The sequence below is a fragment of the Bradyrhizobium sp. I71 genome (genome assembly GCF_022354745.1).
GTDB lineage: Bacteria > Pseudomonadota > Alphaproteobacteria > Rhizobiales > Xanthobacteraceae > Bradyrhizobium > Bradyrhizobium liaoningense.
This window is the reverse complement of the sequence record NZ_CP059398.1, coordinates 4,394,034-4,450,300: the sequence shown is the minus strand read 5'-3', so window position 1 is coordinate 4,450,300 and position 56,267 is coordinate 4,394,034. Positions and strand designations below refer to the sequence as shown.

Below are 56,267 nucleotides of genomic sequence, written 5' to 3'. Positions count from 1 at the left end.
AGATCGGCAAGCTCGGACTGAAGGTGACGCCGAGCGTCGCCAATTTCGTGCTGATCCACTTCCCGACCGACAAGGGCAAGACCGCTGACGACGCCGACGCCTTCCTGACCAAGCGGGGCCTCGTGCTGCGCGCGCTGAAGAATTACGGCCTTCCGCATGCGCTGCGCATGACCATCGGCACCGAGGAGGCCAACCGTCTCGTGATCGAGGCCTTGCACGACTTCATGGGCGGCAAATGAATGCTGATCCGCACTTCCAGCGCGTCGCGCTGATCGGCTTCGGCCTGATCGGCGGCTCGATCGCGCGCGCTGCGAAGCTCCAGGGCCTGGCCGGCGAGATCGTCACCACCGCGCGCTCGGAGAAGACACGCGCGCGGGTCGCCGAGCTCGGCATCGTCGATCAGGTCGTGGCGACCAATGCGGAGGCCGTGAAGGATGCCGATCTCGTCATCCTCTGCATTCCCGTCGGCGCCTGCGGTGCCGTGGCGCAGGAGATCGCCGCGCATCTGAAGCCGGGCGCTGTTGTCTCCGACGTCGGCTCGGTCAAGGGCGCGGTGGTCAGGGACATGGCCCCGCATCTGCCGAAAGGCATTCATTTCGTGCCGGCGCATCCGGTCGCAGGCACCGAGCATTCGGGCCCGGATTCGGGATTTGCCGAGCTCTTCATCAACCGCTGGTGCATCCTGACGCCGCCGGAAGGCACCGAGACGGCGGCCACGGACCATCTGCGCGCGTTCTGGGCGGCGATGGGCGCCAAGGTCGAGATCATGACGCCGGATCATCACGATCTCGTGCTCGCGATCACCAGCCACCTGCCGCATCTGATCGCCTACACCATCGTCGGCACCGCCGACGAGCTGGCGCAGGTGACGGAATCCGAGGTGATCAAATTCTCCGCCGGCGGTTTTCGCGATTTCACCCGTATCGCCGCGTCCGACCCGACGATGTGGCGCGACGTCTTCCTCGCCAACAAGGAAGCCGTGCTGGAGATGCTCGGCACCTTCACCGAGGATCTCGCCAAGCTCACCCGCGCGATCCGGCGCGGCGACGGCGAGGCGCTGTTCGATCACTTCACCCGCACCCGCGCCATCCGCCGCGGCATCGTCGAGATCGGCCAGGATTCGGCCGCGCCCGATTTCGGCCGGCCGCACGCGGCGCTGAAGAAGCCGTAGCTCTCTCCGTCATGGCCGGGCTTGTCCCGGCCATCCACGCGCATCCGCGATTGACGAAAGACGTGGATGCCCGGGACAAGCCCGGGTATGACGACGGAGTGTTTGGCGGGCGTATCTTGTTCAATACAGCGGCGGGATCTGGCCGACCTTGACCGGGCCGAGCAGCACGGCGCCGTCGACGAATTTCAGCGGGAAGCTTCGCGCCTTCCTGCCTTCGAGCGTGCTCTCGGTGCCGATCGAGTTGATGCCGGCGGCGACGCCGGCATTGGCGTTCTGCTTGATGACCTTGCCGAGCCCGGGCACGGCGCGGTCGAGCGCGCCGAACAGATTGTTGAGGTCCTGCGACTTCACGCCGGGGGCGACGCGGTCGAGCGTTGCCTGTGGCACGCCCTCCTCCAGCATCTTCTCGATGCCGAGCGCCGGGATCACGCGCTCGAGGCCGGTCACCGTCATCTGCAATTCGCCGTCGAGCCGGCCGCTGGCCGAAAGGCCGAGCGTGCCGGCCGCGATCGCGATCATCTCGCCCTGCTGGATCCGAGACTGCACGATCTCGATATGGCCGCCGGCAGCCTGGATCTCGCGGAAGCGCTGCGGCCACGGCTTCGGCGTGAGGTCGGAGAGGCCGGTGATCTTGGCGCGGGTGTCCGCCTCGAACGGCTCGGCGAGCAGGGGATGAACACCCTGGATGCTGCCCTGCGCGACATGGACCACGGTCTCGATCACGGGGTGATCGGACGGTGATCCATCCGCGAGGCGGCCGTGCAGCTCGACCTGCTTGGCGCGCGCGAGCGGCACCTGCAAGCTGCCATCGACACGGTTGAGGGCGGGGTCGTCGAACACGATGGAGGCGCGATCCGGCACGGCAGGCAGACCGGCCACGCTGGCGCGGCCCTTGCTCCAGTTCACCACGAAGGTGTTTTGCGTGATGCCGTCGATCAGCGTCGCTGGCGCGGAGAATTCGGCGATGACGCGCTTGGGATCATAGACCTGGGCGACGACCAGGATGTTGTCGAGCTTCGCCGTGAACGGCGTCTTGCTCGCGTTCTGCGACACCAGGGCGACGCTGGCGCCGGAGCACTGGACCTCGAAGCGGAACGGGAAGCCCGCGATCGAGCGCTTGGCGCAATCATAGATGCGGCCGGACTTGGCCTCCTGCGCCCGCCAGGCGTCTGCGGCGATTTCGGCCTGCGACGCCGCGTAGAACCAGAAACAGCTCCACGCGACCGCGAGGATCAGGACGAGAACGGGTGCGATGAAAAGGCCCCAACGGGAGCGACGGCCTGCGGCAACGGTCATATTGGACATGCGGCGACCTTTGATCCCGGATTTTGGCAAATGTAAGCGGGGACGGCCTGCGACGAAAGGCGGAGAATTCGCTTCGCTTCGGGGCATGGTTCTGGTAGCCGTGCCCGAAATGTCGGAAATCACCCTCCCCTCCGTTACCACCGCCAAGGACGACCTCTGGGTGTTCGGTTACGGCTCGCTGATGTGGCGGCCGGGCTTCGACTTCGAGGAACGCGTCCCGGCCCGGCTGGTGGGCGAGCATCGCGCGCTCTGCGTCTACTCCTTCGTGCATCGCGGCACGCCGGAAAAGCCGGGCCTGGTGCTCGGGCTCGACCGCGGCGGCGCCTGCCGCGGCATCGCCTTCCGCGTCGCCGAGAAGAACCGTGCCGACGTCGTCGCGTATTTGCGCGCACGGGAGCAGGTCACGTCGGTCTATCGCGAGGTGATGCGCTCGGTGTGGCTGGAGAACGATGCGCGCCAGCGCGTCTCCGCGCTTGCTTACGTCGTCGACCGCGGCCATGCGCAATATGCCGGCCGGCTGTCGCTCGCCGAGCAGCACCGTCATGTCGTCCAGGGCCATGGCCAGTCCGGCGCCAATCGCGATTACGTGACCGCGACGGTGAAGGCGATCGAGGCCGAAGGCTTTCGCGACGCGCAGCTGCATCAGCTTGCATTGATGCTGCATGGTGATGCGCATTCGCTGCGCGCTCCGGCTGCGAACGAAGATCGCGAAATTCGCTAAAGCGCGATGCGATTGGGATGAATCGTCATCCCGCTTCAGGTTGTTGTTCAAGCATGATCTCTTCGGAAAACCGCTGCGCACCTTTCCGAATCATGCTTTAGCCGCCCGTTGGCGCGTAGCTCGGCGCCGAGCCGATCAATTGCTCCTGCTCCCTGCGGCCGGCTTCGACGAGGCGGCCGGTCGCGTCCTCGATCGCGGCTTGCACGCGGGAGAGAAACTCGTCCTTCGGCAGGCCCGGCGGCAACGGTTCGAGAAATTCCACAACCAGCGTGCCGGGATAGCGCATGAAGGTGCGGCGGGGCCAGAACAGGCCGGAGTTGAGCGCGACCGGCAGGCACGGCACGCCGCACGACGAATAGATCTGCGCAAAGCCGGTCTTGTAGTCGGGCGGCGCGCCCGGCGCGCGGCGCGTGCCTTCCGGAAAGATCACGAGCTGGCGGCCGCTGCGCACCGCCTCGCGCGCCCGCCGCGTCATCTCCAGCAGCGCCTTCACGCCGGCATTGCGGTCGATCGCGATCATCCCGGTCTTGACCAGGAACTGACCGAACACCGGGATCTGCATGAGCTGGCGCTTGAGGATGAAGATCGGCCGGTTGAAGAAGCCCGGCAGCACGAAGGTCTCCCAGAACGACTGATGCTTTGCCACGATCAGCAGCGGGCCTTTCGGGATGTTCTCGACACCGCGGAATTCCACCTTGATGTTGCAGACCACGCGCATCAGGAACAGCGTTGCCTTGGCCCACCATTCCGCCACCGTCAGCATGGCGCGCGGCGGCAATGCGAAGGTCGGCAGCGCCACGATCGCAAGGCACACCAGCACGGCGTAGAACAACACGTTGAACACGAGCGAGCGCAGAAAAATCAGGAACATCGATAGTCCGATCAATTGGCCTGTGCGGTAGCGGGCCGCTTCGGCTGCTGACCTGCAGGCTGCTCCGATATCTCGGGCCAGAGGTCAATCCCGAAATGCTCCAGCCGCACCCTGAGCTCGGCCGCGACGTACTTGACATATTCCGACAGGAGCAGCCGCAGCGTCGATCCCGAGGTCCACCACGGCTCCTCGCGCCATTTGTCGCCGACCACCGCGAACGGGATCAGCGTCATCTGTGGCATCGCATGCGAGAATTCCACCAGCGCGCGCGGCATGTGATAGTTGGAGGTGACCACGATCAGCGATTTGAACCGGCGCCCCTCGGCCCAGCGCCGCGCTTCCGCTGCGTTGCCGCGGGTCGAGAGCGCGGTGCGGTCGAGGTCGACGCAACAAGTCATGAAGGACTGGTTCTCCGGCAAGGTCCGGGAGATGTCGCTCGCCCTCGAGGTCGGATGCACGCCGGAGATCAGGAGCCGCCTGCCGTAGCCCGCAGCGAGCAGCTCCATCGCGTCCGATACCCGCGAGGAGCCGCCGGTCAGCACCACGATGCCGTCGGCCTTGCGGTCGGGCACCGTCTCGGCACCGCGCAAATGCGACAGGAACGCAACGAAGCCTGCGGCCGCGGCAACGAAGGCAAGCGCGATCGTCGACACAATTGTCGCGCGGAGCCAGCCGCGCGGCAGTTTCGGCGATCGATCGTCGGTCGGCGAGCTCATGCGATATCAGTGATCCCTTCCCTGAAGCGATTTTAAGACGTTTTGAGGCGAAGTGGAGTCCTGCGAATGGCTGCCCGGTCATCCTCTCCCGCTTGTAATGGGAGAAGGGAAGAAAAGAGCTCAATCGACATCATTCAATGTCGCAAACAGCGTCTGGCGTGAGGCCACCGCGGTGATGCCGCCGATCAGCACGGCCTGGATCGCGAGCACGATGTAGCCGGATGGCCGCAGCGAGAAGGTGCCGAGCAGCGCGGCAAACTGGTCGCCGACGGGGGTACCGGAAAACCAGCCTGCGATGGACTCTGAGAAGCCGAACATCAGCATGGCGGCGCCGCCGCCGATCACGCCGCCCTCCAGGCCCAGCCTGAGGAAATGGCGCAGGAAGTGATTGGCGATGTAGCGGTCGCCGGCGCCGACGAAATGCAGGACCTCGACGATTGGACGGTTCGCCGCCATGGCGCCGCGGGTCGCGAACGAAACCGAGATGATGGTGGCGATGATGACGAGCGCGAGAATGCCGAGGCCGGCCAGCACGATGGCGTTGGTCATCGAGCGCATGCGCTCGATCCAGGCGCGGTGATCGTCGACGCTGGCGCCCGGCGCGACCTGCGTCACGCGCGCGCGCAGGGCGCCGAGATCGAGCGGCCTGCCCGGCTGCACGCGCGCGATGATCATGCGCGGCACCGGCAGATCGTCCATCGACAGGCCGGTGCCGAGCCAGGGCTCGAGCAGCTTGCCGCTCTCCTCCCTGGTGAACGGCCTGACCTCGACGATGCCGGCTTGCGTGCGCATCGCCTCCGTCACGGCCGCGGTGTCGCGATCGAGATCACGGCCGGCCTGCGGACGAACCTGGATGGTGATTTCGCTCGCGACGTCCGACTGCCATTCGGCGGCGGAGGCACTCACCAGCAGCACCGTGCCCGTGGCCATCGAGGCGAGGAAGCTCATGATGGCGACGACGGCGACCAGCGCTCTGCCGTGGATCGAGGCGCGCGGCACGATCGGCGACATGTTGCGTGCCCTGGCCGGAAGCTGCGGACGCTCCTGCCCGAGATCGACCAGCACGCCGCGCTCGTCGGTCCTACTCATAGACGTGCAGCCGTCCCTGGTGCAGCACCAGCCGCCGTGCTTCGTACTGGTCCATCAGGCCGATGTCGTGAGTGGCGATGATGACGGCGGTGCCTGACTTGTTGAGCTCGATGAAGAGCCGCAGCAGGCGGCGGCCGAGCGTCGGGTCGACGCTGCCGGTCGGCTCGTCCGCGAGCAGCAGCTGCGGCCGCGAGATCACGGCGCGCGCGATCGCCGCGCGCTGCTTCTCGCCGCCCGACAGGATCGGCGGCAACGCGTCCATGCGGTCGCCGAGGCCGACCCAGCGCAGGAGATCGATCACCTCCTTGCGGTAGCTCGACTCGCTGCGGCCCATGACGCGGAACGGCAGCGCGACATTCTCATAGGTCGTCATGTGGTCGAGCAGGCGGAAATCCTGGAGCACGATACCGATGCGCTTGCGCAGGTCCGCGATCTCGTCCTTGCCGAGCTGCGAGATGTCGTGGCCGAACAGAGTGACGAGGCCCCGCGTCGGCCGATGCGACAGAAACAGCAGGCGCAGCAGGGACGTCTTGCCGGCGCCGGACGGTCCGGTGAGAAACTGGAAGGAATGCGCCGGGATCTGGAAGCTGAGATCGCGCAGGATCTCCGGCCCCAGACCGTAACGCAATCCGACATTTTCGAACCGAACCAAGCTCAGCTCCGTTCGAGAGGGGGCGCGGGTCGCACTGCTGCGCTCCGCCACGCGCGATCAACGGGTTTTGCCGCCGTTATGGTTTCCGGTTCGTTAACGGTCGGCCAGTAGCATAGTTGGCAGCATCCCTGCCGCCCGGTTCGCCGCGACCGGCTGGTCGTCAAGATTCGTCCAAGACCTCGTTCATGCATCAAGGCTCGTCCATGCATATCGTCTGCCCCCATTGTATGACATCCTACGCCATCAAGCTCGCGAGCCTTGGGGCCAACGGACGGGCGGTCCGCTGCTCCCGTTGCAAGGAGACCTGGATCGCCCACGCCGAGGATGCCATCGAGGAGGCCTCCGTTCCGGCCATGGCCGCTGCCAGCCGAGCCGACGACCAGTCCGACCTCGCCGAGCAATGGAACTCCTATGCCAAGGACGACGGCGCCGCGAACGCGCCTGTCGTCGACAGCCCGTCGATCGCCAGCGACTGGCCGGATGAAGAGGTCCGCGAGACCGAGGACGAGTGGTCAGCGGCAGCCCGTCAGGCCGAAGAGGACACCACCGGCGCGCAGCACCAGTCCTGGTTCCGCGGCCTGTTCCGCCGCCGCGGCGCGCGGGTGAGCCGCCCGGCCCCCACCACGGCTCCGCGGAGATCCTATTTTGGCCTGCCGACCGCCTGCACCGCGATGGGCGCGCTGGTGCTGGCCCTTGTGGTCTGGCGCGGCGACGTCGTGCGGCTGCTGCCCCAGACGGCGGCATTCTACAAGATGGTCGGGCTCGAGGTGAATCTGCGGGGCCTGGCCTTCAAGGACGTCAAACTCTCCAGCGAGACCGTAGACGGTAAGCAGGTGCTGGTGATCGAGGGCGTGATCGTCGGGGAGGGCAAGAAGCCGCACGACATCCCGCGGCTGCGCTTTGCCGTGCGCGACGCCCAAGGAGCCGAGATCTACGCCTGGAATACGGTGTTGGAACAGACCGTGCTGCGGCCCGGCGAGCGCGCCTTCTTCCGCTCGCGCCTGGCCTCGCCGCCGCCGGAGGGCCGCAATATCGACGTTCGCTTCTTCAACCGGCGCGACATTGCGGGCGGCAGCGCATAACCGATCAGGCTATTATTGGAACATGATCTTTCCGGAAGACCGCTACGCACTTTTCCGGATCATGCTCGAGGTCCCGCACGGAAGGTTGATCCCAAGGTTGGTCCCATGCCGAAAATCCTGATCGCCGACGACGAGGATTCGATGCGCCAGCTTGTGGCGCGCGCCATCGCCATGGACGGCCACGAGACCGTCACCGCCCAGGACGGCGCCGAGGCGCTGGAGATCCTGATCCGCGAGGACGGCGCTTTCGATCTGTTGCTCACCGACATCCAGATGCCGGTCATGGACGGCATCGCGCTGGCCCTCTCCGCCGCCCGCGACTTCCCTGATCTGACCATTTTGCTCATGACCGGCTTTGCCGACCAGCGCGAGCGCGCCTCGAACCTGAATGCGCTGGTGCATGATGTCGTGACCAAGCCGTTCTCGGTCGCCGACATCCGCACGGCCGTGGCGGATGCGCTGGCGGCGAAGAAAGGTTAGCGTCGTCGACTTCGTAGCCCGCATGAGCGCAGCGACATGCGGGACCGGCGCCCCCGGATATCGCTTCGTCGCCTCAAAACTCCTTCAGCAGCCGCTCGATATAGTCGAGCTCGATCTGCGGGCGCGAGGGATCGCCGAGACGACGGCGGAGCTCCTCGAGAATGCGGCGGACACGCTGGGTGTCGATCTCGCCGGGAATCTTGACCGTATAATCGTCGCCATATTCGCGCCCATGCAGCGGACGGCCCAACGGGTCGGTCTGGTTGCCGCCGCTCTGCTGACGGCCGGCGCGCTGGCCGGGGCCGTCGCCCTGGCCGTCGCCATCGCCCTGCTGCATCGCCTCGGCCATCTTCTGCGCACCCTTGCGCATCGCATCGAGCGCCTTGCCTTGCGAGTCCACGGCGCCGTCGGCATTGCCCTCGCCGAGCTTTGATCCCGCATCGCCCATGGCGCCGTCTGCAGCGTCCAGGCTGCCGTCGTCATCGCCCTGGTCGCCGTCCTGATCGCCGTTCTGGCCGGGCTGGCCCTGGTCGCCCTGCTGACCCTTCTGTCCCTGTTGGCCTTTCTGCCCCTTTTCGCCTTTCTGCGTGAGGCCGCGCTTGGCAAGCTCGTCCTGCAGCTTCTTCAGGCGGTCGCGCAGTCCCTGCTGGTCCTGCTGCAGCTCCGACATGGACTGATCATCGCCCTGCTGCTGCTGCTTGCCGCGCGAGCGTTCGCGCCGGGAATCCTGGCCCTGCTTGAAGGTCTTGTCGCGCAATTGCTGCTGCTTGCGGATCATGTCGCCGAGCTCGTTGAGCGCCTGCTCCATGTCGCTCTCGCCGGACTGCCCCGGCTGCGCCATCTGGAGGCCTTCCAGCATCTGCTGGAGCTGCTCGAGCAACTGCTTGGCGGCATCCTTGTCGCCGGAGCGCGACAGGCGCTCCATCCGGTCGATCATGTTCTGCAGGTCCTGCTGGCGCAGGACCTTGGTGTTCGGGTCGAGCGGCCGCGCCAGCTGCTGCGGGTCATTGTTGTTGCGGAACTGCTCGGCGAGCTGGCGCATGAAGTCGTTCAGCGCCTGACGCAGGTCCTGCGTCAGCTTCTTGATCTCTTCGTCGCTCGCGCCGCGCTCCAGCGCCTGCTTCAGCGCGTCCTGAGCCGCGCGCAGCGCCTTCTCGACGTCGGAGATCTTGCCGTCCTCGATCGTCACCGCAAGCGCCCACAGGCTCGCCACGACCTCGCGCAGGGCATCATCGGTGCGTGCGGCCTCGAGCTGTCGCGCAACGCTGTGCAGGCCGAGATATTGTCCGGGCTCCGGCGTGAACATCTCGGGCGCGATCATCAGCGCGTCGAGCGCGGCATACACGTCCGAATTCTTGTTGGCGTCGAGCGCGAGAATGCGGCGCTGCTCGATCAGTGCACGGGCCAGCGGCTTGGTGAAGAGCCGTTCGGGCAGACGCATGTTGAACGGTTCGCTTGCGGCCTCGTTACCGGCCTCGTCCTTCGCCGTGAGGGTCAGCATGACCTCGGCGCCGGCATAGGGATCCTCGCTGAGATCCTTCACCGACTGTCCGACGCCGTTGCGGGTCCGCGCATTCGGCAGCGCGAGCGGGAAGTGCGGCGGCTGGAACAGCGGACGCGGAGCCGTCCTGGTGTCGCCAGCGCCGGCAGCAGCCTTATCGCCGGGAGCAGCCTTCGCCCCGCCCTTAGCGTCGTCCTTGGCATCGTCCTTGGCGCCATCCCGGGCATCGATCGAACGCAGAGCAAATTTCGCCTCGGCGCCGGTGACGCCGTAATCGTCCTCGATCTTGTAGGAGAGCTGGAGCGCGCCGCGCGCCTGGCGCTCCGGGTCCTTGGCAAGTGAAATCGTCGGCGCACGGTCCGGCGTTGCCGCAAACGCCCATTGCGGCTGGCCGGAAGGCGCGCGGACATGCGCCGTGCCGTCGCCGGAGATGGCAAAATGCCTTTCGTTGGTCCCCTTCGGGCTGGCTTCGGTGGGGGCAACCTCCTTGAGGCCGCCGGAGACGGCGACATCCAGGCTGCCGCCTGAGGAGCGCACGATCAGGGTCGAACCGGCTGGAACGGCGAGCGGACCGCTGGCGGGCAGGGCCGCCGCTTCCTTGTTGGCGGCCGACAGAATGACCGGAGGCCTGCCGGTGTACAGTGGCGGCGTGACCCAGGCATCGACGCGAACATTGCTGGGCGCCAGCACCCCGTTCCAGTCGAAGGCGGCGCCAAGCCGCATCGCACGCTCGTCGCCGGCGGCGAAGAAGGTCGCAACCAGCATCACCATGACCAGCGCGCGCAGCGCCCAGGGGTCGTGAAGCGCGAGCCGCGGGTGCGGCAGACCGGCGCGGATGCGCTTGAGCGAAGCCAGCGTACGCTCGCGCTGCGCCTGCCACAGCGCCTGCGCGACCGGGTCTTGCGAGGTCAGCGTGTCCGTGAGCGTGGTGGCCGGGCGGTGACGGATGCCGGAGCCACGGTCGAGCCGGGCGAGCGCTTCCGCACGGCTCGGCCAGCGGAAGCCAAGCAACGGGAACAGGGCGGCGACCGCGACCACGGCAAAGAGGGCGAGACCGATAGCCCTGGCGATGAACGGCAGTGCCAGCCAAAGACCGGCCCAGGACACCACCAGGAACAGGCCGGCGACGGTCAGAAGGCGCGCCACATTGGGCCAGGCACGCTCCCATGCGATGGCATAAGTGGCCCGATCAAGGGCCTGCGCCAGCTTCAGCCGCGACAGCGCATCGCTGCTGCGGATCGGGTCTGACGGGTCGGGGGTGACGCCGTTCAATCAGCTCTCCAGGTTACCCGGTAGAGAAGAGCCTATCACAACGGCAGCACTGAGGCATCCGTTCCTGTACGGGAGAACCCCCTTTTCCCGCATAACACGAGGACGTGACTGGCCCGGTGCAACCCCGTAATTTCCGCGCGCCATCCCTGAGGGAAACGAAGGAAACGCCATGGACAAGAAGATGCACGACAAGGGCCTGGAGGTCCGCAAAGCGGTGCTGGGCGAAGCCTATGTCAACAACGCCCTGAAGAACGTCGACGATTTCAACCGCCCGTTCCAGGAGATGCTCAACGAATATTGCTGGGGCACGGTGTGGGGCCGCGAGGAGCTGCCGCGCAAGACCCGCAGCATGCTCAACATCGCCATGATCGCGATCCTCAACCGCCAGCACGAGTTTCGCGCGCATCTCAAGGGTGCGCTGACCAATGGCGTGACGCGCGAGGAGATCCGCGAGATCCTGATGCAGGTCGCGATCTATGGCGGCATGCCCGCCGCGGTCGACAGCTTCCGGATCGCGCGCGAGGTGTTCGCGGAGATCGACGGGAAGGCGTAGCCAATTCCGCGCTGCCGTCCCGGGCCGACGCGCGCTTGAGGCGCGCTTGTGCGGGACGATTTCGGCGATGGAACCCGCATCTTCCACAACGACAAAGAAGCAAAAAAGGAAACACCATGGACATCGGATTCATCGGGCTCGGAAACATGGGCTTCCCGATGGCGCGGCGGCTGATCGAGGCGGGACACAAGCTCGTCGTGTTCGACACGCGCAAGGACGTCGCAGGCAGGCTCGTGGCGCTTGGCGCGACCGCGGCGGCGTCGCCAAAGGACGTCGCCGATCAGGTCGAGACCGTGATGGCGAGTTTGCCTTCGCTGCAGGCTTCACTCGACGTCGCAACGGGAGCGAACGGCGTGATCGAGGGCAGCCGCGCAAGACGCTTCGTCGATCTCTCCACCGTCGGCTCGACGATGGCAGCGAAGATTCACGGCCTGCTCGCCAAGCGCAACATCGTGCAGGTCGACTGCCCCGTCTCCGGCGGCGTCGGCGGCGCCGAGAAGGGCACGCTGGCGGTGATGGTGTCAGGACCGAAGGCCGAGTTCGAGCTGCTGAAGCCCGCGCTCGACGTCATCGGAAAAGTGTTCTTCATCGGCGAGAAGCCCGGCGCGGCGCAGACCATGAAGCTCGCCAACAATTTCCTGTCGGCTACAGCGATCGTGGCGACCTCGGAAGCGGTGGTGATGGGCGTGAAGGCGGGGCTCGATCCCGCCGTGATGATCGACGTCATCAATGCCGGCTCCGGCATGAACACTGCGAGCCGCGACAAGTTTCCGCGCGCGGTGCTGCCGCGCACGTTCGACTTCGGCTTTGCCACGGGGCTGATGGTCAAGGACGTGCGGCTGGCGCTGGAGGAGATGAAGCAGCTCGGCCTGTCGATGGAGGTTGCCGATGCGGTCGGGCGGCTATGGGAAACCGTGATCAGTTCGGAAGGCGCCGAGTCCGATTTCACCGCCGCGATCAAGCCGATCGAGAGGAAGGCGGGAGTTGTGGTCGGCGGCGCAAAGGGCGGATTGGCGGGGAAGTAGCGCCTCACAGCCACGGCGCGGGCTTGTCCATCGCGATGAGCTGCTCGACTTCGATGCGCGGGCGCACCACGGCGTATTGATCGCCCTTCACCAGCACCTCGGGCACCAGCGGCCGGGTGTTGTAGGTGCCGGCCTGGACGGCGCCATAGGCGCCCGCGGTCATGATGGCGAGGAGATCGCCCGCCTTCGGCGCCGGCAGCGTACGGTCGAGCGCGAGATAGTCGCCGGTCTCGCAGACCGGGCCGACGACGTCGGCCATGATCGTCGCCGCGCCCTTGGCCGCCTGCGTCACCGGCAGGATGTCGTGATAGGCCTCATACAGCGTCGGGCGGATCAGATCGTTCATCGCGGCGTCGATGATCACGAAGTTCTTGCCGTCGCCGTGCTTCACATAGATGACCTTGGCAACCAGGATGCCGGCATTGCCCACGATCATGCGGCCGGGCTCGAACATCAGCGTGCAGCCGAGATTATGGCTCACGCGCTTGACCATGGCGGCATAGGCGGCGGGCTCCGGCGGCGCCTCTCGGTCCATGTAATATGGGATGCCGAGACCGCCGCCGAAATCGACGTGGCTGATGTCGTGGCCGTCGGCGCGCAGCGTCTGCACGAATTCGGCGAGGATGCGGAACGCGGTCTCCATGTTGGAGAGGTCGGTGATCTGGCTGCCGATATGCACGTCGGTGCCGGTCACTTCGATGCCGGGCAGCCTGGCGGCGCGTGCATAGACCTCGCGCGCATGCGCGATCGGGATGCCGAACTTGTTCTCGGACTTGCCGGTCGAAATCTTGGCATGCGTGCCGGCATCGACATCCGGATTGACACGGAGCGAGATCCGCGCGGTCTTGCCCATCGCGGTCGCAAGGTGTGACAACAATTCGAGCTCGGGCTCGGATTCCACGTTGAGGCAGAGGATGTCGGCGGCAAGCGCGGCGCGCAGCTCCTCTTCCGTCTTGCCGACGCCGGAAAACACGATCTTGCTGGCCGGGAAACCGGCGGCCAGCGCGCGCTTCAATTCACCGCCGGAGACGACGTCGGCGCCGGCGCCCAGCTTGGCCAGCGTGCGCAGCACCGACTGGTTGGAGTTCGCCTTCATGGCGTAGCAGACCAGCGCCTTCTCGCCGGCGAAGGCATCGGCGAAGACGCGGTAGTGCCGCTCCAGCGTCGCGGTCGAATAGCAATAGAACGGCGTGCCGACGGTGGCGGCCAGCTCGGACAGGTTCACCGCCTCGGCGTGCAGCACGCCGTTGCGATAGTCGAAATGGTTCATGGCGCAGGCTCGCTTGTCCCGGCTTATTTCCTGCCGGGAGGTTCGTCCAGGAGCGGGTCGAGAATAAACGGTTTCTTCCTGCCCTTGGCCGCCGCGGGCGCAGCATCCACACCGTAGGTCGGGTTGAACACGCTCGGCGTCCTCTGGACTTCGGTCTCGGTATCAACAGGTGCGGCGCCGCCGGCCGTGGAGGCGGTCGGCGGCAAGTCGAGCGGGCCCTTTCGGCCGCAGCCGGCAAGCGCGAGCGCCGTCAGGCTCAAGACAATGATGGCCCACCCCGAGCCGGCCGGGCGAAACTTTGACGTCACAACGAAATCCCCACTACGCGGCGCGCACCATACAGAGATTGGCGCGCTCTGGCGAGAGCCGGATGACCATGAAACATAAGCGAAATTTTGCCCTCAGCCCGATTTTCGCTCTTTTTCCAGCCGCTTCGCCCAGGCCTTGGCCTGCGACGCGACGTTCTTCGGCGCGGTGCCGCCGAAGCTGGTGCGGCTCTTCACCGACGATTCGACCGAGAGCACGCCGAACACGTCCTTGGTGATCTTGGGCTCGATCGCCTGCATCTCCTTCAGCGGCAGTTCGTGCAGCGCCACGCCGCCCTCGGCGGCCTTGGCGACGATGCGGCCGGTGACGTGATGGGCCTCGCGGAACGGCATTTTCAGCGTCCGCACCAGCCAGTCGGCGAGGTCGGTCGCGGTGGCGTACCCCTCGCCCGCCGCCGCTTTCATCCTGGCTTCATCCGGCACGAGGTCGCGGACCATGCCGGTCATGGCGCGGATCGCCAGCGACAGCGCGGCAAAGCCTTCCATGGCACCCTGCTTGTCCTCCTGCATGTCCTTTTGATAAGCGAGCGGCAGGCCCTTCATGACGATCAGGAGACCGTTGAGCGCGCCGATGACGCGCCCGGTCTTGGCGCGCACGAGTTCGGCGGCGTCCGGGTTGCGCTTCTGCGGCATGATCGAGGAGCCGGTGGTGAACTTGTCGCTGAGGCGGATCAGTCCGACCAGCGGCGAGGTCCAGATCACGATCTCCTCGGCAAAACGCGACATGTGCACGGCGCAGATCGAGGCCGCCGACAGCGTCTCCAGCACGAAGTCGCGATCGGAGACCGCGTCGAGCGAGTTCGCCATCGGGCGGTCGAACAGGAGCGCCTTGGCGGTGGCGTGGCGGTCGATCGGGAACGAGGTCCCGGCGAGCGCGGCCGCGCCGAGCGGGGATTCGTTCAGCCGCTTGCGCGCATCCTGGAAACGGCCGCGGTCGCGCGCGGCCATCTCGACATAGGCGAGCAAATGGTGGCCGAAGGTGACGGGCTGCGCGGTCTGCAGATGCGTGAAGCCGGGCATCACGGTGCCGGCATGCTCCAGGGCACGCTCGACCAGCGCCTGCTGGAACGCGGCGAGCGCGGCATCGGTCTCGTCGATGACGTCGCGGACGAACAGGCGGAAATCTGTCGCGACCTGGTCGTTGCGCGAACGCGCGGTATGCAGGCGGCCGGCGGCGGGGCCGATCAGCTCCGACAGGCGGCTCTCGACATTCATATGGATGTCCTCGAGCGCGCGCTTGAATGCGAAGCCGCCCTTGCCGATCTCTGACAAAATCGTGTCTAGACCCTTGCCGATATTTTTCGCATCAGAGGCCGTAATGATGCCCTGCGTGGCCAGCATGGCAGCGTGAGCCTTGGACGCGGCAATGTCCTGGGCGAAGAGGTGACGATCGACGTCGATGGAGACGTTGATCTCTTCCATGATCTCGTCGGGACGTTCCGAGAACCGGCCGCCCCACATCTTGTTGCTCATGATCCCTTGCTCACGCCTTGCCTGTCGCTAGCCACGTTTGCTGGCCTCGGCCAGCCGTATTAAGAGGCCCCTGATAGCCATATCTGCGACCGGATGACAAACGATATGCTCGACAAGAAGCCCTCCGCCACGCGCCGCATCCCCCTCGTCATCGCCACCGTGGCGATCGGAGGACTGGCCGGCTTCGCCGCGCTGTATGGGCTCGGCCTGAGCCGGGCGCCGTCAGGCGATCCGGTGTGCCGGACGGCGGTGGCTACGGCCTCGAGGATCGCCCCGCTCGCCCATGGCGAGGTGGCGGCGCTGACCATGGCGAGCGCCCCGTTGAAGCTGCCCGACCTCGCCTTCGAGGACGCCGACGGCAAGCCGAAAAAGCTGTCCGACTTCCGCGGCAAGACGCTGCTGGTAAATCTCTGGGCGACGTGGTGCGTGCCCTGCCGGAAAGAGATGCCGGCGCTGGACGAGCTCCAGGGCAAGCTGGCGGGCCCGAATTTCGAGGTGGTGGCGATCAATATCGACACCCGCGACCCGGACAAGCCCAAGAGCTTCCTGAAAGAGGCCAACCTGACCCGGCTCGGCTATTTCAGCGATCCGAAAGCCAAGGTGTTCCAGGACCTTAAGGCCATAGGCCGGGCGCTGGGCATGCCGACCTCGGTGCTGGTCGACCCGCAGGGCTGCGAGATCGCGACGATTGCGGGGCCGGCGGAATGGGCGAGCGAGGACGCGCTCAAGCTGCTCCGCGCCGCGACCGGCAAGGCCGCCGCATCGCTTTAGGAATTCAGGCGGTGACGTTGAGATTGCCGCCGACGCCGGGGCCGACATTGGCCAGCGAGGGTTGGCCCGCGCCCATCAGCGTCAGGACGGTCGACTTTTCCATGTCCATGTTCTGCTTCGTCAGCGTCGCTGCGATGTTCGATTGCAGCGCGCCTTGCTGAGCGGCCAGCATGGTGCTGACCATCGCCATCATGTCCATTACGCGAACCCTCTTACCGGCCGTAACCTAGGCGCGAGAGGTTAACGCGTCATGAATTGACACAAAGCGGATCAGCGCGTCGGAACCGGCTTGGCGCCGCGGTAGTCGTAGAAGCCGCGCTGGGTCTTGCGGCCGAGCCAGCCGGCCTCGACGTACTTCACCAGCAGCGGGCACGGGCGGTACTTGGAGTCCGCCAGCCCCTCGTGCAGCACCTGCATGATGGAGAGGCAGGTATCGAGGCCGATGAAATCGGCGAGTTCGAGCGGGCCCATGGGATGGTGGGCCCCGAGCTTCATCGCGGCGTCGATCGCCTCGACATTGCCGACGCCTTCATACAGCGTGTAGATCGCCTCGTTGATCATCGGCAGCAGGATGCGGTTGACGATGAAGGCCGGGAAATCCTCGGAGACCGCGACCTGCTTGCCGAGCTTGCCGACGAATTCCTTGGCGGTCTCGAAGGTGGAGTCGTCGGTGGCGATGCCGCGGATCAGCTCGACCAGCTCCATCAGCGGCACCGGATTCATGAAGTGAATGCCGATGAAGCGCTCCGGCCGGTCGGTGGCGGCGGCAAGCCGCGTGATCGAGATCGAGGACGTATCGGAGGCGACGATCGCCTCCGGCTTCAACACCGCGCAGAGCTCGTGGAAGATCTTCCGCTTGACCTCTTCCTTCTCGACCGCGGTCTCGATGACGAGGTCGCAATCGGCAAGGTCGTCCAGTTTTTCGGCGAGCGTGATGCGCGCCATCGCCTTGGCCTTGTCGTCCTCGGTGACGGCCTTCTTGGAGACCTGGCGCGCCAGATTGCCGTTGATGGTGGCCATGCCCGACTTGAGACGGTCGGGCGAGACGTCGTTGAGCACCACGTCGAAGCCGGCCAGCGCCGCGACATGCGCGATGCCGTTGCCCATCTGACCCGCGCCGATCACGCCGACCTTCTTGATCACTGCCGCCATCATGTCATCCACCGGAACGGCGCGCGACGAGCGCACCCTGCCTATCCCCTTGAGCCGGGAGGTCCGATTTAATCAGAACCTTGGCTCGAAACCTAGATTGGATCGCTTCGAAGGCGCGCCCACGCCAAAGAAAACGCCTCAGAAATGCAACACCGGCCGGAGTTTATACCTCCGGCCGGTGTTTTCGATGCCTTTTACTTGCCGAGCTTGCCGAGTTCGGCCGTCAGCTCCGGAACCGCCTGGTAGAGATCGGCGACCAGGCCGTAATCGGCAACCTGGAAGATCGGCGCGTCCTCGTCCTTGTTGATCGCAACGATCACCTTGGAGTCCTTCATGCCGGCCAGATGCTGGATGGCGCCGGAAATGCCGACCGCGACATAGAGCTCGGGCGCCACGACCTTGCCGGTCTGCCCGACCTGCCAGTCGTTCGGCGCATAGCCCGCATCGACCGCCGCGCGCGAGGCACCGACACCAGCGCCCAGCTTGTCGGCGAGCGGCTCGATGTATTTCGCGAAGTTCTCGCGGCTCTGCATGGCCCGGCCACCGGAGACGATGATCTTGGCCGAGGTCAGCTCGGGACGATCGCTCTTGGCAACCTCCTCGCCGATGAACGACGACAAGCCCGGATCGGCGGCCGCCGCCACGTTCTCGACCGCAGCGCTGCCGCCCTCGCCTGCCGCGGCGAAGGTCGAGGTCCGCACCGTGATGACCTTCTTGGCATCCTTCGACTTCACCGTCTGGATGGCGTTACCGGCATAGATCGGGCGCTCGAAGGTATCGGGCGCGACCACCTTGATGATCTCGGAGACCTGCATCACGTCGAGCAGAGCGGCGACGCGGGGCATCACGTTCTTGAAGCGCGAGGTCGCCGGCGCGACGATCGCGTCATAGCCGGAAGCCAGCGAGACGATCAGCGCAGCCAGCGGCTCGGCGAGATCGTGCGCGTAGAGGTCGCCATCGGCGAGCAGCACCTTCTTGACGCCGGCGAGCTTGGCGGCGGCATCCGCCGCGGCCTTGGCGTTCTGGCCGGCGACCAGCACCTCGACATCCGCGCCGAGCGCGCTAGCTGCGGTCAGGGCCTTGTTGGTCGCATCCTTGAGCGACGCATTGTCGTGTTCGGCAATCAGAAGCGTCGTCATCAGAGCACCCCGGCTTCGTTCTTGAGTTTCGACACCAGCTCGGCGACGTCCTTGACCTTGACGCCTGCCTTGCGGCCCGCCGGCTCCGTCGTCTTGAGAACCTCGAGACGCGCGGCGACGTCGACGCCGTAATCGGCCACGGTCTTCTCCGCGATCGGCTTCTTCTTGGCCTTCATGATGTTGGGCAGCGAGGCGTAGCGCGGCTCGTTGAGGCGGAGATCGGTGGTGACGATCGCCGGTCCCTTCAGCTTGACGGTCTGGAGGCCGCCATCGACTTCGCGGGTGACCTTGAAGTCGGACCCTTCGACCTCGAGCTTCGAAGCGAAGGTCGCCTGCGACCAGCCGAGCAGCGCGGCCAGCATCTGGCCGGTCTGGTTCGAGTCGTCGTCGATCGCCTGCTTGCCGAGGATGATCAGGCCCGGCTGCTCTTCGTCGGCAACCTTCTTCAGGATCTTGGCCACGGCGAGCGGCTCGACGGCGCCTTCGGCCTTCACCAGGATGCCGCGGTCGGCGCCCATGGCGAGGCCAGTGCGGATCGTCTCCGATGCCTGCGCAGGTCCGATGGAGACCACCACGACCTCGGTGGCCTTGCCGCCTTCCTTCAGGCGCAGCGCTTCCTCGACTGCGATTTCGTCGAACGGGTTCATGGACATCTTGACGTTGGCGAGTTCAACGCCCGATCCATCGCCCTTGACGCGGACCTTGACGTTGTAATCGACCACCCGCTTTACCGGCACTAAGACCTTCATCGATCCTCTTTCACTCAATCTGGGAGGGGGGTTATCAACTGGCGCGGAACCTAAAGGCCTGATCTGCCCCGGTCAACGCGCGAACGGGTCTAATTTTGGCCTTCTGAAATGCGGGAGCGCGATGGGTCAGCGGTTCTGGCCGGGAACCCAAAGCACGTCGCCGGCGCCATTGCCGTTAGCCGTCCGGCTGGCCACAAACAGGAAGTCGGACAGGCGATTCATATATTGGATGCCAGCCGCGCTGACCTGCTCGCCGGGCCGGGCCGCCAGTTCCACAATCACGCGTTCCGCCCTGCGGCATATCGTGCGCGCCACATGCAGATAGGCTGCGGCCGGCGTGCCGCCGGGAAGCACGAAGGAGGTCAGCGGAGCGAGCTTGTCGTTGAGCGTGTCGATATCGCGCTCGAGCCGCTCGACCTGGCTCGTCACCACCCGCAGCCGCTCAGCCTTGCCCTCCCGCTCGGGCACGGCAAGATCGGCGCCGAGATCGAACAGATCATTCTGGATGCGGCCGAGCATCGCATCGAGGTCGGGCATGTCCCGCGTATGGAGCCTGACCACGCCGATCGCGGCATTGGTCTCGTCAACGGTGCCATAGGCTTCGATGCGCAGATCGTATTTCGGACGCCGCTCGCCGGTTCCGAGCGCCGTCGTGCCGTCGTCACCGGTCTTGGTGTAGATACGGTTCAGCACCACCATGCTGGTTTCCTTGGTTTCAGGGCATGATCTTGTCGGAAAACCGTTACGCACTTTTCCGTCATGCCCTATCGCCCCATCGCCCAGACCGCGAGCATCGCGATGATGATCGCCAGGAACTGAAGCAGCACGCGCCAGCGCATCAGCTTCTGCGAGGTATTGGGCGAGCCGCCGCGCATCATGTTGATGAGCCCGAGCAGCAGCACCAACGCCACGGCGCCGGCGGCCGCCGGCAGGATGAAAGTACTCAAGAGAGATGCCATTGGACGTAGATAACACCACGTGCGCGGATGCGCCATGGTGCCGCAGCAAACGCCGGCGTCACTCCGCCGCGAAGCGAAGCATCGAGCCCGGAATCCACTCCTCCAGGTGCGTTGCGGCCAAATGGGATTCGAGGCTCGCGCTGCGTGCGCCCCGGAATGACGGCGGAGCGTTTCGCGATCTGGCTTTTGACCCAATAATGTCAGATGGTAGCGGAATGATTTCCGATTTGCGCCAATTGCCTGCTCTCTTCGCCTCTCTCCGCGTGCGGGGAAAGAGAGCAGCGGTGTAGGTGGCCGTTGAAAGCGATCCGCTACATCTACGTCGTCGTGATGGATGCGTTCTACACCTTCCTCGCCGATGACGGCTGGGCGATCGCAAGCCACATCGCGTTGTCGACGCTGATGGCGCTGTTCCCGTTCCTGATCGTGCTGACCTCGCTCGCCGGCGTCTTCGGCTCCAAGGAACTCGCCGACCAGGCGGCCAGCCTGATGCTCCAGGTCTGGCCCAAGCAGGTCGCCGATTCGATCTCGGGCGAGGTGCATGACGTGCTGACCACGACCCGCACCGGCATTCTGACCATCGGCGCGGCGCTGTCGGTCTATTTCGCCTCCAACGGCGTCGAGGCGCTGCGGGTCGCACTCAACCGCGCCTACGCGGTGGTGGAGATGCGACGCTGGTACTGGCTGCGGCTGGAATCGATTGCCTATACGCTGATTGCAGCCTTCACTGCCCTCGCGATGGCGTTCCTGATCGTGCTCGGTCCGCTGATCATCGAGGCCGCGCGGCGCCACATTCCCCTGTTCGTCGAATCGAACGAAAGCATTCTCACCTGGCTGCGCTACGGCATCACCATCGGCGCGCTCGTGGTTGCGCTGTTCATCCTGCACGCCTGGCTGCCGGCGGGACGGCGCAGCTTCCTCCAGATCATGCCGGGCATCATCTTCACGGTGGTGGCGTCCCTGGTCTCCGGCGTCGTCTTCGGACAGTATCTGGCGCGCTTCGCCAACAACTACGTGACCATGTATGCGGGGCTCGCCTCGGTGATCATCGCGCTGGTGTTCCTGTATTTCATCGCCGCGATCTTCGTTTACGGCGGTGAGCTCAACGCCGCGATCATCAAGTCGCGGCTTCCTCATGGCGTGTCGCTTCAAGCAGCGCAGTCGCTAAAGCCCGCGGAGACACAGGCTTGACCAGGAAGGCGTCGGCGCCGGCCGCGCGCGATGCTGCCTCGTCCTCGCCGCGGCCGGACACGCCGATGATCGGGATCCGGGCCAGCGGCGTCGACAGCGCGCGGATCCGCCTGATGGCTTCGATACCGTCGATGCCCGGCAGCACCATGTCCATCAGCACCGCGTCGAACCCGCCCTGCTCCAGCCGGCCGACCGCGTCCTCGCCGCGCCCGATGAACTCGGCTTGATGGCCGAGCTCGGTCAGGATCGTGTTGAGCACGACGCGGCCGAACGGATTGTCCTCGACGCTGAGCACGCGAAGGCCCGCGACCGCCTCGGGCCCGCTACCCTTCGCCTTGCTGCTCTTGTCCGATCCCGTGGCGTCCAGCGACACCGTCAACGTGAAGGTGGCGCCACCACCGCGGCGCGGAGCGACGGTGATGTCGCCGCCCATCGCACGTGCCAATTGCTTGACCGAAGAGAGCCCCAAGCCGGCGCCGCCGAAGCGCGACGCGATGGTGACATTGGCCTGGGTGAACGGGCGGAACAGCCGCTTGATCTCGGCCATGGTCAGGCCGATGCCGCTGTCGGACACCGCAAAGGAGACACCGACCCTGCCCTTGCCCTTTGCTTTGGCGGGACGCCACGGCTCGACTGCGAGCGCCACGCCGCCCTGGTCGGTGAATTTGACGGCATTGTCGATCAGGTTCTCGAGCGCCGCGCGCAGGCGGACGGGATCACCGACCACGAGTCCCGGGAGCTTGTCGGAGATCTCGACCTCGGCCTGGAGACCTTTGGCCGCGGCGCGGCCGGCCAGCGAATCGCCGGCGCTGCGGGCGAGCGTCCGTAGATCGAACAGGTCCTGCCGCAGCGTGCTGCCGCCCCTCCCCGTTCCCTTGCCGGTTCTGGCGGCATCCACGAACAGCGTGGCAAGGCTCGCCAGATGCTCGGCACCGGCCTTGATGGTATCGGCCCACCGCCGTTCCCGTTCGCCGAGATCGGAAGTCGCGAGCAGATCGCTGATCGCCAGAATGCCGGTCAGGGGAGTGCGGACCTCATGGGCAAAGGCGGCCAGCGCCGCCTGGACCACGTCGGGCGCGACCGCCTTGGTGCTGCGCTTGCGCACCTTTCCGGCCGGCCCGGACCGCTTCCGAGGCAGCCGCCTGGACGTCCGCGTGGTGCGCACTGGACGCGTTTTCGCCGCCATGAATCCCCTTCGAAGTACTCTCTTCGAACCCCGCGCGGACCGAGCATGGCACGGAGGAACACCCGGAGTCACGGCGACGTTTTGCTAACCCCCAGAGAAACTTAACCTAATCCCACCAGCTGGCGGACGCGGGCGGACGTGACGCCGGCCGCGCGCAAGGCGCGCAAGCCGGTCGACCGGCTCGATTTCGACAGCTTCCGGCCCGCCTCATCGCGAATCAGTGGGTGATGGCGATAGGCGGGCTCGGGCAGGCCGAGCAGGACCTGGAGCAGGCGGTGGACGGCCGTCGCATGAAACAGGTCCTGGCCCCGCACGATCTCGCTGACACCCTGGAGCGCGTCGTCGACGACCACCGACAGATGGTAGCTGGTCGGCGTCTCCTTGCGGGCCAGGATCACGTCGCCCCACGCCTCCGGCCGCGCCGAGACGATGCCGCGCTCGCCGTCCGGTCCCTCGCCGCGCTCATTCCAGTTCAGACGGGCGGCACGGCGGCAGGCGGCCTGCATGTCGAGCCGCAGCGCATAAGGCGCGCCTGATGCGATCAAATGCGACCGTTCGTCAGCCGACAATGATTTGGCGTCGCCGGGATAAAGCGGCGCGCCATCGGGATCGCGCGGCCACGGCCCGTCCACCTCGCGCGCGGCGATGAGCCTTGCGATCTCGGCCCGGCTTTCGAAAGTGGGATAGACGAGACCGAGCGCGGAGAGCCTTTCCAGCGCGGCACGATAATCACCGAGATGCTCGGACTGCCGGCGCACCGGCGTTTCCCAGGCAATTCCGAGCCAGGCGAGATCCTCGTAGATCGCCGCCTCGTATTCCGGCCGGCAGCGCGTCGCGTCGATGTCCTCGATCCGCAGCAACAGCCGCCCGCCGGTCTCCCGCGCGCGATCGAAGTTGAGCAGCGCGGAATAGGCGTGGCCGAGATGCAGGAGGCCGTTGGGGCTGGGGGCAAATCGGAAAACGGGTGGCATCAGTCGACATATCTCGTCATGGCCGGGCTTGTCCCGGCCATCCACGTTCTTCGATGCCGCCTGCCGATCATGTCAAGGTGCCGGACAAACACCACAACCACCGCTCATGCTAGACAATACGTCACGGTTAGAAAGACGTGGATGGCCGGGACAAGCCCGGCCATGACGTCGGAGAGCTTGTCGGACCATCATGACCATCCACCTCGAAACCCAGTCCGATCTCGAAGAGGCCGTCCACGCGCTGATCAAGCGCGATCCGCGCCTCAGGCCCGTGCTCGAGATCGCGGGCATGCCGGCGCTGCGGCGGCGCGAGCCGGGCTTTACCGGCCTTGCGCACATCGTCTGCGGACAGCAGCTCTCGACCGCGAGCGCCGCGGCGATTTGGGGTCGGCTGTCGGCCGCGTTCGATCCGCTCGACCATGACGCGGTGCGCCGCGCCCGCACCGACCGGCTGGGGCGGCTCGGCCTCTCCGCCGCGAAGATCAAGACGCTGAAGCATCTGGCACGCGAGATCGCCGCCGAGCGGCTGAACCTCGACGTGCTCGCGGAGGAAGATGCCGATGCTGCCCATCACACGCTGATCGCGCTGCCCGGCATTGGGCCGTGGACCGCCGACGTCTACCTGCTGTTCTGCCTCGGCCACGGCGATGCCTGGCCGGCCGGCGACCTTGCCGTGCAGGAGGGCATCCGTATCGGGCTCGGTCTGAAGGCGCGGCCGACCGAGAAGCAGATGGCGCCGCTCGCCGAACCCTGGCGTCCGCTGCGCGGCGCGGCCGCGCATCTGTGGTGGAGCTACTATCGCGCCGTGAAGAAGCGCGAGGGCGTGCTCGCGGGATCGGGCTAACCGCGCAGCCTCGCGCGGTCGGCCCGGGCGCATTCGGCAACGAAGTCGACCACGGCGCGCACCGCCGGAAGCTCGACGAGGTCGGGATGGGCCAGCAGCCATAGATCCGCGACGCTGGCGAGCTTCTGCGGGGCGACGCGCACGAGATCGGAATAGGCTTCGGCGACGAAGCACGAGAGCGCGGAGATTCCGATCCCGGCGCGGACCGCCGCCAGCATGTCCCCCTGGGATGAGCAGCGCATCACCACCCTCGCCTGCCGCGTGACGACGTCGCTCCAGCGCGCAAGCTGCGCGTTGGATGCCTGGTCGGCGAAGCCGATGACGCTGTGCTCCTTCCAATCGCCGCGCCGTTCAGGCAAGGGCCGCCCGGCGGCATAATCGCGCGAGGCATAGAATCCCGTGCCGAGACGGCCGATCTTGCGACCGACCAAGTTTTCCTCGCCGCTGTCGAAGGGCCGCAGCACCACGTCCGCCTCACGCCGGCGCACGCTCGCCGGAAACGGATGGGTGATGATCTCGAGCTGGATATGATCGTGCGCACGCAGGAAGGCAGGCAAGCGCGGCATCAGCCAATGCGAGGCCAGCGTCGCGCCGATCGACAGCTTGACGATGCCGCGCGCCTTGTGTCCTCCCGCCGCGACCGCGGTCTCGGCCCGTAGCGCTGCGGCCGCCATTGCCTCCGCGTGCTCACGCAACGTCCTTCCATCCGCGGTCAGCGCCAGGCCGTCGGCGGCGCGCGCCACCAGTCGGGTGCCGAGCTGGGCTTCCAGCGCCGCGATCTTGCGGCTGACGGTGGGATGGCTGGTGTGCAGCCGGCGGGCGGCGGCGGTGAAGCTGCCGGTATCGGCCACCGCGACGAAGGTCTTGCAAAGGTCCCAGTCCATCGGACGCCCTGTTCATCTCTGAATGACGATCCGTTCATTATTGAACGGCCGGAGCGCGCCGTCCAACCTTATAGTGGGATCAAATCCGCAAACGCGGGCGGCAATCCGCCCGCGCGACAATCAACAGGGAAACGCCTCGTCATCCGCCCGCCGGCGGGGCCGCGTTTCAGGAGGACATGATGGCGCTGCCCACTCTCTTGAAGGATTCACTCGAGCTGCCCGTGGTCGGCTCACCTCTGTTCATCGTTTCCGGACCGGAGCTGGTGATCGCCCAGTGCAAGGCGGGCGTGGTCGGCTCGTTTCCCGCGCTCAATGCCCGTCCTGTCGAGAAGCTGGACGAGTGGCTGAGCCGCATCGAGAACGAGCTCGGCGAATACAAATCGCGCAATCCCGGCAAGAAGGTTGCGCCCTACGCCGTCAACCAGATCTGCCATGCCTCCAATGACCGGCTGATGAAGGACATGGAGACCTGCGTAAAGCACAAGGCGCCTATCATCATCACCTCACTGCGGCCACCGGCGGAGATCGTCGAGGCCGCGCACTCCTATGGCGGGCTGGTGTTCCACGACGTCATCAACGTCAAGCATGCGCGCAAGGCCGCCGAACAGGGCGTGGACGGCCTGATCCTGGTCTGCGCCGGTGCGGGCGGACATGCCGGCACGCTGTCACCCTTCGCGCTGGTGCGCGAGGTCAAGCAATGGTTCGACGGCGCGATCCTGCTGTCGGGCGCAATCAGCGACGGCTTCGGCATCGCCTCCGCACTGACGCTGGGCGCCGACCTCGCCTATATGGGCACGCGCTTCATCGCGACGCAGGAAGCCAATGCCGACGCAGCCTACAAATCCGCGCTGACGCAGCATGCCGCGCACGATATCGTCTACACCAACCTGTTCACCGGCGTGCACGGCAACTATCTCGGCCCCTCCATCGCCGCCGCCGGATTGGACCCGGACAATCTGCCGGCCGCCGACAAATCGAAGATGAACTTCGGCTCCGGCGGCAACATGAAATCGAAGGCGTGGCGCGACATCTGGGGATCGGGCCAGGGCATCGGCCAGATCACCGATGTCCCTCCCGTCGCGGAGCTCGTCGATCGGATGAAAGGTGAATTCGATCAGGCCCGGCAGGATTTCCTGATGCGCGCGAGCGCCTGACGTCTCGAACTGGCAAAAACGGGAGGATGCAATGAAGCTGGCAGCCGCACTGATCGGCCTGTCCCTGCTGGCGCTCGCCGGCGGGAGCGCCCATGGCGAAGGCAGCGACGAGATCCGCATCGGACAGACCCTGCCCTATAGCGGGCCGGCATCCGGCTTCGGCGCGATCGGGCGGACGCAGGAAGCCTTCTTCGAGAAGATCAATGCCGATGGCGGCATCAACGGCCGCAAGGTCAAGTTCATCACGCTGGACGACGCCTATTCGCCGCCGAAGACGGTCGAGCAGACCCGCAAGCTGGTGGAGCAGGACGAGGTGCTGATGATGTTCGGCTCGCTCGGCACCGCGACCAACACCGCGGTACAGCGCTACCTCAACGGCAAGAAGGTGCCCCAGCTCTTCGTGCTCTCCGGCGCGACGAAATGGGCCGACCCGCAGAAATATCCATGGACCATGCCCGGCATGGCCGCCTACGAATCCGAGGGCGTGGTCTATGCCAAGCACGTGCTGCGGACCAAGCCGAGCGCCAAGATCGCCATCCTGTCCCAGAACGACGATTTCGGCCGCGACTATGTCGCCGGCTTCAAGCGCGCGCTCGGCGACAAGGCCGCCAGCATGATCATCGCCGAGCAGACCTATGAGACCAGCGCGCCGACGATCAGCTCGCAGCTCTCGACCCTGAAGTCATCTGGCGCCGACGTGCTGTTTGGCGTCGTGCTCGGAAAGTTCACCTCGCAGATGATCAAGGGCGTGGCCGAGATCGGCTGGAAGCCCGAGCTGTTCTTCGTGCCGACCTCGGCCTCGTCGATCTCGTTCCTGGAGCCGGCCGGGCTCGACAACGCGGTCGGCCTGATCTCGTCGAGCAATCAGAAGGACACGATGGACCCGCAATGGGCCAGCGATCCCGGGGTGAAGGAGTACTTCGCCTTCATGAAGCAGTACATGCCGAATGCGGACCTCTCCAACTCCAACTATGCGGCCGGCTACCACTACGCGACGCTGCTGATGACGGTGCTGAAGGCCTGCAAGGGTGATTTCAGCCGCGAGAACATCATGCGCCAGGCGGCCTCGCTGAAGGAGGTGAAGCTGCCGCTGCTGCTGCCGGGCATCGCCGTTTCGACCGGGCCAGACGACTATCTGCCGTTCCAGCAGCTTCAGCTCCGACGCTTCAACGGCAAGAGCTGGGTGGGCTTCGGCGACGTGCTCGACGATCGCTGACTCCAGTGGAACAGGGACGGACCATGATCATCAGCGGCGAACGCCGGATCGGCTATGACGAGATCCAGGCGCGCATCAAGCGCGCCGCGAGCGGGCTTCGCGCCCTCGGCGTTGCCGAAGGCGCGCCGGTCGCGATGATGCTGCGCAACGACTTCGCCCTGTTCGAGGTGGTTGCGGCCTCGGCCGCACTGGGCAGCCCGGTGGTGCCGATCAACTGGCATCTCAAGGCCGAGGAGGTCCGTTACATCCTGACCGACAGCGGCGCGACGATTCTGGTCTGCCACGCCGATCTGCTGCCGCAGATTCGCGGCGGCATTCCGGACGATGTCCGCTTGCTCGTCGTCGCGACGCCACCCGAGCTCGCGGCGACCTTCGCAATTCCCCCCGACCTGACCGAGGTCCCGGCGGGGTCGATGGATTGGGACCGCTGGCGCGACGGCCATCCGGAATCGCAGGAGCCGCCGCGCCGGGCCGCGGCGATGATCTACACTTCGGGGACCACCGGCATGCCGAAGGGCGTGCGGCGCATGCCGATGCAGCCCGAGCAGGCGGCGGCTTCCGAGCGCGTCGGCGCGATCGCCTACGGCATCAAGCCGCGCGAGGGCCAGGTCGTGCTGATCAACGGGCCGATGTATCATTCGGCGCCGCATTCCTACGGCATGATGGCGTTCCGCAACGGCTGCACCATCGTCCTCCAGGCGCGGTTCGATGCCGAGGAGCTCTTGGCGCTGATCGAACGCCACCGTGTGACGCATATCCACATGGTGCCGACCATGTTCGTGCGCCTGCTCCGCCTGCCCGAGACGGTGAGGCAGCGTTATGACCTGTCGTCGCTGCGGTTCGTCGTTCACGGCGCGGCGCCCTGCCCGCCCGAGGTGAAGCGGGCCATGATCGCGTGGTGGGGACCCGTCATCAACGAATATTTCGGCTCGACCGAGACCGGCATCCCGGTGTGGCACTCGGCCGAGGAGGCGCTGAGGAAACCCGGCACAGTCGGCCGCGCCATCGAAGGCGGCATCGTCAAGATCTTTCGCGACGACGGCAGCCTCTGTGGCGCGAACGAGGTCGGCGAGATCTACATGCGCCAGACGGCGGTGCCCGATTTTGACTATCACGGCAAGGCGCAGGCGCGCGCCGAGGCCGGGCGCGACGGTCTCGTCAGCGTCGGCGACGTCGGCTATCTCGACGAGGACGGCTATCTGTTCCTGTGCGACCGCAAGCGCGACATGGTGATCTCGGGCGGCGTCAACATCTATCCGGCCGAGATCGAGAATGTGCTGATCGCCATGCCCGGCGTCCGCGATTGCGCCGTGTTCGGCATCCCGGACGCGGAATATGGCGAGCGGTTGTGCGCCTGCATCGAGCCCGATTTGGCCGAAGAGCTCTCCGCCGCTGCGGTGCAGGCGTTTCTGCGCGAGCGGCTGGCCAACTTCAAGGTGCCGAAGGAGATCCAGTTCCTGGATGCGCTGCCACGGGAGGCGACCGGGAAGATCTTCAAGCGCAAGCTCCGCGATCCCTACTGGACGGACCGCAGGCCGGACGGGCCTTAGCCGGCCGCCACCGAATCCCGGCTTGAAGCATCGCCCGGCATATTCCGTCCGAGCAGGGCCGCATGCCTGCCTCGCTCGGGTCGCCCGCTTTTGGCGGTCCGCGAAACCGTATAGCGTCAGCCTCAGAGGAAACGCCGCGAAGACGGCCATGAGGTCGCGCATGCTGGACAAGACCAAGGATATTTCCGTCTCCGCACAGGCCTGGCTCGATGAGTTCGAGCGCGCCCTGGGCAAGCCCGATAGCGCCACCCTGACCCGCCTCTTCCTCGCCGACGGTTTTTGGCGCGATGTGCTGGCGCTCAGCTGGAACCTGCAAACAATCGCTGGCAGCGACACGGTCGTGCAGCAGCTGACGGCGCTCGCGCCCAAAGCGGCGCCGTCTCATTTCAGGATCGCGCCCAACCGCGCGCCGCCGCGCTGGGTGACGCGCGCCGGCACCAACACCATCGAAGCCATCTTCGATTTCGAAACCGCGCTCGGCCGCGGCAGCGGTATCCTGCGGCTCGTACCTGACAGCACCGACGGCGACCGGTTGAAGGCCTGGACGCTGCTGACCGCGCTCGATGAGCTCAAGGGCTTCGAGGAGCAACTCGGCACATCGCGCCCGCGCGGCCAGGCCTATTCGCGCGACTTTCGCGGGCCGAACTGGCTCGACCTGCGCAACGCCTCGCGCGACTATGCCGACCGCGATCCAGCCGTGCTGGTGGTCGGCGGCGGCCAGGCCGGGCTCGCGATTGCGGCGCGGCTGAAACAGTTGAAGGTCGACACGCTGATCGTCGATCGCGAGGCACGGATCGGCGACAACTGGCGCAAGCGTTACCACGCGCTGACGCTGCACAATCAGGTGCAGGTCAATCACCTGCCCTACATGCCCTTCCCGCCGAGCTGGCCGACCTATATCCCAAAGGACAAGCTCGCCAACTGGTTCGAAGCCTATGTCGATGCCATGGAGCTGAACTTCTGGACCGGCACCGAGTTCGAAGGCGGCGCCCATGACGAGGCCAGCGGCCACTGGACCGTGACGCTGCGCCGCTCCGACGGCAGCAAGCGCACCATGCATCCGCACCATGTGGTGATGGCGACCGGCGTCAGCGGCATCGCCAATGTTCCCGATATCCCGACCCTCGACAATTTCAAGGGCGCGCTGGTGCATTCCAGCCGCTACGAGGACGGCGAGAACTGGACCGGCAAGCGTGCCATCGTCATCGGCACCGGCAACAGCGGCCATGACATCGCGCAGGATCTCTATTCCAGCGGCGCCGAAGTGACGCTGGTGCAGCGCTCGCCGACGCTGGTCACCAATATCGAGCCGTCGGCGCAGCTCGCCTACGCGACCTACAATGAAGGCACGCTCGAGGACAATGATCTGATCGCGGCCTCGATGCCGACGCCGCTGGCGAAGACAGCGCATGTGATGCTCACGGAGCAATCGAAGGAGCTCGACAAGGAGCTGCTCGACGGCCTCCGCCGCGTCGGCTTCAAGCTCGACTTCGGCGAGGCCGGCACCGGTTGGCAGTTCAAATACCTCACGCGCGGCGGTGGTTATTATTTCAATGTCGGCTGCTCCAACCTGATCGTCGAGGGCAAGATCACGCTCAGGCAGTTTTCCGACATCGAGAGCTTCGTCACGAACGGCGCGCGGATGAAGGACGGCTCGACCATTGCAGCCGACCTCATCGTGCTCTCGACCGGCTACAAGCCGCAGGAATATCTGGTGCGTCAGCTGTTCGGCGATGCCATCGCCGACCGGGTCGGTCCGATCTGGGGCTTCGGCGACGGCTTCGAGCTCCGCAACATGTATGCGCGCACGAAGCAGCCCGGCCTCTGGTTCATCGCCGGCAGCCTCGCACAATGCCGGATCAATTCGAAATATCTCGCGCTCCAGATCAAGGCGGTCGAGGAAGGATTTTGGGGCGGCAGGTGAGCTCGGCTTGAACGCCATCGTCATTGCGAGCGCAGCGAAGCAATCCAGACCATATCCGCGGAAAGATTCTGGATTGCTTCGCTGCGCTCGCAATGACAGCGTGGAGAGGGCGTCGCCCGACGGCCAAATTGAGGGAGATCACAAATGCCAGCCATTCTCGGCAGCGGCGAGCATCGCTACCGCGTCGTCGAAAACTTCGCGAAACTTCCCGACGGCTGGCAGCTCACCGACGTCGCCTCGGTCGCGGTCGACAGCAAGGATCGCGTCTACGTCTTCAACCGCGGCGCCCATCCGATGGTGGTGCTGGACCGCGACGGCAATTTCCTGCGCAGCTGGGGCGAAGGACTGTTCTCCCGTGCGCATGGCCTGCACATCGATGCCGACGACAACCTCTATTGCACCGATGACGGCGACCACACGGTGCGCAAATGCACCACCGACGGCAAGGTGCTGCTCACGATCGGCATTCCCGCAAAGCCGGCGCCGTTCATGAGCGGCGAGCCGTTCCACCGCTGCACCCACACCGCACTGTCGCCGAAGGGCGAGATCTACGTCTCCGACGGCTACGGCAATGCGCGCGTGCACAAATTCACCCCTGACGGCAAGCTGACCAAAAGCTGGGGCGAGCCCGGCACCGACCCCGGCCAGTTCAACATCGTGCACAACATCGCGACCGATGCCGACGGCTGGGTCTATGTCGCCGACCGCGAGAACCACCGCGTGCAGGTGTTCAACGGCGAGGGCAGGTATGAGGCGCAGTGGAACAATCTGCACCGGCCCTGCGCGCTGTGCTGCTGCGGCCGCGGGAAGAGCCCGACCTTCGTCATCGGCGAGCTCGGCCCCGGCCTCGCCATCAACCGCAATGTGCCCAATCTCGGCCCGCGACTGTCGATCGTCGACGCCAAGGGAAATCGCATCGCGCGGCTTGGCGGCGAGGAGGGCCCGGGGGTTGCCAGCGGCAAATTCCTCGCCCCGCATGGCATCGCGCTGGACTCGAAGGGCGACATCTATGTCGGCGAGGTCGGCGTCACCAATTGGGAGAGCAGCTTTCCGGACGAGGAGATGCCGGCCGCGGTGCGCACGACGCGGTGCCTGCAGAAGCTGGAGCGGGTACGGGAGTAGCTGGCGCGGAAGGGCGGTCACGACGCGGGGGCGGCGGTTCCGCGCGCCCCCGGGATCGCGGCATTTTGAGCATTTTTGCCACCCCGCCGCCGCATTGCTTGCGCCTGAATAAGTCGCTCAACGGGCTTCACAATCCCGTCACGCTGCATGTAGTATGTCAGTACATGCTGCTTCGCAGCGTATATTGGAGGCCGGGAGCGTTACTTGAACGCACATGTCTCGCAAGGCAGTTGGCCGGTGTTGGTGCTGAATGCGGACTTCCGGCCGCTGAGTTACTACCCACTGTCGTTGTGGTCGTGGCAAGACGCGATCAAGGCGGTGTTCCTCGACCGCGTCAATATCGTCGCTCACTACGATCAGGCGGTCCACAGTCCCACCCTGCAGATGCAGCTGCCGAGCGTCGTCTCGCTCAAATCCTTCGTCAAGCCGACCACCCACCCCGCCTTCACCCGGTTCAACGTCTTCCTGCGCGATCGTTTCGCCTGCCAATATTGCGGCTCGCCCGAAGACCTCACTTTCGATCACATCATCCCGCGCAGCAAAGGCGGCCAGACCACCTGGGAGAACGTGGTCGCGGCGTGCTCGCCGTGTAACCTGCGCAAGGGCAATCTTACCCCTGCGCAGGCAAAGATGTTTCCGCGCCAGAACGCGTTCGCACCCACCGTGCACCAGCTGCACCGCAACGGCCGTCTCTTCCCGCCGAACTAGTCGTCCGTGAAGAACTCTGTCCTCAGGCTGGAACGGTCTGAGGCGCGGCAGTTAGAGCCGAGAGGATTTGGCGCAACAAAAGCCTGAGCCAGCGGATGAGGCGTCGGAAGTTGTAGCCAGCGGCGGCGAGGACGGCGTTGGCGGCATCGCCGCGACGGAACCAGAGATAATTGCGGCCCATGCGGTGCTCGGCTTTGAGATGGCCGATGACGGGCTCGACAGCGGCCCTGCGACGCAATTCGCGTTTGATGCTGGGTGTCACTCCTCGCTTCTGGCCGGAGATGAAGACCCTGAACCTGTAATCGGGCGGCGCGTTGTGGCCGCGATATCCCTTGTCGGCGAGGAGGCGCGCGATGGTGTTGCCGATCAGCGCCTCCATGTCCGGGATCACGGTGGCCAGCGTGTGACCGTCATAGGGATTGCCGGGCAGCGCCTTCACATGAGTGACGAACTGGCCGCCTTTGGCGTGGCCGATCGTGGTGGCGACGGAGACTTTGACGCCGAACTCGTAAGGCTTGTGAGCCTTACCCTTGCCGATGCACTCGACCTCCGGCGCGTGCAGGGAATAGACCTTCGGCCCCCGTTGACGCTGCTGCTGCTCGCGTACGCGCCGCGCCAGCAACAGCAATTTGGCGAACGCCGCTTCGAGCCCACCATTGCCCTCGATCTTGCGGCCGATGTCGCGGATCACGCGGCCCAGATAGGTTCGCAGCGTCTTGAGCGCCCGGTTGGCGCGCTTGAACTGCTTGGCGTGGGCATGGCGCTGGTGCTTGATCAGGGCGAACTTGCCTACCCGCGCATAGGACTGCCGCAAAGCCACCCCATGGCGCTGCGCCAGCCGCACCAGCTTCTCGCGCGCCCGGTTCAGAAGCTTTGCATCGGTGGGAAACGTCACGTTCTTGGGCTGAACCGTGGTGTCGACGATCACCCGCGACAGCTCCGACGGCTTGATTGCCTTGGTCCTGACGGCAACCGACAGGCTCTCCTGGATCAGTGCCGCCAGCCGTTCCTCACCCATGCGGTTGCGCCAGCGCGTCAGCGACGAGCGATCGAACACCAGCCGGTGCTGGAAGAACTCCTCGCCGCAGAAATGTTGGTAATAGGGGTTCTCGACCCACCGCTCGCACAGAACTTCGTCGGACAGGTCGTAGGTGTGCTTGAGGATCGCCAGCCCCGCCATCAGGCGCGTCGGCAGCGGCGGCCGGCCGGGGTCGTCGTCGTAAACCTCGCCGAACCGCTGTTCCAGAAAGCCCCAGTCCACGGTGCGCGATAGCGTCACCAGCGGATGCCTCATGTCGATGATCTGATCGAGCCGGGAGCGGAAAAGATCCTGCTCCCCCGTCTCGCGACGCTCTGGTGGCCGCATCGAATTCCCCGCCAATGCCGGTTCTTGGGCGAGTGAATCACAAATCAAGTTTGCAAGGAATCCCGCTCCAAAGCCCCGCTTTCCGGCAAATGCCGTTACCGCAAAATGCCGTTTCCTGATTCCAAATCAACGACTTGGGAATTCTTCACAGACGACGAACTACCTGCACGACAGCTGGCTCGACTATCTGTACTGGGATACGGAGCTGGATCCGTAGGACCGAACCTCCGCGCCTTACCCCCGCTGCAAGGCAAGTGTCACGCCGCCCAGCGTGAGCGCCATCGCCGTCCATTCGCGCAGGCCCAGCGGCTCGCCCAGGATGATGGCGGCGGAGACCACGCCGATCACGGGAACGATCAGCATGCCGGTCGAGGCCGTGGTCGGTGGCAGACGGCGCAGCGTCTCGAACCAGGTGACGTAGCAGATGCCCATCGGCACCAGCGTCATATAGACGAAGCAGCCGAGCCCCAGCGGGGTAATCGCAGTGATATCAGGACGCTCGAACAGGACGCCGAGGATCAGCATCGCGGCGCAGCCGAGACCGACCTGCCAGGCGACGACGACCAGCGGCGGCATCGGCAGCGGCTTGCGGTTGAGCACGTTGCCGAGCGCGAACAGGATGGCGCAGAGCAGCGCCAGCACGATGCCCAGCAGCTTGTCGGCGCCGAACGCAAAGCCGTTGCCGCTCAGAAGCAGCGTGACGCCGGCAACGCCTAGGACCAGCCCGAAAATATCCCTTGCGGCCGGCCGCGTGTGCAGCACCGGCCAGGCAAACAGCATCGCCCAGATCGGCATCGTATAGGCGAGCAGAGCGCCCTCGCTCACGGTGACATATTTCATGGCGACCGTGCCGAGACCCATCCAGGCAAAGACGTTGGTGAAGGTCGCAAACAGCAGCCGCGGGATGGCCTCGCGCGGCACGGCGAACGATTCCTTCCGGCTCAGCGCGAGGGTCACGAGAATGAGGGAGGCGCAGATCCCGGCAAGGCCACGTGCGAACAGGGGCGGCCATTGCTGGAGCAACAGCTTCATCAGCGGCCAGTTCAACGCCCAGCCGAAGGCCGTCACGCAGAGGCAGAGAGAGCCGATCGTCCTGTCGCGCTGCGCCGAATCCATGGCTAGCGCTTAGCAGGCGGACGCCGGCCGCTCCACCTCGGCTGGTGCATGCGGGCCATCGCGCAGGATGGAACCGGACCGCCTGGCGCTCGTTCAGATGGGAGCCCACGCGACGACGCGTGCCGCAGCGCAACCAAGGAGCCCATCATGCCTGCAGCCGAGCAAGACCATGTCTACAAGATCCTGGACCTGGTCGGATCGTCCGAGACCTCGATCGAGGACGCGATCAAGAACGCGATCAGCCGCGCGTCGAAGACCATTCGCGAGATGAAGTGGTTCGAGGTGGTGCAGACTCGTGGCCACATCGAGAACGGCACCGTCGGCCACTATCAGGTGACCTTGCGCGTCGGCTTCACGCTGGAGGGATGACGGTGCTCACCAGCCGTAGCGAACGCTGCCCTTGCCGGCGTAGCTGTGGGTGACGCTGGAGAACTCGCCTTCGAAAGTGGCCGCCGCCGACCAGCCGTTCGGCCATCTCATCTCGACCGAAGCCGTCGTGAGCGCGGCGTCGCGCGCCTGCGCCGCGCCGTTGACGACGAAGCTTGCGACCGGCAACGCCTGAAAGGTTGCGGCCGCCGCACGATCGGGATTGAAATCATGCGCCCAGGCGACACGGCCGCGCAGGGCCCACACGCCATCCTGAATCGGAAACGACCTGTCGGTACGCAGGCCGAGCTCGCTGCGGCTGTCGGTCACGCTTTTCGCGGCGTAGCTCAAGGCGAATGCCGACGAGCCGGAGACGGCCTGTTCGGCATAGCCGGGGAGATCGAGCGTCGTGAACTGTATCGCGCCATAAGGCGTAAGGCCAATTCCGCCGATCCATGACGCGACCACGCGATAACCGCCTTCGAGACGACCGGAATACGCATGGGCGTCGAACGCGGCGCGCAGGCGATCGGTGCCGGCGATCGTCACCGTGCGATCGGTGGTCATGTTCTGCCAGCCATAGGCCAGCGCGGCGGAAACGTAGGCCGGGCCGTTCGCGTGGTACAGATATGCGCCGGCCTGGAGCAAATCGGAGCGGCCGGAGCCGAGACCGTTGACGTCGAAGCCGGTGCCACCGCCGGCGAGCGCGAAGCCGAGCTTCGTGCTCGGCGCGAGCCAATAGTCCGCGCCGACAGCCGTACCCGCGATGCGGCTCGTCGTGTCGTTGGAACCATCCCTCGCACTGCCATGGGTCGATTGCGATCCGCCGAAGCCGGCAGCCCACACGCTCCAGCGCTGCACAAATCCCTGCGCCGGCGCCTTGGCGAGCATGGCAAAGGCGTCGGTGCGCTTGCGGGCGGCATAGGCGCTCGACTGAAAGTCTTCGGCAAGTGCAGCCGCGCTGTTCGCCGGACCCGGCCCGCTCTCCCGTTGCGCGAAGGGATCGGTGAGCAGGCCCATGAACTGACTCATCGCGCTGATCGTCGTCTGTTGCGTGGCCGTGCCTTGTTCGCCGGAGGCTTGCGTCAGCCCTGCCGCCGTCATGCGGCCGTAGATCAACGGAATGCCGCCGTTGACGTCGAAGGAATGGACCAGTGCATTCGCCACCGCCTGCTGATTGCCACTCAGGCCGGAAGCCGGCGGCGGGACGAAGGCGAGCGACAGGTCGAGATAGGCGTTGTTCGCATCGTAGCTGAGATCGGTCTTGAAGTTCGCCGGCAGATTGCTGCTGACAACCGTCGAGGCAAAGGTGCCGGAGATGCCGCCGCCCGCGCTGAGGATGGTGTATCTCTTCTCGATATAGCTGCCGGCCGCAAACACCGCGTTCACGGTGGCGCCGCCGAGGGTTGCGGTGCCAGATACGCTTGCGGAGGACGCCGTCGACGGATTGACCTGGACCTGATAGATCGCGCCCGGCTGCAGGGCGATATCGCCGACAATGCTCGTGACGCTGCCGGGCGTGCCGTTGCCGGGCGCCAGGGTGCCGCCGCCGGCGATCGTCACCAACAATGGATCGATCGTGCCCGCTCCCATCAGCACGCCACCGGCATTCACCGTGACTGAAGAGGTGCCGGTGATGGTTCCTTCGACGTCGAGCACACCACCATTCACGGTCGTGGCCCCGGTATAGCCGTTGTTGCCGACCAACATGGTGAAGCCGGCCGTCGTCGTCAGGCTCGCGGTCCCGCCGATGCCATTGAGGACGCCTCCGGTCGACGTGACGGGCGCGTTCAGATTGCCGTTGCGGATCGTGCCTCCGTTGAGGCCGACCGCACCCTGGGTCTGCGCCGTGCCGCCCAGATCGAGCGTGGCACCGCTGTTGACCGTGGTCGTCCCGCCGGCGTCGCCCAGCGTGCCGGCGCCGCTCAAGGCCAGCGTGCCGCCGCTGACGAAGGTGCCGCCGCTGTAGGTGTTGGCTCCGGTCAGCGTCAGCGTGCCCAGCCCCGTCTTGGTCAGGGCCCCCGTGTTGATGATCTGTCCGGACAACGTCGCATTGAAGCCGTTGGTGTCGATCGTGCCGCCGCCCGCCAGCAGCGAAATCGTCCGCGCGGTGCTGAAAGCGCCCGTGAAGCGCAGCGCACCGCCATAGAAGTTGACGTATTGCCCGAAACTCAGCGCCGAGAGCGCGGCGTCGCTGCCAGCCGAGACCGCCCCACCCGCCGCAACGATGACGTTCGGTCCAATGAAGGCCGCACCGGAAGTGCCGTTGTCCGCGATCGGCATCGAGGGGGAGGATACGATCGTGTTCGTGGCGGTATCCAGCACGTAAAACCCGGCGCCGGTCGTGATGTAGGCGCGACTTCCGTCGGGCGTCAGGGACACTCCGACGCCGTGGCTGGACAGGGCGACGTTTGCCGTGACGGTGTTCGTCAGTGCATCGATCACCACGAGCACGTTGGTCTGCGTCGTTACGTAGATCCGCGACCCGTCAGGGCTGACTGCAACATGCAGCGGGAGCCCGGAGATCGAAACCGTCGTGACCACCGATTGCGAGGCCGCATCGATGACCGAGACGCCACCGCCTTGATTGGCCACGTAGATCCGGCTTCCATCCGGAGACACGGAGATGCCGGAGGGGCCGCCTCCGACCGCGACCGCGCCGATGACGGTTTTCGACGCGGCGTCGATGATCGAAACGCTCGCGGAGCCCTCGTTGGCCACATAGACCCGGGTCCCGTCCGGCGAGACGACAACGCCGTAAGGGACTGCACCAACTGCGATGGGTGAACCGACCACGAGATTGGTCGCGGTGGAGATCACCGTGACGGAATTGGCCCCGGAGGACGTCACATAGAGGCTCGAGCCATCAGGGCTGAGCGCCAATCCTGCCGGCCCGACGGCGACGGGTATGGTCGCGACAACCGTCCGGCTGACGACGTCGATGACGTCCACCGCGCCGGACATGGCAGCGACATAGGCGAAACGGCCATCGGCCGAAAACACTGCGGCGTGAGGATAGGCGCTCGTCGCAAAAGCGGACCCGATCGGAGCGTTGGTCAGAGTGCCGAACTCGATCGCCTGCCCCGGCGTGCTGTTGATTGCGGTCCAAAGCCCGTAATTGTCGATTTGCGCGCGGCTGGCGGAGGTCGAGCCGAGATACGGCAGGACCAGGATGGCGAGCATCCCGCAACCTCTCATTGTCCGGCGACGACGGCAGCTGCGCGAACGTCGTTGCCGACGATCGGCGCCCTCAATTCCCATTGATCCCACGCGGTAACCCCATTCCGACGGCGCGGGCCGCATGGCGCGCTCGCATTCCAGAGACGAAAGAATCTCTAACAGGACGGCACGCCGGGTGATGTGCCCAGCGTCTCAGCAAGACAGAATCTATGCGGATCTCGCACGAGTTGCATCTATCATTGCGAACAACCCGCCTCTCGCTTGCGCACTGATTTCCGAATGGCTACATCCAGAGCCGAGATCGGGAAATCAGTTGTGTGCGGTCTTTCCGCATCGTGAGGGGATGTGGACGACACAGCGTTGACCGGGAGCATGGCAGCCGACAATCCCGGGCGCGGTCCGGAGGCGCTCGCGCACTTGCGGGCCATGACGGCCGACATCTGCGAGGTCGTTCCGCGTACCGCGGAGAACGATTTCCATGTCACCACGGTGACATGGATGACCCGCAACGCCTTGCTGATCGACACGCGTGCCTCCGACCAGGACTATGACCGCACGCCCGCGCACGTCGCCCGCGGCGTCATGGATCATTTTCAGATCACCCTCTGCGTCGAAGGCGAGATGCAGTTCAGCTCGGGCCGGCGCGAGGTCGCGCTGCGACCCGGCGACATCGTTCTCATCGACATGGCGCAACCGAACCGGACGGCGCTGCGCGCCGGCGGCGGCCGCACCCATCTGATGACGATCGTCCTGCAGCGCGCGATGCTGGCGCCGCGGCTCGCATATCCGGATGCGGCGACGGCAACCCTATTGCCGTCGGACCACCCTCATGCCCGCCTGCTCGCGAGCCACTATGCCGCGCTTGGTCTGCCGTCCGAGCCCGGAACGGAAACCGGGATCGGCAATGCCGAGGCCACGGTCGAGGCGATCGCCGACCTCGTGGCGGCCGCGGCCGGCGGGACGGCCGAAATCGTCGCGGGCCTCGAGCGCGCCGAGCGCCATCTTTACCTCACGATGATCAAGCGCCACATCGCGAACAATCTCGACACCGATGCGCTCGCCAGCGAGGGGCTCTGCCGCCACTTCCATATCTCGCGCGCGACGCTCTACCGGCTGTTCGAGGCCGAGGGCGGGCTTGCGCATTATGTACGGGAGCAGCGGCTCAATCTCGCATTCCGGCGGTTGATATCGCCGTCCGCGCAGGACGGCCGTCTGATCGAGCTCGCCGTCGACATGCGCTTCAGCAGCGATTCCACCTTCATTCGCGCATTCCGCCGCAAATTCGGCCTGACGCCGGGCGAATTGAGGGATCTGGCCGACACATGGCTGCGCGAGACCGGAGCGGTGCCGGCCATCGACACGGTGCTGCACCAACTGGCCCGGCGGCGCGCATCGCAGCCCTAATCTAGTCAGCCAACCCTTCCGTCCGGCCTTCCGCGCTGCCAGCTTCTCTTCGGCGGTGCACGCAGCTTTCCGAAGTCTGAGAGAACGTCTGCATTTGCTGCGCTGCGACACGCGACGGTTATGCGACTCCTGCAAACCAAAAGCTCGCCGACATCCAAAATGCGACATCGCGCAGCTTGTCGGATGCCGGCAATGCGTCCAGACTGTGATCAAAGTCGCTGGAATGCGGCACGCCCCCAGCGGTTAAAAACGAAGCGCACCGAAACGCGTTCGAACAACCAGGCCGCCAGGGAGGACGTCCATGACTGCAAAGTCTGAAAAGACCAGAACAACTCGTCGCAAATTCCTGCTGGCCGCCGGCGCGACCGGCGCTGCTGCCATCGCCATGCCGCAAGTCAGCCGGGCGCAGACAGTGACCATGAAGATGCAGGGCTCGTGGGGCAAGGCCGATGTCTTCAACGAGATGGCCGAAGACTATGTAAAGCGCGTCAACGAGATGGCCGGGGGCCGGCTCCGCATAGACTATCTGGTCGGCGGCTCGGTCGTGCATCCATTCCAGGTGTTCGACGGCGTTCATGGCGGCCAGATCGACGCAGCACACACGGTGACGGTCTACTGGTACGGCAAACACAAGGCAGCATCGCTGTTCGGGACAGGTCCCGTGTTCGGCTTCAACGCCAACGAAGGCCTCGGCTGGATCCACAACGGCGGCGGCAAGGAGCTGTTTGAGGAGCTTCAGACCCAGATCATGAATGTCAACATCAAGAGCTTCTTCGCCATGCCGATGCCGACCCAGCCGCTCGGCTGGTTCAAGAAGCCCATCACCAGCGACGCGGATCTCAAGGGCTTGAAGTATCGCACGGTGGGCCTTGCCGCCGATCTCTTCCAGGCGATGGGTGCATCCGTCGCGCAGCTACCCGGCGGCGAGATCGTGCCCGCGATGGAGCGCGGCGTGATCGACGGGTTCGAGTTCAACAATCCGACCTCGGACCGGCGCTTCGGCGCACAGGATGTCGCCAAGAACTACATGATGGGCAGCCACCATCAGGCGACGGAATATTTCGAGATCATGTTCAACCGGACCAAATTCAACGCGTTGCCGAAGGAACAGCAGGCGATCCTGCAATACGCAGCCGAAGCTGCTTCCTCCGCCAACGAATGGAAAGGCATGGACTATTATTCCAAGGACCTGCAGGAGCTCATCAACAAGGACAAGGTCAACGTCGTGCGGACGCCGAAGTCGGTGTTCGACGCGCAGATCAAGGCGTGGGACGGTCTGATCGCCCAGCTCGGCGCGGATCCGTTCATGAAGAAGGTGATGGAATCGCAGAAGGCCTGGGTACGCCGCGTGGTTTACTACAACATGAACAACGCGACCGACTACCGCGGCGCCTTCGAGCATCACTTCCCGGGCGTGCTCAAGGTGTGACGGCTGTCGCTGCGTATCGCGTGAGGCCGTATCGTGAGGGGCGGCGCATTGAAGCGCCGCCCGCGAGTTGGGAGGGGGACATCCGGATGTACTGCTCGCAGCGAGTTCAGCTCGCATGACGAAATTCCTGTTCTTCATCGACGAGCTCAGCACGTGGGTCGGCAAGGCGTTCGCCTGGCTGATTCTCGTCCTTACACTGGGTGTCAGCTACGAGGTATTCGTGCGCTACGTGCTGCGTGCGCCGACCACCTGGGCTTTCGACATCAGCTACATCACCTATGGCGCGATGTTCCTGATGGCCGGCGCGTATACGCTCTCGCGCAACGGCCATGTGCGTGCCGACGTGGTCTACCGCCTCTGGTCGCCGCGCACCCAGGCGACGATGGACCTCGTCCTGTATATCCTGTTCTTCCTGCCGGCGATCGCCGCGCTGATGTATTCGGGCTGGAACTACGCCCAGATGTCGGTCCGCTTCCGCGAAGTCAGCATCTTCAGTCCGGCCGGCGTGCCGGTGTTTCCGCTGAAGGCGCTGATCCCTCTCACCGGTTTCCTTCTGTTTCTGCAAGGGGTCGCTGAGATCATTCGCTGTGTGCTGTGCATCCGCACCGGCCGATGGCCGCAACGCCTGCACGACGTGGAAGAGACCGAGAGCCTCGTCATCCGCGAACATCAGCAGCACGCGGCTGAGCCGCAGAGCGGGAAGGGACCAGACGCATGACCGATCCTCAACTCGGCATGCTGATGCTGGGCCTCTTCATCTTCATCATCATGCTCGGCTTCCCGATCGCGTTCACGCTGATGGCGATGGGTGTCTCGTTCGGCTACTATGCCTACTATACCCCCGGTCAGGACTTCTTCCAGAACCGTATCTTCACGCTTCTGGTGCAGAAGACGTTCGAGGTCACATCCAGCGATGTGCTGGTTGCGGTTCCGCTGTTCCTGTTCATGGGCTATCTGATCGAGCGCGCAAACATTCTCGACCGCCTGTTCTACTCGCTGCAATTGTCGATGAAGAACGTGCCGGGCGCGCTGGCGGTGGCAACGCTGATCACCTGCGCGATGTTCGCGACCGCGACCGGCATCGTCGGCGCGGTTGTCACGCTGATGGGCCTGCTGGCCTTGCCGGCGATGCTGCGCGCCGGTTACGACGTCAAGCTGTCGGCAGGCGTCGTCTGCGCCGGCGGCTGCCTCGGCATCCTGATTCCGCCGAGCATTCTGCTGATCGTCTATGCGGCAACCGCCGGCGTTTCGGCGGTCAAGCTTTATGCGGCCGCTTTCTTTCCGGGGTTCCTGCTGGCCGGACTCTACGTCCTCTATGCGATGGCGCGCGCGATCATCAATCCCGCGCTGGCGCCGAAGCTGCCGCCCGAGCAGACCAACGTGCCGCTCAGCACGGTAATCTGGGCGCTCGCCACATCGTTCCTGCCGCTGGCGCTGCTGATCGTCTCGGTGCTCGGCGCGATCCTGCTCGGCCTGGCGACGCCGTCCGAGGCGGCCGCGGTGGGCGCCCTCATGAGCATCGTTCTGGCCGCCGCCTATCGTTCGCTCAACTTCACGATGATGCGCGAATCGGTCTATCTGACCGTGCGTGCCACCGCGATGGTCTGTTACCTGTTCATCGGGTCGTGGACGTTCTCCGCGGTGTTTGCGGTCCTCGGCGGACAGACTGTGGTCGAGCAGTTCTTCGCCGCGCTGAACCTGTCGCCGATCGGCTTCCTGCTGTTGACCCAGGTGATCATCTTCCTGCTCGGCTGGCCGCTGGAATGGACCGAGATCATCATCATCTTCGTGCCGATCTTCCTGCCGCTGCTGCCCCAATACGGCATCGATCCGATCTTCTTCGGCATCCTGGTGGCACTGAATACGCAGACGGCGTTCAACACGCCGCCGGTCGCGATGGCGGCCTTCTATCTGAAGGGCGTGGCGCCACCTCAGGTGAAGCTGACCGACATCTTCTCCGGCGCGCTTCCCTTCGTCGGCCTGGTCTTCCTCACCATGGCACTGGTCTACATCTTCCCGGGGATCGCATTGTGGTTGCCCACCTATCTCTATGGATCGCGATGAGCGGGACCGGCAAGCCGCCGAAAGGTTCCGCATGAGTCTCAGCGCGCTCGGCCTCATGGAGGCTGCGGCCGGCATCCGCGACGGCCGGCTCAGTTCGGAAGAGCTCGTCGGCGACTGCCTCAAGCGCATCGACGAGGTCGATCGCGATATCCAGGCGTGGGCATTTCTTGATCGCGACCACGCGATGCGGCAGGCCGAGGCTGCTGACGATCATCGTAAGCACGGCAAGGCTATCGGCCCGCTGCATGGCGTGCCCGTGGGCGTCAAGGATATATTCGACACCGGCGACATGCCGACGGCATTCGGATCGGAGTTGTGGGCCGGACGCACGCCGCGGCGCGATGCGGCGGCCGTGGCGCGGCTGCGGGCGGCCGGCGCCGTGATCCTCGGCAAGACGGTGACCACCGAGTACGCGTACTACAATCCGGGCAAGACCCGAAATCCGCACAACCCGGATCACACGCCCGGCGGATCGTCCTCCGGCTCCGCCGCGGCCGTCGCGGCGCTGATGGTGCCAGGTGCTGTCGGCTCGCAGACCAACGGCTCGGTGATCCGTCCTGCCGCCTTCTGCGGCGTGGTCGGTTTCAAGCCCTCGCATGGCCTCATTCCGCGCAGCGGCGCACTCGAATTGTCGCGCACACTCGATCATGTCGGCGTGTTCGGGCGCAACGTGGAGGACGCGGCCCTGCTGGCCGAGGTCATGGTCGACTTCGACCGGGAGGATTTGGACACGCGGCCTGTTGCGCGCCCGCCATTGTCTGCGGTAGCGGCGAGCGAGCCGCCATTGCCGCCGCGATTTGCCTTCGTGCGCTCTCCGGTCTGGGATCAGGCCGAGCCAGTGACCCGTGAGGCCTTTGCTGAGCTCGTCGAGGCTTTGGGCGAGGCGTGCAGCGAAGTCGAGCTTGGGTCGAGCTTCGATACAGCCGTCGATATGCACCGTGTCATCATGGAAGTTGATATGGCGCACAATCTGCGGCGCGACTACCAGCGAGGCGGCGACAAGCTGAGCACGCCTCTACGCCAGGCGATCGAGCGCGGCCGCGCCCATCTCGCGGTGGATTATTGCAGCGCTCTGGCCGGGATTGCGCCGCTCAACCAGGCTCTGGACCACATTTTCGACGAATACGACGCCGTCCTGACGCCTGCGGCGCCGGGTGCGGCGCCCGGCATTGAAACGACCGGCAACCCGGTTTTCTGCACGCTCTGGACCTATCTCGGCGTACCCGCCATCAGCCTGCCATTGATGCGTTCGGAAGCCGGCCTTCCGCTGGGCGTCCAGCTCGTCGGCCGCCGCGGCAACGATGCCCGCCTCTTGCGTACGGCGCGCTGGCTCGTCAAGACTATCGGGCGCACACGTGGCAGCGCTCGGCGCAACGTCCCAAACGCCGGGACGAACTCGGCTCCCCGCGCGGAGAAAAGGAACGTGCGATGACCAATCTGATCACCGGACTCATCGGCCTCGCGCTCATGATGACATTTCTTGGGTTTCTGGTGGTTTGGATCAAGGCCATTCCGCTCATCGTCATTGTGGTTGGCGTGGTGATCCTGGCGGTGGTCGATTTCGTCCAGTCACTGCGGACGACGAACGGCACGCTTCGCTGAGCACCGGCGCAAAACCGTCCTCGCAAGGCCGTCGCGCTGCACCATCACGCCAGGTGGCATGCCACGAGGTGACCGTTCGCCCCCTCCTTCAGCACCGGCGCGCTCTCCGCGCAACGCGGCTGGGCGATCGGGCAGCGGGTGTGGAAGTGACAGCCCGACGGCGGCTTCATCGGGCTCGGCACGTCGCCCTTGAGGCGGATGCGCTCGCGCTTCAGCTTGGGATCGGGCACCGGCACCGCCGACAACAGCGCCCTGGTGTAGGGATGCTGCGGATTGCGGTAGAGATCGCTCGCCTTCGCCAGCTCCACGATGCGTCCGAGATACATCACTGCGACGCGATCGGAGATGTGCTCGACCACCGAGAGATCGTGCGCGACGAACAGATAGGTGAGGTTCAACTCGGCCTGAAGATCTTCCAGGAGGTTGATCACCTGGGCCTGGATCGACACGTCGAGCGCGGAGACCGGCTCGTCGCAGACGATCAGCTTCGGCTCGACCGCGAGCGCGCGCGCGATCACGATGCGCTGGCGCTGCCCGCCGGAGAACTCGTGCGGATAGCGCCGCATGTGCTCGGCCTTGAGCCCGACCTTGACCAGCAGGCTCGCGACGCGCTCCTCGCGTTCCTTGGCGGAGGTCGCGAGATTATGGATGGTGAAGGCCTCGCCGAGGATGGCGCCGACCGTCATGCGCGGATTGAGCGAAGCGAACGGGTCCTGGAACACCAGCTGCATGTTCCGCCGCATCGCGCGCAGATCGTTGCCGCCGAGCTTGCGCACATCCTGGCCGTCGAAGGTGACCTCGCCGTCGGTCGGCTCGATCAGGCGCAGCACGCAACGCCCCGTCGTCGACTTGCCGCAACCGGATTCGCCGACGAGACCGAGCGTCTCGCCGCGATTGACCGAGAACGACACGCCGTCGACAGCGTAGACGGTGCCGACCTGGCGCGACAGCAGGCCGCCGAGCACGGGGAAGTGTTTCTTCAGGCCGCTGACGCGCAGCAACGGTTCGCTCATGCCGCGCCTCCCAGGCTGGTATCGCCCAAGTGACAGGCCATGCGATGGCCGGGCGCGACCTCGCGCAGCAGCGGCTCCTTCTCGGTGCAGACGTTCATCGCGAACTTGCAGCGCGGGGCAAAGCGGCAGCCGACCGGCGGATTGATCAGGATCGGTACCGAGCCGCCGATCGCCTCCAGCCGCGTCTTGTGCTCGCTGTCGAGGTCGATGCGCGGGATCGAGCGGATCAACCCTTGCGTATAGGGATGGCGGGGATCGCCGAAGAGTTCGTCGACGGCCGCCTCCTCCACCACCTTGCCGGCATACATCACGACGACGCGCTGCGCCGTCTCGGCGACGACGCCCATGGCATGGGTGATCAACATCACCGCCATGCCGAAGCGTTCCTTCATGTCCTGCAGGAGGTCGAGGATCTGCGCCTGGATGGTGACGTCGAGCGCGGTGGTCGGCTCGTCGGCGATGATCAGCTTCGGCTTGCAGGCGAGCGCCATCGCGATCATCACACGCTGGCGCATGCCGCCGGAGAACTGGTGCGGATAATTGTGCACGCGACCTTCGGCATTGGGGATCTGCACCAGCTTCAGCATCTCGATGGTGCGTTCCAGGGCCTGCTTTCTCGTCACCGCCTCGTGGCGGCGCAGGCTCTCAGCGATCTGCTCGCCGATGGTGAGCACCGGATTGAGCGAGGTCATCGGCTCCTGGAAGATGAAGCCGATCTCCTTTGCGCGGATCTCGTCGAGCTGATTGCTGGTCAGCGGCACGAGATCGCGCCCCTCGAAAATGATCTGGCCCGCCGCGATCCGGCCCGGCGGCATCGCGATCAGCTTCAGGATCGACATCGCGGTGACGGTCTTGCCGCAGCCGGACTCGCCGACGACGCAGAGCGTCTCCCCCCTGTTGATGGAGATGTCGACGCCGTCGACGGCCTGGAGGATACCGTCGTCGGTGGAAAAGTGGGTTTTCAGGCCCTTGATCTCGAGCAGCGGCGCCATCAGATCACCCGTCGCGCATCGAGCGCGTCACGCAGGCCGTCGCCGATGAAGTTGATGGCGACCACCGCGATGAAGATCGCGCCGCCCGGAAACAGCGCCCAGTGCGGGCCGATATCGAGGAAATCCTTGGCATCGTACAGCAGTCGGCCCCAGGTCGGGGTATCAGGCGGAAAGCCGAGGCCGAGGAAGGACAGCGTCGATTCCGCGATGATGGCGGCCGCAACGTCGATGGTGCCGGCGATGATCACCGGACCGAGCGCATTTGGCAGGATGTGCTTGACCACCTGCCGCAGCGGACTTGCACCGAGCGCACGTGCAGCCTCCACGAATTCCTTTTCGCGGATCGACAGGAACTGCGCGCGCACCAGGCGCGCGACCGGCATCCAGCGGAGCCCCCCGATCACCAGCACGATCAGGATGAAGATGCCGCCCTCGGGGCCGAACACCTGCTTCAGCCCGTCGCGGAAGAGATAGATCAGCAGCAAGAGCAGCGGCAGCTGCGGCAGCGACAGGAACAGATCCGTGAGCCACATCAGGCCATGGCCGAGTGCGCCGCGCGACATGCCGGCCAGCGCGCCGATCAGCACGCCGATAAAGACCGAGACCAGCATCGCGGCAAGGCCGACGGCGAGCGAGATGCGCCCGCCATAGATCATGCGGGCGAGGATATCCTGCCCGAGATCGTCGGTGCCGAACGGATGGGCCGGCGACGGCCCCTGCATACCCGCCACAATGTCGATCTCGTCGATCTTGACCCGCCAGACGAACGGACCGAACACCACCGCCAGGACAAGAACCAGGAGCAGGAACGCGCTGACGACGGCAAGCTTGTGGCGGCTGTAGCGCCGCCACGTCTCGCGCCAGGGCGAGTAGACCCGCCGCTCAGCGGAGGGAGATGCGAGGGTCAAGCCAGCCATAAAGGACGTCCGCGATGAGATTGAACAGCACGACCAGGCACGCGAAGACGAAGGTGACGGCCATCACCACCGGCGTGTCGTTGGAAAGGATGGAGGAGATCAGCAGCGAGCCGATGCCGGGAATGCGGAAGATCTGCTCGGTGACGATGGCGCCGCCGAACACCGCGGGCATCTGCAACGCGATCAGCGTCACGACCGGGATCATGGCGTTGCGCATCACGTGCTTGACGATGACCGTGGCCTGGCCAAGCCCCTTGGCACGCGCCGTGGTGACGTAGTCGAGCCGGATCACGTCGAGCATCGCCGAACGGACGAAGCGTGTCATCGACGCCGCCTGGAACAGGCCGAGCACCGCCACCGGCATGATCGCCTGCCTGATCATCTCCAGCACCCAGCGGATACCGGTCGCCTTGATGTCGGTGGTATAGACGAACGGCAGCCAGTCCAGCGTGATCGAGAAGATCAGGATGAACAGAATGCCGGTGAAGAAGGTCGGAAGCGAGAAACCGACGAAGGCGAGCGTGTTCGCGACCTGATCGAACAGCGAATAGGGCTTCGTCGCGGCGTAGACGCCGACGGGAATCGCGATCAAGAGCGCCAGGATCTGCGCCGAGCCGATCACGTAGAGCGTGGCCGGCAGGCGCTGGAGGATCAACTGGTCGACGTCCATCCGGCTGACGAAGGAGAAGCCCCAGTCGCCGTGCAGCATGGCGTTGAGCCAGTGCAGGTAACGAAGGTAGATCGGATCGTCGAGGCCGAACTTGGCCCGAAGCGCGGCCTGCACTTCGGGTGGCACGTTCGGGTTGGTCGCCAGTTCAGAGAACGGATCGCCGGGGGCGAGCGCAAGCACGACGAACAGCACGACCGAGATTCCGAGCAGGCTCGGAATCGCGATCAGGAGGCGACGCAGGACGTATTGACTCATGAGGGAAAGCCCCCGTCTAGCGCTGGGGGATCATTCCTCGCGGTACCAGTCGAACAGGTTGTCGGTTTCGTTGGCCCAACCCGAGATCACCGGACGCAGGTTGTTCGCGGCCGCCTCCACCTTGAGACGATGCATCACGGGGATGAACACCGTGTCTTGCCACATCAGATCGTTAGCCTTGATATAGAGCGCCGCGCGCTTGACCGGATCCATCTCCATATCGGCAGCGTTGATCATCGCGTCATAGTCCTTGTTGACCCAGCGCGGGAAGTTCGTGCCCTGCCACTTGTTCTCCTTGGTCGCGACGCTGGTGGACAGGTAGCGGCGCATGTGCTGCGACGGATCCGGTTGGCTGAGCGGGATCTGGAACATCTCGATGTCGGCGTAGAACTTCGGATAGGTGTCGGGGTTGGCGACGTCGGAGGAGAAAAACACCGAAGCTACCACCGACTTCAGCTCGACCTCAATGCCGGCCTTCTGGCAGGCCTGCTTGACGATGGCCTGGGTCTTCTGGCGCGGACCATTGATGGAGGTCTGGTACAGGATCTTCAGCTTCTTGCCGTCCTTCTCGCGGATGCCGTCGGCACCGGGCTTCCAGCCGGCGTCGTCGAGCATCTTGGCGGCCTTCTCGATGTTGAATTCCCAGCTCGTGTTCTTGGAGACGAACTTTTCAGGGCCGTTGAGGAAGTTCGCCGTGGTGCGGCCGGCGCGGCCGTAGATCGCCTTCTTGACGGACTCGCGATCGACCAGCAGCGACAGCGCCTTGCGCACGACGGGATCCGAGAACAGCGGATGCTTGGTCTTCATCGACGAACGTTCGCCATCGACCTCGACGTTCGGATCGGTGAAATTGAGCGCGATGAACTCGGTATCGCCGCCGACGGCATAGACGGTCTTGCCCTTGCCGCCCTTTTCCAGGCGCAGCAGCACGTCGTCCTCGACCTGGATATTCCAGCCGAAATCATACTCGCCGGTCTGGATCACGGCGCGTGCCGCCGAGACGGCGTCACCGCCGCCCTTCATCTCGAGCGTATCGAAATAGGGCCGGTTGGCCATGTGATAGTCGGAATTGATCACGCCGCGGATGAGATCGCCCGGCTTGAACTCGACGAACTTGTAGGGCCCGGTCCCGACAGGCGCGAGGTTGGTCGGAGCCTCCCGCGATTTGGAGCCGATGAAATCGGCAAAGAGATGCTTCGGCAGGATTTGCCCGGTCGCACCGACGAAGGCGTCGGCCCAAAATGGCGTCGGTTTCGGGAAGGTAATCTTGACCGTGAGATCGTCGATCTTCTCGACAGTGAGGTCGCGATAGGTTGCGATGGTCACGGCCGCAGTGGCCGGATCCTTGATGTACTGCCACGTGAACACGAGATCATCGGCCGAGAACGGCTTGCCGTCGTGCCACTTCACGCCGGGCTTCAGCTTCCACGTCACCGACTTGCCGTCGGCGGCCAGCAGGCCGTTCTGGGTCGAGGGAATTTCGGACGCCAGCACCAGCTTCATGTTGCCGTCCGGATCCCAGCAGGCGAGCGGTTCGTAGAACAGGCGCGAGCCGTCCTGGTCCTTGGTGCCGGTGGCGAAATGCGGATTGAGCAAGGTCGGGCCCTGCCACCACAACAGCTTCAGCGCACCGCCGCCGCCGCGTTTGGTCGGCTTGTAGGTGGACGCGCCCTGGGCCATGGCGACACCGCCGAGCGCGAGGATCTGGTTGGCCAGCGGTGCGGTCAGGCCGACGGCGGCCATGCGCTGGATGAAGGCGCGGCGATCCATCCGCCCGTCCTTCACCTGGCCGATCATCGAACGCAGTTCTTTATCCAGCATGGTTGTCCCCCGTCTGGTTCCGACATGGATGCAGGCGGCCGCAAGAGGCGACCGCCGGGTTTGGCTGGCGGTAGATGGCACACCGAATGGGGTACACGTCAACTGGGACCGTGTGTATGCAAACGGTCTTCTGGCTGTCCGTTGGGCAAAATCGCGTTCCGCAGCCCATCCGTTCGGCAATCCAGCATCAAAACGTGCTGGATTGCGCGCTGCACTGCGGAAAATTTGTTCGCCGCATCCGACGAAGTATCGAGGTGCAATTACCCGACGGACATGTCGAGCGGCGGCGCGACGTGATCCGGCAGCGGACAGATGTAAGGTGTCTTGGCCGTCCGCTTTTGAAGATCCGCCTTGGCGGCCTTGATCAGCTCCGGTTCCGTCAGCGCCTTGATCCCGAGACCGGCCATCGCCTTTGCCGCCTGGACCATGGCCTTGTGGGCATGTGGGCTCTTGCCCTGCGCGACCACCTGCCAGGTGTGGAAGGGCGTGCCGATCGCAACCGTGGGTGCGTGCACCTGCACGGTCGGCACCACCCAGCTCACGTCGCCGACATCGGTCGAACCGACCAGCGGGTTGCGCTTGGCATCGAGCGGCACCAGGAAGTCGGCCAGCGGCCGGTCGGTCGGCTCCATGCCGATCGCATAATAGACCGACGAGATGTCCTTGTCGCTCAGCGTCGCACGGATCTGGCTGGCAAAGCTCTTGTCCGCGTCGTCGAAATGCGGCGGTCCGAGTTCTTCCATCAGCTGGTGCAGCGCCTGCTCCAGCGGCGCGTTCGGCAGGATGTTGGAGACCGCGGAGATGATCTTCATCTCGACTTTGGTCTCGGTCATCAACGCGGCGCCCTGCGCGATCTTGGAGACGCGCTCGACCAGCTCGTTCATGCCGGGAAGGTCACGGGCGCGAATCGAATAGCGCACGCGCGCATGCGCCTGCACCACGTTCGGCGCGATGCCGCCGGTGTCGAGCAAAGCGTAGTGCACGCGGGCATCGCTCGGCATGTGCTCGCGCATGTAGTTCACGCCGACATTCATCAATTCCACCGCATCGAGCGCCGAACGGCCGAGATGCGGCGAGGCGGCCGCATGCGAGGTACGGCCGGTGAAGATGAAATCCGCGCGCGTGTTGGCGAGCGACGGCGTCACCGCGACTTCCCAGAAACTGTGCGGATGCCAGGTGATGGCGATGTCGGCGTCTTCGAACGCGCCGGAGCGCACCATGAAGGCCTTTGCCGCGCCGCCTTCTTCCGCAGGGCAGCCGTAATAGCGCACGCGGCCCGGCACCTTGTTCTCGGCCAGCCAGTCCTTCACCGCGGTCGCGGCGAGCAGCGCGGCGGAACCGAGCAGATTGTGACCGCAACCATGGCCATGGCCGCCGGTCTCGACCGGGCGATGCTCGGCGACACCCGCCTCCTGGCTGAGGCCCGGCAGCGCGTCGTATTCACCCATGAAGGCGATGACCGGACCACCCTCGCCCCACTCGCCCGTCACCGCGGTCGGGATGCCGGCGACGTTCTCGGTGATCCGGAATCCCTGATGGCGCAGCTCGGCGAGATGCTCGGCGGCGGACCGCGCCTCGGTGTAGCAGACCTCAGGCATGCCCCAGACCCTGTCGCTGAGGTCGATGAAACGTGTCTTGATCGTATCGATGCCACGCCAGATGTCGCTGCGGTTGTCCATGCTTGTCGTCCGTGATCCCAAGGTCAAACGAAGCGGCAATGGTTAGCAGCTTCGCCATGCGACGCCTAGCATTCCGCCGGACAGCAGCCATGCGGCCCGTGCCGGATCGCACGGACGCCCAATCCACGAGGGATCTTTCGCGCCTTTCGAAGATTTCACGCGGCGTTCTCCGGAATAGTTGGCGACGAGGCTTTCAAGACGGCCTGCCCCGGCCTAAATTATGCTTGCTCGTCGTTCCGCTAGCCATACCGGAGCGATGCTCTCAGCCAGGAGAACTCCATGCCCGCTCTGACCGAATGGAGAGTGCCGCCGGCCAACCAGCCGCGGGCGAGCGACTACGGCTTCGACCTCGACCGCGCGCTCGCATCCATCGTCGGCTTGCACGCCATCGTCCCGCCGGATGCCTTCAGCGCCGAGACGCTGGGCACCGAACGCGCCGGCAACGGCGTCGTGATCGACGACGGGCTGGTGCTCACGATAGGTTATCTCATCACTGAGGCAGAGACGGTCTGGCTGCACCGCGCCGACGGACGCGTGGTGGAGGGTCATGCGCTCGGCTTCGATTCCGAGACCGGGTTCGGGCTGGTGCAGGCGCTCGGCCAGCTCGACGTCGCGCCGCTGCCGCTCGGCTCGTCGGCGGCAACCCGGATCGGCGATCGCGTCGTGGTCGGCGGCGCCGGCGGGCGCACGCGCTCGGTCGCAAGCCAAATCGTGGCCAAGCAGGAATTCGCCGGCTACTGGGAGTATCTGCTCGATGAGGCCATCTTCACCTGTCCCGCACATCCGAACTGGGGCGGCACGGCCCTTCTCAACGAACGCGGCGAGTTGATCGGCATCGGCTCGCTCCAGCTCGAGCGGGAACGTGACGGCAAGGCCGAGCACGTCAATATGATCGTGCCGATCGACCTCTTGAAACCGATCCTCGAGGACTTGCGCAAATTCGGCCGCGTCAACAGGCCGGCGCGGCCCTGGCTCGGACTCTTCTCGACCGAGATCGACAACCGCGTGGTGGTGATCGGGATCTCCACCAACGGCCCGGCCGCCCGGGCCGAGCTCAAGACCGGCGATGTCATCCTCGCTGTGGACGGCGAGAAGGTCGCGAGCCAGAGCGCCTTCTACAGGAAGATGTGGACGCTCGGCGCTGCCGGCGTCGACGTGCCGCTCACAGTGCATCATGAAGGCGTCACCTTCGACGTCACTGTGACGTCGACCGATCGCTTCAAGCTCCTGAAGGCGCCGAAGCTGCACTGACCCCAAGGACTGATCCCAAAGGCTTGAGGAAGAAGCGGGCGATGACCGAAGCTGTGGTGGACGACATCGTTGCCGTGCTGCCACCGTTGCTCAATGCGCTGGAAGCACTCGGCTTCTTCCAGCGGCATTTGCACCCGCCGGCCTTCGCCGCGGTGATGAACGCAATCGGCACACCTGACGAGGCGCTGCAGGCGGCACGAGCGGCGATCGGCGACTGGCCTGAACGGTTCGCCGGCTTGCGTGAACGGCTCGATCGCGCCTGCGACGAGGCCCTCGCCGCCTTTGCCGGGATCCGCGAGGTCCAGCGAGGCAATGGCGATCTCGTCGCGGTCTTCCGGGCCCTGCGCCATGTCCCCCGCGCGCAGGAGGCGCTCTATCCGCTGGCAGTGCAGTTCCCGCCCGTGAGCAGCTTCTTTCTCAACGCCGCCAATCGCGAGAATCACGATCTGCTGTCGCGACTTGAAGCCGGCGCGGGCGAGCACACCGGCATCTTCCACGATCACAATGAGCCCGGCAGCCGTGGCGGCTTCTCAGCCTATGTGCCCGAATACTACGTGCCCGGCCGGCCAATGCCGCTGGTGATGGCGCTGCATGGCGGCAGCGGCAACGGGCGCGGCTTTCTGTGGAGCTGGCTGCGCGACGCGCGCAGTCTCGGCGCGGTCCTGGTGGCGCCGACCGCGACCGGCCCGACCTGGGCTCTGATGGGCGACGACACCGACACGCCGAACCTCATGCGCATCCTCGAGACGGTGCGCGGCCGCTGGAGCATCGACGCCTCGCGCATGCTTCTGACCGGCATGAGCGACGGCGGCACCTTCTGCTACGTCACCGGGCTCGACGGCGCCTCGCCGTTCACTCATCTCGCGCCTGTCGCGGCGACCTTTCATCCGCTGATGGCGGAAATGGCGGACGCAACGCGCCTGCAGGGCCTGTCGGTCTTCATCACTCACGGCAAGCTCGACTGGATGTTTCCGGTGCAGACCACACGGCAGACGCAGGCGGCGCTCTCCACCGCCGGCGCCAATGTCACCTACCGCGAGATCGACGACCTCAGCCACACCTATCCGCGCGAGATCAATGCGGAATTGCTGCAGTGGCTGAATGGAGGATGAACGACCTCTCCTTAGATGCGCCGCATGGCCGGGGAACCATCACTCCGGGCCGACGTTATCGCCCGTCACCGGAGGTTCGCCATGCAGACTTTTTTCGGAATGATCCTGGGCGCATTGCTGCTTGCAGGCGGCGTCTACGTCTATGATTCCATGCAGACGTCGTCGGTCGCCAATGGCGAGGTCGCGACCACCAATCGCACCATCGTGAACTGGGATGTCGCCAAGGCCGATTGGGACGCACTGCGCGACCGCGCGCACAAGGACTGGGTCCGGATCTCGTCGAAGTAATATCGCCCGACATGAATGAGGCGCCGTCGCGATCTCCGCGGCGGCGCCTTTGTGTCGGCTACGATCAAAGATGCGCGTCAGTTCATCTTGGCCTTGCGGGCATCGGCGATGACCTGCTCGAACTCGGACATGCTGAGCACGCCGGGCACACGGTACTTGCCGACGATGAATGACGGCGTACCACTGAAACCGAAAGCTTCAGCCTGCTCGTTGTTGCGCTTGAGGATGGCGTCGATGTCCTTGGCGTGGCCGGTGAGATCGCGCTTCAACCGGTCCATGTCGACGCCGGCGGCCGCGAGCAGCTCGTTGATGCGCGGCTCGGTCAGGCGCGAGCTGACGCCCATCATGGCGTCATGGGCCTGATGGTACTTGTCCTGGAATTTCGCCGCCAGCGCAGTCCGCGCCGCCGTGACCGACACCGGTCCGAGGATCGGCCAGTCCTTCATCACCAGCCGCACCTTGCCATCGTCCAGGACGACCTGGCGCAGCTCGGGTTCGAGCTTGCGGCAATACGGGCAATTGTAGTCGGACCATTCGACGATCGTGATGTTGCCGGCGGGATTGCCTGCGACGGGTGTGTCGGGATCGCGCAGCACCTTGGCTTCGGTCAGCACCTCGTCCTCACCGGTCGCCGCGCGCGCAAGGTTGATCCCGCTCGCTGCGACGGCGCCCGCTCCGATCAACGTCAGCGCCGCACGCCGGGTCGGCATCAGAC

Annotated in this window: 54 protein-coding genes (2 of these 54 cut by a window edge); 26 read left to right on the top strand and 28 right to left on the bottom strand. The window is 65.4% G+C overall.

Annotated features, from left to right (window positions below):
- Together hisC and FJV43_RS21500 are read left to right on the top strand one after the other, a co-directional pair.
- Nucleotides 1-239: the 3' end of a histidinol-phosphate transaminase gene (gene hisC / locus FJV43_RS21505; protein ID WP_239620690.1), read on the top strand. It extends 859 nt beyond the left edge of the window; 239 of the gene's 1,098 nt are visible here — the last part of the coding sequence; its start codon lies off the left edge, out of view; it ends in the stop codon at nt 237-239.
- Complete coding sequence (locus tag FJV43_RS21500) at nt 236-1,171, top strand: prephenate/arogenate dehydrogenase family protein (RefSeq protein ID WP_239620689.1); 936 nt, start codon at nt 236-238, stop codon at nt 1,169-1,171. The genes hisC and FJV43_RS21500 overlap by 4 nt, the downstream gene beginning before the upstream one ends.
- 120 nt (nt 1,172-1,291) lie before the next feature.
- On the opposite strand, the gene FJV43_RS21495 is transcribed toward FJV43_RS21500, so the two are convergent.
- Complete coding sequence (locus tag FJV43_RS21495) at nt 1,292-2,476, bottom strand: DUF2125 domain-containing protein (RefSeq protein ID WP_239620687.1); 1,185 nt, start codon at nt 2,474-2,476, stop codon at nt 1,292-1,294.
- Between the two features lie 109 nt (nt 2,477-2,585).
- On the opposite strand from FJV43_RS21495, the gene FJV43_RS21490 reads away from it, so the two are divergent.
- Complete coding sequence (locus FJV43_RS21490) at nt 2,586-3,197, top strand: gamma-glutamylcyclotransferase (protein ID WP_239620686.1); 612 nt, start codon at nt 2,586-2,588, stop codon at nt 3,195-3,197.
- Between the two features lie 97 nt (nt 3,198-3,294).
- On the opposite strand, the gene FJV43_RS21485 is transcribed toward FJV43_RS21490, so the two are convergent.
- From FJV43_RS21485 to ftsE, 4 genes are all read right to left on the bottom strand, one after another.
- Nucleotides 3,295-4,068, bottom strand: a complete 774-nt coding sequence (locus tag FJV43_RS21485; protein ID WP_239620684.1) for a lysophospholipid acyltransferase family protein — start codon at nt 4,066-4,068, stop codon at nt 3,295-3,297.
- A gap of 11 nt (nt 4,069-4,079) precedes the next feature.
- The gene (locus FJV43_RS21480; RefSeq protein ID WP_239620682.1) at nt 4,080-4,784 is read right to left on the bottom strand and encodes a YdcF family protein; all 705 of its coding nucleotides are present in this window, start codon (nt 4,782-4,784) and stop codon (nt 4,080-4,082) included.
- A 120-nt stretch (nt 4,785-4,904) separates the two neighbouring features.
- Nucleotides 4,905-5,873 carry an ABC transporter permease gene (locus tag FJV43_RS21475; RefSeq protein ID WP_239620680.1) on the bottom strand — a complete coding sequence of 323 codons (969 nt, stop codon included), beginning with the start codon at nt 5,871-5,873 and terminating at the stop codon, nt 4,905-4,907.
- On the bottom strand, nt 5,866-6,525 hold the full coding sequence (ftsE, locus tag FJV43_RS21470; RefSeq protein ID WP_028178893.1) for a cell division ATP-binding protein FtsE: 660 nt from the start codon (nt 6,523-6,525) through the stop codon (nt 5,866-5,868). The genes FJV43_RS21475 and ftsE overlap by 8 nt, the downstream gene beginning before the upstream one ends.
- A 203-nt stretch (nt 6,526-6,728) precedes the next feature.
- Between ftsE and FJV43_RS21465 the strand changes: the two genes are divergently transcribed.
- The gene (locus tag FJV43_RS21465) at nt 6,729-7,607 is read left to right on the top strand and encodes an MJ0042-type zinc finger domain-containing protein (RefSeq protein ID WP_239620674.1); all 879 of its coding nucleotides are present in this window, start codon (nt 6,729-6,731) and stop codon (nt 7,605-7,607) included.
- Between the two features lie 105 nt (nt 7,608-7,712).
- The gene (locus tag FJV43_RS21460) at nt 7,713-8,087 is read left to right on the top strand and encodes a response regulator (RefSeq protein WP_028178895.1); all 375 of its coding nucleotides are present in this window, start codon (nt 7,713-7,715) and stop codon (nt 8,085-8,087) included.
- Between the two features lie 73 nt (nt 8,088-8,160).
- Here the strand turns inward: FJV43_RS21460 and FJV43_RS21455 are convergent, their stop codons facing one another.
- Nucleotides 8,161-10,860, bottom strand: coding sequence for a TIGR02302 family protein (locus FJV43_RS21455; RefSeq protein ID WP_239620672.1), 2,700 nt, complete (start codon nt 10,858-10,860; stop codon nt 8,161-8,163).
- A 169-nt stretch (nt 10,861-11,029) separates the two neighbouring features.
- Here FJV43_RS21455 and FJV43_RS21450 point away from each other — a divergent pair, with 169 nt between their 5' ends.
- Both FJV43_RS21450 and FJV43_RS21445 read left to right on the top strand, forming a co-directional pair.
- Nucleotides 11,030-11,413 carry a carboxymuconolactone decarboxylase family protein gene (locus tag FJV43_RS21450; protein WP_028134137.1) on the top strand — a complete coding sequence of 128 codons (384 nt, stop codon included), beginning with the start codon at nt 11,030-11,032 and terminating at the stop codon, nt 11,411-11,413.
- A gap of 116 nt (nt 11,414-11,529) precedes the next feature.
- Nucleotides 11,530-12,438 carry an NAD(P)-dependent oxidoreductase gene (locus FJV43_RS21445; protein ID WP_239620670.1) on the top strand — a complete coding sequence of 303 codons (909 nt, stop codon included), beginning with the start codon at nt 11,530-11,532 and terminating at the stop codon, nt 12,436-12,438.
- Between the two features lie 4 nt (nt 12,439-12,442).
- Here the strand turns inward: FJV43_RS21445 and lysA are convergent, their stop codons facing one another.
- The 3 genes from lysA to argH form a co-directional block, all read right to left on the bottom strand.
- Entirely contained in the window at nt 12,443-13,708 is a 1,266-nt protein-coding gene (gene lysA, locus FJV43_RS21440) for a diaminopimelate decarboxylase (protein WP_239620669.1), read from the bottom strand.
- Between the two features lie 23 nt (nt 13,709-13,731).
- Entirely contained in the window at nt 13,732-14,016 is a 285-nt protein-coding gene (locus FJV43_RS21435) for a lipoprotein (protein ID WP_197965983.1), read from the bottom strand.
- Nucleotides 14,017-14,109: 93 nt separating this feature from the next.
- Complete coding sequence (gene argH / locus FJV43_RS21430) at nt 14,110-15,507, bottom strand: argininosuccinate lyase (protein ID WP_239620663.1); 1,398 nt, start codon at nt 15,505-15,507, stop codon at nt 14,110-14,112.
- A 105-nt stretch (nt 15,508-15,612) separates the two neighbouring features.
- Between argH and FJV43_RS21425 the strand changes: the two genes are divergently transcribed.
- Entirely contained in the window at nt 15,613-16,278 is a 666-nt protein-coding gene (locus FJV43_RS21425) for a TlpA disulfide reductase family protein (protein WP_239629539.1), read from the top strand.
- 4 nt (nt 16,279-16,282) lie between these two features.
- Here the strand turns inward: FJV43_RS21425 and FJV43_RS21420 are convergent, their stop codons facing one another.
- The 6 genes from FJV43_RS21420 to FJV43_RS21395 form a co-directional block, all read right to left on the bottom strand.
- Nucleotides 16,283-16,477 carry a hypothetical protein gene (locus tag FJV43_RS21420; protein ID WP_028182113.1) on the bottom strand — a complete coding sequence of 65 codons (195 nt, stop codon included), beginning with the start codon at nt 16,475-16,477 and terminating at the stop codon, nt 16,283-16,285.
- A gap of 71 nt (nt 16,478-16,548) precedes the next feature.
- On the bottom strand, nt 16,549-17,430 hold the full coding sequence (locus FJV43_RS21415) for a 3-hydroxybutyryl-CoA dehydrogenase (protein WP_239629537.1): 882 nt from the start codon (nt 17,428-17,430) through the stop codon (nt 16,549-16,551).
- A 194-nt stretch (nt 17,431-17,624) separates the two neighbouring features.
- Nucleotides 17,625-18,569, bottom strand: a complete 945-nt coding sequence (locus FJV43_RS21410; RefSeq protein ID WP_239620661.1) for an FAD-binding protein — start codon at nt 18,567-18,569, stop codon at nt 17,625-17,627.
- Nucleotides 18,569-19,318: an electron transfer flavoprotein subunit beta/FixA family protein gene (locus tag FJV43_RS21405; protein WP_028178514.1), complete on the bottom strand. Its 750-nt coding sequence runs from the start codon at nt 19,316-19,318 to the stop codon at nt 18,569-18,571. Before FJV43_RS21405 ends, FJV43_RS21410 begins: the two co-directional genes overlap by 1 nt.
- A gap of 126 nt (nt 19,319-19,444) precedes the next feature.
- Nucleotides 19,445-20,017, bottom strand: coding sequence for a cob(I)yrinic acid a,c-diamide adenosyltransferase (locus FJV43_RS21400; protein WP_239620660.1), 573 nt, complete (start codon nt 20,015-20,017; stop codon nt 19,445-19,447).
- Nucleotides 20,018-20,082: 65 nt separating this feature from the next.
- Nucleotides 20,083-20,277, bottom strand: a complete 195-nt coding sequence (locus FJV43_RS21395) for a twin transmembrane helix small protein (RefSeq protein WP_239620658.1) — start codon at nt 20,275-20,277, stop codon at nt 20,083-20,085.
- 297 nt (nt 20,278-20,574) lie between these two features.
- Here FJV43_RS21395 and FJV43_RS21390 point away from each other — a divergent pair, with 297 nt between their 5' ends.
- A complete protein-coding gene (locus FJV43_RS21390; protein ID WP_061880683.1) occupies nt 20,575-21,468 on the top strand; it encodes a YihY/virulence factor BrkB family protein in 894 nt (297 codons plus the stop codon).
- Here the strand turns inward: FJV43_RS21390 and FJV43_RS21385 are convergent.
- Nucleotides 21,395-22,654, bottom strand: coding sequence for an ATP-binding protein (locus FJV43_RS21385; protein ID WP_239620657.1), 1,260 nt, complete (start codon nt 22,652-22,654; stop codon nt 21,395-21,397). The two genes, FJV43_RS21390 and FJV43_RS21385, sit on opposite strands and share 74 nt — an antisense overlap.
- A gap of 101 nt (nt 22,655-22,755) precedes the next feature.
- The gene (gene gluQRS, locus FJV43_RS21380) at nt 22,756-23,625 is read right to left on the bottom strand and encodes a tRNA glutamyl-Q(34) synthetase GluQRS (RefSeq protein WP_239620655.1); all 870 of its coding nucleotides are present in this window, start codon (nt 23,623-23,625) and stop codon (nt 22,756-22,758) included.
- A gap of 190 nt (nt 23,626-23,815) precedes the next feature.
- Here gluQRS and FJV43_RS21375 point away from each other — a divergent pair, with 190 nt between their 5' ends.
- Nucleotides 23,816-24,469: a DNA-3-methyladenine glycosylase 2 family protein gene (locus tag FJV43_RS21375; protein WP_239620653.1), complete on the top strand. Its 654-nt coding sequence runs from the start codon at nt 23,816-23,818 to the stop codon at nt 24,467-24,469.
- Here the strand turns inward: FJV43_RS21375 and FJV43_RS21370 are convergent.
- The gene (locus tag FJV43_RS21370; protein ID WP_239620652.1) at nt 24,466-25,353 is read right to left on the bottom strand and encodes a LysR family transcriptional regulator; all 888 of its coding nucleotides are present in this window, start codon (nt 25,351-25,353) and stop codon (nt 24,466-24,468) included. The genes FJV43_RS21375 and FJV43_RS21370 overlap by 4 nt on opposite strands.
- 179 nt (nt 25,354-25,532) lie before the next feature.
- Between FJV43_RS21370 and FJV43_RS21365 the strand changes: the two genes are divergently transcribed.
- From FJV43_RS21365 to FJV43_RS21340, 6 genes are all read left to right on the top strand, one after another.
- Nucleotides 25,533-26,507: a nitronate monooxygenase family protein gene (locus FJV43_RS21365; RefSeq protein ID WP_239620650.1), complete on the top strand. Its 975-nt coding sequence runs from the start codon at nt 25,533-25,535 to the stop codon at nt 26,505-26,507.
- A 31-nt stretch (nt 26,508-26,538) separates the two neighbouring features.
- Nucleotides 26,539-27,723: an ABC transporter substrate-binding protein gene (locus FJV43_RS21360; RefSeq protein WP_239620648.1), complete on the top strand. Its 1,185-nt coding sequence runs from the start codon at nt 26,539-26,541 to the stop codon at nt 27,721-27,723.
- Nucleotides 27,724-27,746: 23 nt separating this feature from the next.
- On the top strand, nt 27,747-29,273 hold the full coding sequence (locus FJV43_RS21355) for an acyl-CoA synthetase (protein WP_239620643.1): 1,527 nt from the start codon (nt 27,747-27,749) through the stop codon (nt 29,271-29,273).
- A gap of 160 nt (nt 29,274-29,433) precedes the next feature.
- Entirely contained in the window at nt 29,434-31,197 is a 1,764-nt protein-coding gene (locus FJV43_RS21350; protein WP_239620642.1) for an NAD(P)/FAD-dependent oxidoreductase, read from the top strand.
- Nucleotides 31,198-31,341: 144 nt separating this feature from the next.
- A complete protein-coding gene (locus FJV43_RS21345) occupies nt 31,342-32,319 on the top strand; it encodes a peptidyl-alpha-hydroxyglycine alpha-amidating lyase family protein (protein ID WP_239620641.1) in 978 nt (325 codons plus the stop codon).
- 204 nt (nt 32,320-32,523) lie between these two features.
- Nucleotides 32,524-33,027 carry an HNH endonuclease gene (locus FJV43_RS21340; RefSeq protein WP_239620638.1) on the top strand — a complete coding sequence of 168 codons (504 nt, stop codon included), beginning with the start codon at nt 32,524-32,526 and terminating at the stop codon, nt 33,025-33,027.
- Between the two features lie 22 nt (nt 33,028-33,049).
- Here FJV43_RS21340 and FJV43_RS21335 read toward each other — a convergent pair whose 3' ends face one another.
- Both FJV43_RS21335 and FJV43_RS21330 read right to left on the bottom strand, forming a co-directional pair.
- Entirely contained in the window at nt 33,050-34,393 is a 1,344-nt protein-coding gene (locus FJV43_RS21335) for an IS5 family transposase (RefSeq protein WP_239620637.1), read from the bottom strand.
- Nucleotides 34,394-34,627: 234 nt separating this feature from the next.
- The gene (locus FJV43_RS21330; RefSeq protein WP_239620635.1) at nt 34,628-35,509 is read right to left on the bottom strand and encodes a DMT family transporter; all 882 of its coding nucleotides are present in this window, start codon (nt 35,507-35,509) and stop codon (nt 34,628-34,630) included.
- 147 nt (nt 35,510-35,656) lie between these two features.
- Between FJV43_RS21330 and FJV43_RS21325 the strand changes: the two genes are divergently transcribed.
- Nucleotides 35,657-35,878, top strand: a complete 222-nt coding sequence (locus FJV43_RS21325) for a dodecin (protein WP_239620633.1) — start codon at nt 35,657-35,659, stop codon at nt 35,876-35,878.
- 6 nt (nt 35,879-35,884) lie between these two features.
- On the opposite strand, the gene FJV43_RS21320 is transcribed toward FJV43_RS21325, so the two are convergent.
- Entirely contained in the window at nt 35,885-39,058 is a 3,174-nt protein-coding gene (locus tag FJV43_RS21320) for an autotransporter domain-containing protein (RefSeq protein WP_239620628.1), read from the bottom strand.
- 369 nt (nt 39,059-39,427) lie between these two features.
- Between FJV43_RS21320 and FJV43_RS21315 the strand changes: the two genes are divergently transcribed.
- The 6 genes from FJV43_RS21315 (at nt 39,428) to FJV43_RS21290 (ending at nt 45,554) form a co-directional block, all read left to right on the top strand.
- A complete protein-coding gene (locus FJV43_RS21315; RefSeq protein WP_239620627.1) occupies nt 39,428-40,459 on the top strand; it encodes a helix-turn-helix domain-containing protein in 1,032 nt (343 codons plus the stop codon).
- Between the two features lie 301 nt (nt 40,460-40,760).
- Nucleotides 40,761-41,888 (top strand): TRAP transporter substrate-binding protein, encoded by a 1,128-nt coding sequence (locus FJV43_RS21310; protein WP_239620625.1) that lies wholly within the window; start codon nt 40,761-40,763, stop codon nt 41,886-41,888.
- Nucleotides 41,889-42,003: 115 nt separating this feature from the next.
- Entirely contained in the window at nt 42,004-42,606 is a 603-nt protein-coding gene (locus FJV43_RS21305; protein WP_239620623.1) for a TRAP transporter small permease subunit, read from the top strand.
- A complete protein-coding gene (locus tag FJV43_RS21300; RefSeq protein ID WP_239620621.1) occupies nt 42,603-43,952 on the top strand; it encodes a TRAP transporter large permease subunit in 1,350 nt (449 codons plus the stop codon). The genes FJV43_RS21305 and FJV43_RS21300 overlap by 4 nt, the downstream gene beginning before the upstream one ends.
- A gap of 31 nt (nt 43,953-43,983) precedes the next feature.
- On the top strand, nt 43,984-45,384 hold the full coding sequence (locus FJV43_RS21295; protein ID WP_239620620.1) for an amidase: 1,401 nt from the start codon (nt 43,984-43,986) through the stop codon (nt 45,382-45,384).
- Entirely contained in the window at nt 45,381-45,554 is a 174-nt protein-coding gene (locus FJV43_RS21290; RefSeq protein WP_239620618.1) for a hypothetical protein, read from the top strand. The genes FJV43_RS21295 and FJV43_RS21290 overlap by 4 nt, the downstream gene beginning before the upstream one ends.
- A gap of 44 nt (nt 45,555-45,598) precedes the next feature.
- On the opposite strand, the gene FJV43_RS21285 is transcribed toward FJV43_RS21290, so the two are convergent.
- The 6 genes from FJV43_RS21285 to FJV43_RS21260 form a co-directional block, all read right to left on the bottom strand.
- Nucleotides 45,599-46,567, bottom strand: a complete 969-nt coding sequence (locus FJV43_RS21285) for a dipeptide ABC transporter ATP-binding protein (protein ID WP_239620612.1) — start codon at nt 46,565-46,567, stop codon at nt 45,599-45,601.
- The gene (locus FJV43_RS21280) at nt 46,564-47,559 is read right to left on the bottom strand and encodes an ABC transporter ATP-binding protein (RefSeq protein WP_131868950.1); all 996 of its coding nucleotides are present in this window, start codon (nt 47,557-47,559) and stop codon (nt 46,564-46,566) included. Before FJV43_RS21280 ends, FJV43_RS21285 begins: the two co-directional genes overlap by 4 nt.
- On the bottom strand, nt 47,559-48,476 hold the full coding sequence (locus FJV43_RS21275; RefSeq protein ID WP_239620611.1) for an ABC transporter permease: 918 nt from the start codon (nt 48,474-48,476) through the stop codon (nt 47,559-47,561). Before FJV43_RS21275 ends, FJV43_RS21280 begins: the two co-directional genes overlap by 1 nt.
- Entirely contained in the window at nt 48,442-49,401 is a 960-nt protein-coding gene (locus FJV43_RS21270; protein ID WP_239620609.1) for an ABC transporter permease, read from the bottom strand. The genes FJV43_RS21275 and FJV43_RS21270 overlap by 35 nt, the downstream gene beginning before the upstream one ends.
- Nucleotides 49,402-49,431: 30 nt before the next feature.
- On the bottom strand, nt 49,432-51,222 hold the full coding sequence (locus FJV43_RS21265; RefSeq protein ID WP_239620606.1) for a peptide ABC transporter substrate-binding protein: 1,791 nt from the start codon (nt 51,220-51,222) through the stop codon (nt 49,432-49,434).
- A gap of 260 nt (nt 51,223-51,482) precedes the next feature.
- Nucleotides 51,483-52,901, bottom strand: coding sequence for a M20 family metallopeptidase (locus FJV43_RS21260; protein WP_239620605.1), 1,419 nt, complete (start codon nt 52,899-52,901; stop codon nt 51,483-51,485).
- Nucleotides 52,902-53,180: 279 nt separating this feature from the next.
- Between FJV43_RS21260 and FJV43_RS21255 the strand changes: the two genes are divergently transcribed.
- The 3 genes from FJV43_RS21255 (at nt 53,181) to FJV43_RS21245 (ending at nt 55,552) form a co-directional block, all read left to right on the top strand.
- On the top strand, nt 53,181-54,152 hold the full coding sequence (locus FJV43_RS21255; protein ID WP_239620599.1) for a S1C family serine protease: 972 nt from the start codon (nt 53,181-53,183) through the stop codon (nt 54,150-54,152).
- A gap of 41 nt (nt 54,153-54,193) precedes the next feature.
- Complete coding sequence (locus FJV43_RS21250; RefSeq protein WP_239620598.1) at nt 54,194-55,264, top strand: phospholipase; 1,071 nt, start codon at nt 54,194-54,196, stop codon at nt 55,262-55,264.
- 81 nt (nt 55,265-55,345) lie between these two features.
- Nucleotides 55,346-55,552, top strand: coding sequence for a hypothetical protein (locus FJV43_RS21245; RefSeq protein ID WP_018316294.1), 207 nt, complete (start codon nt 55,346-55,348; stop codon nt 55,550-55,552).
- 77 nt (nt 55,553-55,629) lie between these two features.
- On the opposite strand, the gene FJV43_RS21240 is transcribed toward FJV43_RS21245, so the two are convergent.
- A protein-coding gene (locus FJV43_RS21240) for a DsbA family protein (protein ID WP_239620592.1) crosses the window boundary here: on the bottom strand, nt 55,630-56,267 show its 3' portion. Its footprint extends 25 nt past the window's final position; only the last 638 of its 663 coding nucleotides appear in the window; the start codon falls outside the window, past its right edge; the stop codon is at nt 55,630-55,632.

Bases quoted from the DNA above. Each gene is read 5' to 3' on its own strand.
- FJV43_RS21280 (WP_131868950.1), bottom strand. From the start codon at position 47,559: ATGGCGCCGCTGCTCGAGATCAAGGGCCTGAAAACCCACTTTTCCACC.
- FJV43_RS21415 (WP_239629537.1), bottom strand. From the start codon at position 17,430: ATGGCGGCAGTGATCAAGAAGGTCGGCGTGATCGGCGCGGGTCAGATG.
- FJV43_RS21355 (WP_239620643.1), top strand. From the start codon at position 27,747: ATGATCATCAGCGGCGAACGCCGGATCGGCTATGACGAGATCCAGGCG.
- FJV43_RS21385 (WP_239620657.1), bottom strand. From the start codon at position 22,654: ATGGCGGCGAAAACGCGTCCAGTGCGCACCACGCGGACGTCCAGGCGG.
- gluQRS (WP_239620655.1), bottom strand. From the start codon at position 23,625: ATGCCACCCGTTTTCCGATTTGCCCCCAGCCCCAACGGCCTCCTGCAT.
- FJV43_RS21285 (WP_239620612.1), bottom strand. From the start codon at position 46,567: ATGAGCGAACCGTTGCTGCGCGTCAGCGGCCTGAAGAAACACTTCCCC.
- FJV43_RS21290 (WP_239620618.1), top strand. From the start codon at position 45,381: ATGACCAATCTGATCACCGGACTCATCGGCCTCGCGCTCATGATGACA.
- FJV43_RS21375 (WP_239620653.1), top strand. From the start codon at position 23,816: ATGACCATCCACCTCGAAACCCAGTCCGATCTCGAAGAGGCCGTCCAC.
- FJV43_RS21460 (WP_028178895.1), top strand. From the start codon at position 7,713: ATGCCGAAAATCCTGATCGCCGACGACGAGGATTCGATGCGCCAGCTT.
- FJV43_RS21410 (WP_239620661.1), bottom strand. From the start codon at position 18,569: ATGACGACGCTTCTGATTGCCGAACACGACAATGCGTCGCTCAAGGAT.
- FJV43_RS21465 (WP_239620674.1), top strand. From the start codon at position 6,729: ATGCATATCGTCTGCCCCCATTGTATGACATCCTACGCCATCAAGCTC.
- FJV43_RS21310 (WP_239620625.1), top strand. From the start codon at position 40,761: ATGACTGCAAAGTCTGAAAAGACCAGAACAACTCGTCGCAAATTCCTG.
- FJV43_RS21495 (WP_239620687.1), bottom strand. From the start codon at position 2,476: ATGTCCAATATGACCGTTGCCGCAGGCCGTCGCTCCCGTTGGGGCCTT.
- FJV43_RS21420 (WP_028182113.1), bottom strand. From the start codon at position 16,477: ATGGACATGATGGCGATGGTCAGCACCATGCTGGCCGCTCAGCAAGGC.
- lysA (WP_239620669.1), bottom strand. From the start codon at position 13,708: ATGAACCATTTCGACTATCGCAACGGCGTGCTGCACGCCGAGGCGGTG.
- FJV43_RS21425 (WP_239629539.1), top strand. From the start codon at position 15,613: ATGCTCGACAAGAAGCCCTCCGCCACGCGCCGCATCCCCCTCGTCATC.
- FJV43_RS21300 (WP_239620621.1), top strand. From the start codon at position 42,603: ATGACCGATCCTCAACTCGGCATGCTGATGCTGGGCCTCTTCATCTTC.
- FJV43_RS21255 (WP_239620599.1), top strand. From the start codon at position 53,181: ATGCCCGCTCTGACCGAATGGAGAGTGCCGCCGGCCAACCAGCCGCGG.
- FJV43_RS21315 (WP_239620627.1), top strand. From the start codon at position 39,428: ATGGCAGCCGACAATCCCGGGCGCGGTCCGGAGGCGCTCGCGCACTTG.
- FJV43_RS21450 (WP_028134137.1), top strand. From the start codon at position 11,030: ATGGACAAGAAGATGCACGACAAGGGCCTGGAGGTCCGCAAAGCGGTG.
- FJV43_RS21475 (WP_239620680.1), bottom strand. From the start codon at position 5,873: ATGAGTAGGACCGACGAGCGCGGCGTGCTGGTCGATCTCGGGCAGGAG.
- FJV43_RS21245 (WP_018316294.1), top strand. From the start codon at position 55,346: ATGCAGACTTTTTTCGGAATGATCCTGGGCGCATTGCTGCTTGCAGGC.
- argH (WP_239620663.1), bottom strand. From the start codon at position 15,507: ATGAGCAACAAGATGTGGGGCGGCCGGTTCTCGGAACGTCCCGACGAG.
- FJV43_RS21330 (WP_239620635.1), bottom strand. From the start codon at position 35,509: ATGGATTCGGCGCAGCGCGACAGGACGATCGGCTCTCTCTGCCTCTGC.
- FJV43_RS21405 (WP_028178514.1), bottom strand. From the start codon at position 19,318: ATGAAGGTCTTAGTGCCGGTAAAGCGGGTGGTCGATTACAACGTCAAG.
- FJV43_RS21270 (WP_239620609.1), bottom strand. From the start codon at position 49,401: ATGAGTCAATACGTCCTGCGTCGCCTCCTGATCGCGATTCCGAGCCTG.
- FJV43_RS21490 (WP_239620686.1), top strand. From the start codon at position 2,586: ATGTCGGAAATCACCCTCCCCTCCGTTACCACCGCCAAGGACGACCTC.
- FJV43_RS21320 (WP_239620628.1), bottom strand. From the start codon at position 39,058: ATGCTCGCCATCCTGGTCCTGCCGTATCTCGGCTCGACCTCCGCCAGC.
- FJV43_RS21350 (WP_239620642.1), top strand. From the start codon at position 29,434: ATGCTGGACAAGACCAAGGATATTTCCGTCTCCGCACAGGCCTGGCTC.
- FJV43_RS21400 (WP_239620660.1), bottom strand. From the start codon at position 20,017: ATGGTGGTGCTGAACCGTATCTACACCAAGACCGGTGACGACGGCACG.
- FJV43_RS21445 (WP_239620670.1), top strand. From the start codon at position 11,530: ATGGACATCGGATTCATCGGGCTCGGAAACATGGGCTTCCCGATGGCG.
- FJV43_RS21250 (WP_239620598.1), top strand. From the start codon at position 54,194: ATGACCGAAGCTGTGGTGGACGACATCGTTGCCGTGCTGCCACCGTTG.
- FJV43_RS21360 (WP_239620648.1), top strand. From the start codon at position 26,539: ATGAAGCTGGCAGCCGCACTGATCGGCCTGTCCCTGCTGGCGCTCGCC.
- FJV43_RS21335 (WP_239620637.1), bottom strand. From the start codon at position 34,393: ATGCGGCCACCAGAGCGTCGCGAGACGGGGGAGCAGGATCTTTTCCGC.
- FJV43_RS21480 (WP_239620682.1), bottom strand. From the start codon at position 4,784: ATGAGCTCGCCGACCGACGATCGATCGCCGAAACTGCCGCGCGGCTGG.
- FJV43_RS21305 (WP_239620623.1), top strand. From the start codon at position 42,004: ATGACGAAATTCCTGTTCTTCATCGACGAGCTCAGCACGTGGGTCGGC.
- FJV43_RS21260 (WP_239620605.1), bottom strand. From the start codon at position 52,901: ATGGACAACCGCAGCGACATCTGGCGTGGCATCGATACGATCAAGACA.
- FJV43_RS21295 (WP_239620620.1), top strand. From the start codon at position 43,984: ATGAGTCTCAGCGCGCTCGGCCTCATGGAGGCTGCGGCCGGCATCCGC.
- FJV43_RS21395 (WP_239620658.1), bottom strand. From the start codon at position 20,277: ATGGCATCTCTCTTGAGTACTTTCATCCTGCCGGCGGCCGCCGGCGCC.
- FJV43_RS21265 (WP_239620606.1), bottom strand. From the start codon at position 51,222: ATGCTGGATAAAGAACTGCGTTCGATGATCGGCCAGGTGAAGGACGGG.
- FJV43_RS21485 (WP_239620684.1), bottom strand. From the start codon at position 4,068: ATGTTCCTGATTTTTCTGCGCTCGCTCGTGTTCAACGTGTTGTTCTAC.
- FJV43_RS21365 (WP_239620650.1), top strand. From the start codon at position 25,533: ATGGCGCTGCCCACTCTCTTGAAGGATTCACTCGAGCTGCCCGTGGTC.
- FJV43_RS21500 (WP_239620689.1), top strand. From the start codon at position 236: ATGAATGCTGATCCGCACTTCCAGCGCGTCGCGCTGATCGGCTTCGGC.
- FJV43_RS21275 (WP_239620611.1), bottom strand. From the start codon at position 48,476: ATGGCTGGCTTGACCCTCGCATCTCCCTCCGCTGAGCGGCGGGTCTAC.
- FJV43_RS21370 (WP_239620652.1), bottom strand. From the start codon at position 25,353: ATGGACTGGGACCTTTGCAAGACCTTCGTCGCGGTGGCCGATACCGGC.
- FJV43_RS21325 (WP_239620633.1), top strand. From the start codon at position 35,657: ATGCCTGCAGCCGAGCAAGACCATGTCTACAAGATCCTGGACCTGGTC.
- FJV43_RS21345 (WP_239620641.1), top strand. From the start codon at position 31,342: ATGCCAGCCATTCTCGGCAGCGGCGAGCATCGCTACCGCGTCGTCGAA.